Source organism: Pseudomonas sp. CGJS7 (assembly GCF_036961695.1).
The window spans coordinates 1-57,098 of record NZ_JBAMDI010000061.1; the positions used below are offsets into that span (position 1 = coordinate 1).

The 57,098-nt window shown below is 66.9% G+C and carries 52 protein-coding genes (1 of these 52 running past the window's edge); 24 read left to right on the plus strand and 28 right to left on the minus strand.

Features of this window, described 5'->3' with window-relative positions; genetic code table 11:
* Positions 1-410: 410 nt before the first annotated feature.
* From V7787_RS29630 to V7787_RS29640, 3 genes are all read right to left on the minus strand, one after another.
* The gene (locus V7787_RS29630; RefSeq protein ID WP_336090889.1) at positions 411-1,565 is read right to left on the minus strand and encodes a PepSY-associated TM helix domain-containing protein; all 1,155 of its coding nucleotides are present in this window, start codon (positions 1,563-1,565) and stop codon (positions 411-413) included.
* Positions 1,566-1,581: 16 nt separating this feature from the next.
* Complete coding sequence (locus tag V7787_RS29635) at positions 1,582-3,741, minus strand: TonB-dependent siderophore receptor (protein WP_336090890.1); 2,160 nt, start codon at positions 3,739-3,741, stop codon at positions 1,582-1,584.
* A gap of 94 nt (positions 3,742-3,835) precedes the next feature.
* Complete coding sequence (locus V7787_RS29640) at positions 3,836-6,298, minus strand: penicillin acylase family protein (RefSeq protein WP_336090891.1); 2,463 nt, start codon at positions 6,296-6,298, stop codon at positions 3,836-3,838.
* Positions 6,299-6,602: 304 nt separating this feature from the next.
* On the opposite strand from V7787_RS29640, the gene V7787_RS29645 reads away from it, so the two are divergent.
* The 7 genes from V7787_RS29645 to V7787_RS29675 all read left to right on the plus strand — a co-directional run bounded on the left by V7787_RS29645 (position 6,603) and on the right by V7787_RS29675 (position 12,766).
* Positions 6,603-7,808 (plus strand): MFS transporter, encoded by a 1,206-nt coding sequence (locus V7787_RS29645; protein ID WP_336090892.1) that lies wholly within the window; start codon positions 6,603-6,605, stop codon positions 7,806-7,808.
* Positions 7,809-7,910: 102 nt separating this feature from the next.
* Positions 7,911-8,765 (plus strand): TauD/TfdA dioxygenase family protein, encoded by an 855-nt coding sequence (locus V7787_RS29650; RefSeq protein WP_336090894.1) that lies wholly within the window; start codon positions 7,911-7,913, stop codon positions 8,763-8,765.
* Positions 8,766-8,987: 222 nt separating this feature from the next.
* Entirely contained in the window at positions 8,988-9,191 is a 204-nt protein-coding gene (locus tag V7787_RS29655; RefSeq protein WP_336090895.1) for a hypothetical protein, read from the plus strand.
* An 81-nt stretch (positions 9,192-9,272) separates the two neighbouring features.
* The gene (locus tag V7787_RS29660) at positions 9,273-9,998 is read left to right on the plus strand and encodes a hypothetical protein (RefSeq protein WP_336090896.1); all 726 of its coding nucleotides are present in this window, start codon (positions 9,273-9,275) and stop codon (positions 9,996-9,998) included.
* Positions 9,983-11,182 carry a hypothetical protein gene (locus V7787_RS29665; RefSeq protein ID WP_336090898.1) on the plus strand — a complete coding sequence of 400 codons (1,200 nt, stop codon included), beginning with the start codon at positions 9,983-9,985 and terminating at the stop codon, positions 11,180-11,182. Before V7787_RS29660 ends, V7787_RS29665 begins: the two co-directional genes overlap by 16 nt.
* Positions 11,183-11,261: 79 nt before the next feature.
* The gene (locus V7787_RS29670) at positions 11,262-11,732 is read left to right on the plus strand and encodes a GNAT family N-acetyltransferase (RefSeq protein ID WP_336090900.1); all 471 of its coding nucleotides are present in this window, start codon (positions 11,262-11,264) and stop codon (positions 11,730-11,732) included.
* A 41-nt stretch (positions 11,733-11,773) separates the two neighbouring features.
* The gene (locus V7787_RS29675) at positions 11,774-12,766 is read left to right on the plus strand and encodes a class I SAM-dependent methyltransferase (protein ID WP_336090901.1); all 993 of its coding nucleotides are present in this window, start codon (positions 11,774-11,776) and stop codon (positions 12,764-12,766) included.
* 402 nt (positions 12,767-13,168) lie between these two features.
* Here the strand turns inward: V7787_RS29675 and glmS are convergent, their stop codons facing one another.
* A complete protein-coding gene (glmS, locus tag V7787_RS29680; protein WP_336090902.1) occupies positions 13,169-15,001 on the minus strand; it encodes a glutamine--fructose-6-phosphate transaminase (isomerizing) in 1,833 nt (610 codons plus the stop codon).
* Positions 15,002-15,187: 186 nt separating this feature from the next.
* Here glmS and V7787_RS29685 point away from each other — a divergent pair, with 186 nt between their 5' ends.
* The 9 genes from V7787_RS29685 to V7787_RS29725 all read left to right on the plus strand — a co-directional run bounded on the left by V7787_RS29685 (position 15,188) and on the right by V7787_RS29725 (position 26,181).
* Entirely contained in the window at positions 15,188-16,471 is a 1,284-nt protein-coding gene (locus V7787_RS29685) for an efflux RND transporter periplasmic adaptor subunit (protein WP_336090904.1), read from the plus strand.
* Positions 16,472-16,473: 2 nt separating this feature from the next.
* Positions 16,474-16,692 carry a hypothetical protein gene (locus V7787_RS29690; protein WP_336090906.1) on the plus strand — a complete coding sequence of 73 codons (219 nt, stop codon included), beginning with the start codon at positions 16,474-16,476 and terminating at the stop codon, positions 16,690-16,692.
* A 200-nt stretch (positions 16,693-16,892) separates the two neighbouring features.
* Positions 16,893-17,615: an ABC transporter ATP-binding protein gene (locus V7787_RS29695; RefSeq protein ID WP_336090907.1), complete on the plus strand. Its 723-nt coding sequence runs from the start codon at positions 16,893-16,895 to the stop codon at positions 17,613-17,615.
* A gap of 9 nt (positions 17,616-17,624) precedes the next feature.
* Positions 17,625-18,953: an ABC transporter permease gene (locus V7787_RS29700; protein ID WP_336090908.1), complete on the plus strand. Its 1,329-nt coding sequence runs from the start codon at positions 17,625-17,627 to the stop codon at positions 18,951-18,953.
* A gap of 7 nt (positions 18,954-18,960) precedes the next feature.
* The gene (locus V7787_RS29705) at positions 18,961-20,187 is read left to right on the plus strand and encodes an ABC transporter permease (protein WP_336090909.1); all 1,227 of its coding nucleotides are present in this window, start codon (positions 18,961-18,963) and stop codon (positions 20,185-20,187) included.
* Positions 20,188-20,336: 149 nt separating this feature from the next.
* Positions 20,337-22,202 (plus strand): DUF885 domain-containing protein, encoded by a 1,866-nt coding sequence (locus tag V7787_RS29710; RefSeq protein WP_336090911.1) that lies wholly within the window; start codon positions 20,337-20,339, stop codon positions 22,200-22,202.
* Positions 22,203-22,353: 151 nt separating this feature from the next.
* Positions 22,354-23,712, plus strand: a complete 1,359-nt coding sequence (locus tag V7787_RS29715; RefSeq protein ID WP_336090912.1) for a sigma-54-dependent transcriptional regulator — start codon at positions 22,354-22,356, stop codon at positions 23,710-23,712.
* A gap of 9 nt (positions 23,713-23,721) precedes the next feature.
* Entirely contained in the window at positions 23,722-25,026 is a 1,305-nt protein-coding gene (locus V7787_RS29720) for a sensor histidine kinase (RefSeq protein ID WP_336090913.1), read from the plus strand.
* Between the two features lie 282 nt (positions 25,027-25,308).
* Positions 25,309-26,181, plus strand: coding sequence for a glycosyl hydrolase family 18 protein (locus V7787_RS29725; RefSeq protein WP_336090915.1), 873 nt, complete (start codon positions 25,309-25,311; stop codon positions 26,179-26,181).
* An 80-nt stretch (positions 26,182-26,261) separates the two neighbouring features.
* Here the strand turns inward: V7787_RS29725 and glmU are convergent, their stop codons facing one another.
* Entirely contained in the window at positions 26,262-27,653 is a 1,392-nt protein-coding gene (glmU, locus tag V7787_RS29730; RefSeq protein ID WP_336090916.1) for a bifunctional UDP-N-acetylglucosamine diphosphorylase/glucosamine-1-phosphate N-acetyltransferase GlmU, read from the minus strand.
* A 320-nt stretch (positions 27,654-27,973) separates the two neighbouring features.
* On the opposite strand from glmU, the gene V7787_RS29735 reads away from it, so the two are divergent.
* Positions 27,974-28,357, plus strand: a complete 384-nt coding sequence (locus tag V7787_RS29735; RefSeq protein ID WP_336090917.1) for a GtrA family protein — start codon at positions 27,974-27,976, stop codon at positions 28,355-28,357.
* Positions 28,358-28,467: 110 nt separating this feature from the next.
* On the opposite strand, the gene V7787_RS29740 is transcribed toward V7787_RS29735, so the two are convergent.
* From V7787_RS29740 to V7787_RS29780, 9 genes are all read right to left on the minus strand, one after another.
* Positions 28,468-28,893 (minus strand): F0F1 ATP synthase subunit epsilon, encoded by a 426-nt coding sequence (locus V7787_RS29740; protein WP_336090918.1) that lies wholly within the window; start codon positions 28,891-28,893, stop codon positions 28,468-28,470.
* Between the two features lie 156 nt (positions 28,894-29,049).
* Positions 29,050-30,477, minus strand: a complete 1,428-nt coding sequence (gene atpD, locus V7787_RS29745) for a F0F1 ATP synthase subunit beta (RefSeq protein ID WP_336090919.1) — start codon at positions 30,475-30,477, stop codon at positions 29,050-29,052.
* A 69-nt stretch (positions 30,478-30,546) separates the two neighbouring features.
* Positions 30,547-31,410, minus strand: a complete 864-nt coding sequence (gene atpG, locus V7787_RS29750; RefSeq protein ID WP_336090920.1) for a F0F1 ATP synthase subunit gamma — start codon at positions 31,408-31,410, stop codon at positions 30,547-30,549.
* A gap of 110 nt (positions 31,411-31,520) precedes the next feature.
* Positions 31,521-33,071: a F0F1 ATP synthase subunit alpha gene (gene atpA, locus V7787_RS29755; protein WP_336090922.1), complete on the minus strand. Its 1,551-nt coding sequence runs from the start codon at positions 33,069-33,071 to the stop codon at positions 31,521-31,523.
* A 135-nt stretch (positions 33,072-33,206) separates the two neighbouring features.
* Positions 33,207-33,734: a F0F1 ATP synthase subunit delta gene (locus V7787_RS29760; RefSeq protein ID WP_336090923.1), complete on the minus strand. Its 528-nt coding sequence runs from the start codon at positions 33,732-33,734 to the stop codon at positions 33,207-33,209.
* 17 nt (positions 33,735-33,751) lie between these two features.
* Positions 33,752-34,222 (minus strand): F0F1 ATP synthase subunit B, encoded by a 471-nt coding sequence (locus V7787_RS29765; protein ID WP_336090924.1) that lies wholly within the window; start codon positions 34,220-34,222, stop codon positions 33,752-33,754.
* Positions 34,223-34,309: 87 nt separating this feature from the next.
* A complete protein-coding gene (gene atpE, locus V7787_RS29770; RefSeq protein WP_336090966.1) occupies positions 34,310-34,582 on the minus strand; it encodes a F0F1 ATP synthase subunit C in 273 nt (90 codons plus the stop codon).
* A 102-nt stretch (positions 34,583-34,684) separates the two neighbouring features.
* On the minus strand, positions 34,685-35,521 hold the full coding sequence (atpB, locus tag V7787_RS29775; protein WP_336090925.1) for a F0F1 ATP synthase subunit A: 837 nt from the start codon (positions 35,519-35,521) through the stop codon (positions 34,685-34,687).
* A gap of 10 nt (positions 35,522-35,531) precedes the next feature.
* A complete protein-coding gene (locus V7787_RS29780; protein WP_336090926.1) occupies positions 35,532-35,900 on the minus strand; it encodes a hypothetical protein in 369 nt (122 codons plus the stop codon).
* 288 nt (positions 35,901-36,188) lie between these two features.
* On the opposite strand from V7787_RS29780, the gene V7787_RS29785 reads away from it, so the two are divergent.
* Positions 36,189-36,449, plus strand: coding sequence for a DUF2061 domain-containing protein (locus V7787_RS29785; protein WP_336090927.1), 261 nt, complete (start codon positions 36,189-36,191; stop codon positions 36,447-36,449).
* Between the two features lie 291 nt (positions 36,450-36,740).
* Positions 36,741-37,547, plus strand: a complete 807-nt coding sequence (locus V7787_RS29790) for a hypothetical protein (protein ID WP_336090928.1) — start codon at positions 36,741-36,743, stop codon at positions 37,545-37,547.
* Positions 37,548-37,681: 134 nt separating this feature from the next.
* Here V7787_RS29790 and V7787_RS29795 read toward each other — a convergent pair whose 3' ends face one another.
* From V7787_RS29795 to V7787_RS29820, 5 genes are all read right to left on the minus strand, one after another.
* Positions 37,682-38,023 (minus strand): hypothetical protein, encoded by a 342-nt coding sequence (locus tag V7787_RS29795; RefSeq protein ID WP_336090930.1) that lies wholly within the window; start codon positions 38,021-38,023, stop codon positions 37,682-37,684.
* 200 nt (positions 38,024-38,223) lie between these two features.
* On the minus strand, positions 38,224-40,041 hold the full coding sequence (gene lpdA, locus V7787_RS29800) for a dihydrolipoyl dehydrogenase (RefSeq protein ID WP_442965338.1): 1,818 nt from the start codon (positions 40,039-40,041) through the stop codon (positions 38,224-38,226).
* Positions 40,042-40,186: 145 nt separating this feature from the next.
* Positions 40,187-40,870 carry a hypothetical protein gene (locus V7787_RS29810; RefSeq protein ID WP_336090931.1) on the minus strand — a complete coding sequence of 228 codons (684 nt, stop codon included), beginning with the start codon at positions 40,868-40,870 and terminating at the stop codon, positions 40,187-40,189.
* 149 nt (positions 40,871-41,019) lie between these two features.
* Positions 41,020-42,435, minus strand: a complete 1,416-nt coding sequence (locus V7787_RS29815; protein WP_336090933.1) for a dihydrolipoyllysine-residue acetyltransferase — start codon at positions 42,433-42,435, stop codon at positions 41,020-41,022.
* A 193-nt stretch (positions 42,436-42,628) separates the two neighbouring features.
* On the minus strand, positions 42,629-43,402 hold the full coding sequence (locus tag V7787_RS29820; RefSeq protein WP_336090934.1) for a DUF2884 family protein: 774 nt from the start codon (positions 43,400-43,402) through the stop codon (positions 42,629-42,631).
* A 694-nt stretch (positions 43,403-44,096) separates the two neighbouring features.
* Here V7787_RS29820 and V7787_RS29825 point away from each other — a divergent pair.
* Complete coding sequence (locus V7787_RS29825; protein ID WP_336090935.1) at positions 44,097-44,729, plus strand: OmpW/AlkL family protein; 633 nt, start codon at positions 44,097-44,099, stop codon at positions 44,727-44,729.
* A 191-nt stretch (positions 44,730-44,920) separates the two neighbouring features.
* Here V7787_RS29825 and V7787_RS29830 read toward each other — a convergent pair whose 3' ends face one another.
* The 4 genes from V7787_RS29830 to V7787_RS29845 form a co-directional block, all read right to left on the minus strand.
* Positions 44,921-45,721 (minus strand): VOC family protein, encoded by an 801-nt coding sequence (locus V7787_RS29830; protein WP_336090937.1) that lies wholly within the window; start codon positions 45,719-45,721, stop codon positions 44,921-44,923.
* 154 nt (positions 45,722-45,875) lie between these two features.
* Entirely contained in the window at positions 45,876-46,760 is an 885-nt protein-coding gene (locus V7787_RS29835) for a DMT family transporter (RefSeq protein WP_336090938.1), read from the minus strand.
* Positions 46,761-46,892: 132 nt separating this feature from the next.
* Positions 46,893-47,429, minus strand: a complete 537-nt coding sequence (locus V7787_RS29840; protein WP_336090939.1) for a hypothetical protein — start codon at positions 47,427-47,429, stop codon at positions 46,893-46,895.
* A 319-nt stretch (positions 47,430-47,748) separates the two neighbouring features.
* On the minus strand, positions 47,749-48,804 hold the full coding sequence (locus V7787_RS29845) for an NAD(P)-dependent alcohol dehydrogenase (RefSeq protein ID WP_336090941.1): 1,056 nt from the start codon (positions 48,802-48,804) through the stop codon (positions 47,749-47,751).
* 249 nt (positions 48,805-49,053) lie between these two features.
* On the opposite strand from V7787_RS29845, the gene V7787_RS29850 reads away from it, so the two are divergent.
* Together V7787_RS29850 and V7787_RS29855 are read left to right on the plus strand one after the other, a co-directional pair.
* Positions 49,054-49,536, plus strand: a complete 483-nt coding sequence (locus V7787_RS29850; RefSeq protein WP_336090943.1) for a YajQ family cyclic di-GMP-binding protein — start codon at positions 49,054-49,056, stop codon at positions 49,534-49,536.
* 7 nt (positions 49,537-49,543) lie between these two features.
* On the plus strand, positions 49,544-50,095 hold the full coding sequence (locus V7787_RS29855) for a DUF1415 domain-containing protein (protein WP_336090945.1): 552 nt from the start codon (positions 49,544-49,546) through the stop codon (positions 50,093-50,095).
* Positions 50,096-50,122: 27 nt separating this feature from the next.
* On the opposite strand, the gene V7787_RS29860 is transcribed toward V7787_RS29855, so the two are convergent.
* Genes V7787_RS29860 through V7787_RS29870 form a run of 3 tightly spaced genes read right to left on the minus strand, consistent with a single transcriptional unit; the run spans position 50,123 to position 52,579 of the window.
* Positions 50,123-50,818 carry an HAD family hydrolase gene (locus V7787_RS29860; protein ID WP_336090947.1) on the minus strand — a complete coding sequence of 232 codons (696 nt, stop codon included), beginning with the start codon at positions 50,816-50,818 and terminating at the stop codon, positions 50,123-50,125.
* A complete protein-coding gene (locus tag V7787_RS29865; protein WP_336090948.1) occupies positions 50,811-51,512 on the minus strand; it encodes a pseudouridine synthase in 702 nt (233 codons plus the stop codon). Before V7787_RS29865 ends, V7787_RS29860 begins: the two co-directional genes overlap by 8 nt.
* Entirely contained in the window at positions 51,509-52,579 is a 1,071-nt protein-coding gene (locus V7787_RS29870) for a class I SAM-dependent methyltransferase (RefSeq protein ID WP_336090949.1), read from the minus strand. Before V7787_RS29870 ends, V7787_RS29865 begins: the two co-directional genes overlap by 4 nt.
* 84 nt (positions 52,580-52,663) lie before the next feature.
* Here V7787_RS29870 and V7787_RS29875 point away from each other — a divergent pair, with 84 nt between their 5' ends.
* Positions 52,664-53,440 (plus strand): hypothetical protein, encoded by a 777-nt coding sequence (locus V7787_RS29875; RefSeq protein ID WP_336090950.1) that lies wholly within the window; start codon positions 52,664-52,666, stop codon positions 53,438-53,440.
* A 126-nt stretch (positions 53,441-53,566) separates the two neighbouring features.
* Complete coding sequence (locus V7787_RS29880) at positions 53,567-53,824, plus strand: hypothetical protein (RefSeq protein WP_336090951.1); 258 nt, start codon at positions 53,567-53,569, stop codon at positions 53,822-53,824.
* Positions 53,825-53,945: 121 nt separating this feature from the next.
* Here the strand turns inward: V7787_RS29880 and V7787_RS29885 are convergent, their stop codons facing one another.
* A complete protein-coding gene (locus V7787_RS29885; protein WP_336090952.1) occupies positions 53,946-56,450 on the minus strand; it encodes an ABC transporter permease in 2,505 nt (834 codons plus the stop codon).
* 3 nt (positions 56,451-56,453) lie between these two features.
* On the minus strand, positions 56,454-57,098 hold the 3' portion of the coding sequence (locus V7787_RS29890) for an ABC transporter ATP-binding protein (protein WP_336090954.1). Its footprint extends 138 nt past the window's final position; the window shows 645 of its 783 coding nt (coding positions 139-783); the start codon falls outside the window, past its right edge — the gene reads right to left on this strand; its stop codon occupies positions 56,454-56,456.

A 57,098-nucleotide genomic window follows, 5' to 3' on the forward strand; every position in this document is an offset into this window, starting at 1 on the left:
CGGCCGGCGCCGGGCGGATACCGGCGACAAGTTGATTGATGTTGAGCAAGCGTCCCAGCGGCATGTACCTCTCCTTAGTCTTCGGCGCGGCGGCGCGCGCTCGCAGCGGCGCGGTCGCGCCGTCTGCGGTCCTGTGGCCGGATCGATGCGCGCTGAGCGCCGATCACCCCCGAGTAAACGAGCGCGCCAGATCGGCGAGGACATTTCATGAATGAAACGTTTTTGCTTTGAGTCGCCGCCGATGCATGCCGCGGCTGGGCGCGTTCGCCCGTTCAAAGCCTGGCCCGCTCGGCCCCAGGCCCAACCTCAGCGCACCATTTCCGCCGGAATCAGGACGATCCACACCAGCAGCAACGCCAGCCACAGCCAGCGCCAACGGCCCATGCCCAGCCACGCCGCGCGCCACGGACTCATGCCGCACGCCCCCGCTTGCGCTGGGCCGAGCGCCAGCTCTCGGCGATGCGCAGGCCGTACAGATACACGCCCGACAGACTCAACGCGGTCAGCATCGCGCCGAACACGAACCAGACCAATTTGACCCAGAACCCGGCGAAGTTGCCGAAGTGCAGCGGGTCGGCCATTTCCGAAATGCGCTGATGCACGCTGAGCTGTACCGCGTCGCGCGCGCCCAGCCACTGTCCGGACCCGGCATCGAACGCGACCGCGTTGGCGCGCGGCCGCACCAGCACCGCGGCGGCCTGTCCGGTCAGCAGCAAGGTGCCGTCCTTGCCGCCGGGCACCACGCCTTCGACCACGAAGCCCGGCCAACGCGCTTGCGCCTGCGCCACGGCGCGATCGACCGCGGCGCCGTCGGCGAGCACCGCGACCTTGTGCGCGGCCACCGGCGGTTTCGCCACCGGCGCGTCGCCGCCCAGCGATTCGATCAGATACCAAACGCCAGTCAGCCCGATCAGGGCGACGAAGGCCAGGCTCCACACGCCGAGCAAGCGATGCAGATCGCCCCAGAACCGGCGCTGCCGCTCGCGCCGCGGCCAACTCAGGAACCCGCGCCACCAATGCCGGTAGATGTACAGGCTGCTCACCAGCGAAATCAGCAGCGGCACCGCCAACGCCGCGACGATCGGCACGCCGAGCCAGGTCGGCATCATCAGATGGCGATGGGTGTTGCGCAGCAAGCGGTGCGCGTTGAACCACGCGGTGTCGCCGGTGACCGTGCCGCGGTACGGATCGACCCAGACGAACCGCAGCTTGCCTTGCGCCGTGCGCATCGAAGCCTGGGCGGCGAAACGCGCGGCCTCGGGGCGCTGGATCGACTCGAAGGTCCAGGTCGGATACCCGCGGCGCACCGCATCGACCATCTCGCCCCAGCTCGCCCGCTGCGCGCCGGGTTGCACGCGCATCTCCGGGTGGATCAGCCAGTCGATCTCGTGCGCCAGCACCGCCAGGGTTCCGGTCAACAGCACAAAGCTCATGAACACGCTGAGCTTGAGCCCGACCCAACTGTGCAAGTCGAACCACACACGCCGCCCCGCGCCCTTGCCCGCCGCCGGTTTGATCGCGGTGGGCTGAGGGCTGGCCTTGGCGGCTGGCAGGGGTGCGTTCACCGGAACCTGTCGTCGCTCAGAAGCTGTACTGCGCCTGCAGATACACCCGCCGCGGCTCGCCGGGGAAGTGGCCGTTGCGCTCGATGAAACCGCTGGCCGCATAGACCTTGTCGAACAGGTTCTTGACGTTGGCCTGGAATTTCCAGTCGCGCCAATGGGTCTGCCAACTCATGTCGAATACGGTGTACGGCTTGACCCGTTGCCCGTCCAGGCTCCAACGCTCATCGACATGGTCCAGGCCGAAACCCAGGGCCGAGCGCAGCTTGGGGATGTCGTAACGCGTCCACACGCCGAGCTTGTTGCGCGGCGCGTTGGCGAAACGGCCGCCGGTGGAGTTGGTGATGCCGTTACGCCCGGCCTGCAACACGCGTGCGTCGTTGTAGGCGTAAGCGATGTTGAGCACCCAGCGCTCGCTCAGATCGGCGAGCAAATCCAGTTCCATGCCATCGCTGCGCACCAGGCCGAGCGGCGCGAGCTGATTGACGCCGTTCACCGTGCGTCCGTCGGCTTGCAGGATGTTGCGCCGGTCGATGCGGTACACCGCCGCGTTCAAGCTCATGCGGCCGTCGAGCAGCGTCGACTTGGCGCCGAGTTCCCATTGCTTGCTGCGCTCGGGATCGAACGGGCCGCCGACGCTGGCGTTCTGGTTGCCGGTGCTCTGCGGCAGGAAGCCGCTGGCGGTGCTTGCGTACAGATTCAATCCTGGACGCGCGGTGTAGGTCGCACCGACGCGCCAGCTCAGATCGTCGCCGTCGACATCGCTGCCGGTGAGGCGGTTTTCGTCCTTGAACCCGTCCCAGCGCACGCCGGCCAGCACGTACCAGCGTTCGGACAAGGCGATTTCGTCCTGCAAATACGCGCCGTAACGCAGGCCGCGCGCGCTGGTGCCGCTCCACGGCAAGCGGTCGAGCCCGTAGCTCGCCGCCGAGGTCAGGCCATACACCGGACGGAACAGATCGATGCCCGGCACCGGCCCGCGCGCGGTGTCGGCGTTGGCGGTGCGGCTGGCGAAATCGTTGTCGACCCGATAGCCGTCGGCGCCGAACAACAGCTTGTGTTCCAGCCCGGCGAAGGCGAAGCGTTTGACCAGATTGGCGTTGACCGCCACGGCGCGGTTGTCGCGCAGTTGGTCGCGGAACTGCCGGGTCATCCACTCGGCCACGCCGTCGCGGTCGCGGTCGATCAGGCCCATCGGTTCGTGATAGCGCTGCGCCTCGTTGTTTTCGAACCAGCGCGCGGACACGTCGATGTCCAGGCTGTCGCTGGGCGAAGCGGTGAACTTGGCCGAAGCGACCTTGGCGCGCATGTCCAGGTAATCGGTGGGTTCGTTGTGGTTCCAGTCGATCGAGGTCAGAAAGCCGCCGTTGTCGTCGACCGGCACGCCGCGCAAACGATTGCCGCCGAGGTTCTGGGTGACGTCGGTGTATTGCAGGGTCAGCTCGCCGGTCTCGCCGATATCCAGCGCCACCGCGACATCGCCGATCAGGCTTTGCGCGTCGGTGTTGCGGCGGAACGGCGATTCGTCGTCGGCGTAAGCGCCGACGCGATAACGCAGGCGCTCGTTGCCGGCCAGCGGGCCGGTCAGTTCCACCGAGGCCGCGCGGAAGCCGTAGTTGCCGGCCTGTATCTCGACGCTGCCCTCGCGCTGACGCTTGGGCTTCTTGCTGACGTAGTTGATCACCCCGCCCGGATCGCCGCCGCCGTACAGCGCGCCGCCCGGGCCCTTGAGCACTTCGATGCGTTCGATGTTGAACAGCTGCGGCACCGAGAAACCGGAGTACGGATCGCCGCGCAGGCCGTCGTACAACACGTTTTCCTGGCGGAAGCCGCGCAGGGTCACCCCGGCGTAACTGAAGTAGCTGATGCCGCTGATGCTGCGGTACAGATCGGTGACCTGGCGCGCGGCCTGATCGTCGATGAGTTCGCGCGGCAGCACTTGCACCGCCTGCGGCACGCGCTCCAGCGGTGTGTCGGTGCGGGTGCCGACCGCGGCTTCGTCGGTTTTATACAGACGCTGCGCGCGGCCGATGACTTGCACCGAATCCAGATCGGTTACGCCTGGGTTGGCGATGGCCCGGTTGTCCGGCCGATCCTTGGCCGCCTCCGTGGAGGTTTGCGCCTGAACAGGCGCGAGAGCCGCCGCCAAAGCGATGGCGAGGCAGGATCGAACGTACATGGCGGATACGGCATGAGATGCGGATCACGCACTATATGTGAGAATAATTCTCGTTTGCAACGAAACGCCGCCGAACGGCGGCCGCCCGGCACGCTTATCGGGCCGGGTCGTCGCCGCCCTCGCCCGGCGTCAGGTGGATGATCTCCGCGGCCACGCCTTCCACCTTGGCCCGCGAGTAGGCGACCGGAAAATACTTGCCCTGCGCCCACATCGTGAACAGATCGCGGTAATGGCGGCTGTCCGGATCGCCCGATTGTCCGGGCGTGTTCTGCCCGATCGAGTTGTCCCAGTCTTCGGTGTCGGCGATGAGCTTAAACGATCCGCCGGAGAGTTGGTTATCGTCGCCGCCGGTCGCGCTGACCGTGTAGCTGTCGCCGCCGCGAGGCACCGGACCGACGTTGAGCTTGGCGCGGGTGGCCGCGTCCACCGCATTGGCGAGCGGATGGCGGATCAGCGCGTGGTGGTAATCGTTCTGGCCGTAACGCCAGCCGCTCATGTCGGGACCGAGCTTGGCCGTGAGTTCGGCGACGGCTTCCTGCAGGCTGCGCGCGAGCAAGTCGTCGCGGCCCTGGGTCGGATCGGCGCCGAATTCGCCGCCGGGCGCGAGCAGCCAATCGATGGTGCGTTTCATCGAGATGTACAGCGTCACCTGCTCCGGCAGCATCGCCTTGCGGACGTTGACGATCAGGCGCCGCTGCCACATCGCGTAGATGCCGGCGGCGACCGAATCGCGGTCGAGCACATAGTCCCAGGCGAGCAAGGCGTCGCGCGCCTTGGCCGCGCGCGCGTCGGCCAACGGCACGCCGCGCAACAGCGGCACCAGACTGCGCGCGGGTATCGACAGGTCGTCGTTCTGCAACCGCGCCACTTCGGCCACGCTGTACTGCCGGCCCGAACCCAGCAACTCGGTGATGCGCGCGGCGCGATACGGGTCGGCCCAGGTGTAGTGCATCGCTTCCGGCCAGCGGTAGTCGTTGGGCATCAGATAGTGATTGGCCGTGACCAGATAGCCCGAGGCGGGATTGTGCGCGCTGGGCAGATCCAGAATCGGGTGCTCGCCGTCCCACTCGTAACGGCCGTCGCCCGGCACCGGCAGCAACCCGCTCCAGTTGCGCCGACGCGGCTGCACTCCGGCGGCTTGATAACCGATGTTGCCCTTGCGGTCGGCCCAGACCATGTTCTCGGCGGGAATCCGATTGAACGAACAGGCCTGACGGAATTCCTCCCAGGTGCGCGCCTGATCCATGCGCAAACTGGCCAGATACGGCGCGCTGCCCGGCTCCATCCACGCCGCACGCAAGGCGTAGGCGGTATGCCGCGCCTTGTCTTCGAACAACACCGGCCCGTGGCGGGTGTATTTGTATTCCACCGCCACCGGCGCCTCGCCCTTGACCGCGATGCTGTCCTTGACCACGCGCATGGTTTCCCAGCCGTCGCGATAACGGTAGCGGTTGGGGTTGTCCGGATCGGTGCGGTAGACGTAGAGATCCTCGCTGTCGTTGCCGAAGATCGTCAGGCCCCACGCGCCGTATTCGTTATGGCCGATCGACACCCCCGGCAGCACCGGTTCGCCGGCGCCGATCACGTTCCAGCCCGGCGCGACCAGATGCACCCAGTACCGCAGCGACGGCGCGCTCTGCGCGCGGTGCGGGTCGTTGGCCAGGAGCGGGAACGTGCTCTGGGTGCGCGAGCCGTGGATCACCCAGTTGTTGCTGCCGATATCGAGCGGGTTGGGAATTTCCGCGGCGGGCGGCGCGGCCGCGATCGCCGCGGAGGCCGCGCGATGGGCCGGCGCGATCTGCGCGGGCGTGAAGTCGAGCGGATCGCGGAAGGCCTTGTACAGATCCAGCACGTCCTCGGGAATCGCCGCCAGATCCAGCGCCGGATCGGGCTGCAACACCGGTTCGCCGCCCTGGAAGAATCCCAGCGTGCGCACCCGCTGCGCGCCCAGCGCGGCGACCGCGCGCGCCAGTTCGACTTCCTGCACGACATTGGCCAGCAGGCCCTGATGGCGCGATACCACCACCTCCGCGGTCCATCGCCCGGGTTTGATCCCCAGCAAGCCGAACTCCAGCGGCAACAGCGACGGATCGCGTTCGGTCTGCGCTACATAGGCGTTGACGCCGCGCACGAAGGCTTCGACGATGCGCTCGCCGCGCGGGTGATAGAACGCCAGCTCGCGCTTCATGTCGCCGCGGAACCGATGCAACCGGGTGCCGATGTCGCGCTTGAGCTGCTTGCGGCCGAACGCTTCGGCGGTGGTGCCGGTGGCCTGCAGCCGCCACAGTTCGAACTGGAACAAACGGTCGCGCGCGGCGTTGTAGCCCTGGGCGAAGAACAGGTCGTCTTCGTTGTTGGCGTAGATGTGGGCGATGCCCCAGCGGTCGCGCAGGATCTCCACCGGCTCGCGCAGGCCGGGCACGCGCAATTGGGTGCGGTGTTGCGCCGGCCGCTCCGGCTTGGCCGCCGACGGCTCCGCCACGCGCTGGGCGGACGCGTCCGGCGCGATCGCCAGAGTCGCAACGAGTACGGCGGCTACAACGGCACGAATACCCATGAACTTCCCACCTTTACGATGACGCTTGCGCTCGGCGCGCGGTCCCGCGCCAGGATTGCCCGATTCAGCCAACACCACGCGCCGGCGCGGCTTGTATCGCGGCTCGGCCGGTCGATATCCTAGCCGCCGATGCGGACGGCCGATCCGGCCTCCGACCCCGCCGGCCGTTCAAACCAGCGTAAGCCATCGCATGCGCCGCAACCTGTCGAAATTCCGTCGAACACCCGCTCGCGCCAGCGAGCGAGCCCCGACGCGAATCGACGCGGGCGCGCGCGGTTGAGTGCGCGCGCATGAGCCCCCGCGCATGACCGGCGGCGGCCGCCTGTACCTGCTCAGCGCCGGCGCGACCCTGTCGCTGGTCGGCACCCAGATCAGTCATCTGGCGATCGCCGCGCGGCTGTTCGAACTCGATCCCTCCGGCCGGCTCAGCGCGAGTCTGGTGACGCTGAATCTGCTCGGCGTGGCAGTGTTCGGCCTGCTGGCGGGCTGGGCGCTGCAGAAGATCACCGCGTTCAATGCCGGCGTCGCCGCCCCGCTCGCGGCCGCGGCGCTGTCGCTGTACCTGTTCGCCGACGGCCAGCCCAGCGCGCTGGAATGCCTGAGCGTGGCGTTCGTGCAGGCCTTCATCGCCGGGCTGGCGCATCCCAACCTGATGCGTTTTCTGCATGCGCGGCTGTCGCCCGCGCAGCGCACGCGGTTCTTTTCCTTCGCCCAAAGCGCGCAGCAGATCGGCGTGTTGCTGGCGCAGTTGGCCGGCGTGTTGCTGATCCAGCAGTTGGGCTACCGCTGGTGTTTCCTGATCGACGCGGCGAGCTATCTGCTGGCCGCCGCGGCGTGGATGACGGTGCGCCGCGGCGGCGCCGAAGATGCGCCGGGCCCGGACCAGGCGCCGGCATTTTTCGAAGGCTATCGCCTGATCCTCACCCACCCGGAAATCCGCGGCCTGACCTTGTTCCGCTGCTTCAACCATCTGGCCTACACCACCTTCAACGTGGCACTGCCGCTGTGGGTCGCCGCGGCCGTGGCCGGCAGCGGCCGGTTGCCGACCGATCTGCTCGGAACGGCGCTGATGGCCGGCACCGCGAGCATGATCGTGGCCAGTGTGTTGGGCGGCATCGCGCTCAAACACCGGCCGCATTGGGTCGGCCGGTTCCCGTGGATCTCCTCGCTGCTGGGCGCGGCCGCGGTGATCGTCGCGGCCGTGGCCGGCGACGCGCGCGGCCTGTTGGCGGCCAGCGTGCTGTTCGGCGTGGGCCTGTATTTCTTCCGCCTGTGCGGCATCGTCATCGGCGCGGCGGTCACCCCGGGCCGGAGCATGGCGCCGGTGATCGTGGCCGGCGACACGGTGACCCGGGCCGGCTCGTTCCTGATCGGCCTGGGCGTGCCCGCCCTGGCCTTCCTCGCGTTTCCGGTGCCGCCGCTGATACCCGTGGCGCTGCTGGCCTTGCTGGCGCCGGCGCTGATGCGCAAGGCCGCCGACGCCGCCCGCGCCGCCCACGCGCGCGCCTGATCGGCCGCGCATGCGCCCTCGCCCCGGCGCGGTTGTCGCGGCAATGCCTTTGCAGTATTAGTACCGCTCGCCGCGCCGATCACTGCTTCCAGCCCGAGGATCATGAGCCGAGTGCAATCGCCACAGACTGGCTTCGAGCTCGCCCCGCTGGAGCGGTTCGGCGCACAAGTGTCCGGGCTCGATCTGCGCCAGCCGATCGGCGAGCCGGTCGCGGCGCAACTGCGGCGGGCATTGGCCGAACATCAGATTCTGATCGTGCGCGGGCAAAGCCTGCCTCCGGCCGAACAAACCCGTTTCGCCCGCTGCTTCGGCGAGGACGAACCCGGCATCGCGCGGCGACCCGCGTCGCATCAGGTCCCGGGCCATCCGAATATTCTGTACCTGAGCAACCGCCCCGGTTCGCCGACCACCGAGTACGGCGTGGCCTGGCATTCCGACGGGCTGGCCTACGCCCGGGTTCCGCACGGCGCCACTCTGCTGCATTGCATCGCCTGCCCGCCGGAGGTGGGCGCGACCTTGTTCGCCAGTCAATATTTGGCCTATGAGGCGATGCCGGCGGATCTGCGCCGCCGCTTGCGCGATCTGTACTGGTATCTGCCGCCGATCGCGTTCTCCGAAGTGCCGCCCGGACGCGGGCTGGCGCAACCGATGGTGCGCGCGCATCCGGTGACCGGGCGCGAGTTCTTGTTCTGTTCGCCCGGCGCGCAACGGATCCGCGGGCTGTCGCGCCAGGACAGCGAGGAATTGCTGCGCATCGTGCACGACTATCAGGTGCGCGAGCGGTGGGTGTATCGCCATCGCTGGCGCGAGCTCGACGTGGTGCTGTGGGAAAACTGCGCCTTGTTGCATAACCGCGACGACGTGGTCGATTTCGAGCGTCACGGCTTGCGTGCCATGCACCGCTCGGCGACCTGCGGAAACTTCGCCGCGATCGAGTGCGAAGCGGCGGACGATTGAGCCGGATCGGAGCGGCCGCCTGTTCATCATCGCTCGCCGCATCGGCTTGTCGGCGAATGTTACGAAAATCGAAAATTCACTCACATCCCGCCGAAGTTTCTTGCCAACTCGGAACACGGATGCTAGTGAATCAAACGGGCCGGCGGCGCCACCCAGGTTTCGCTCGCCGTCCCGCGTTTGCGTCAACCCACCACAACAGTAGATTGCGTTAAGGAGAATGAGATGAAGCTGTTGAACAACACCCAGCACAAATCGGCCGAACACGCCGACGTGCTTGCGTTCCGCTCGCAGGTCCAGTCGACGGTCGTCGCCAGCGCGGCGCCGCAGACCACCGCCCTCACCGGCTTGCGCGCGGACGGCGTGAAAGTGTCGGAGCATCGGCTCGAGCAGTATCTGAACGCCTGCAGCCCGACCTGTCACGGTTAAGTCCCCCGCACGGCCGGGCCGCGTCGGCCCGGCCGTGTCCGTGTGCGGGTCCGTGAGCGCCGATGGGTTTGGGAGCAAGGCATGCAACACAACGTCGTAGGCTGGTTCTTACCGCGGACGCTGGAAGCGCGCGCGGTGTGGTTCGATCCGGTGCGCTATTCCTGGCAACCCGAGCAACAGAAACATTCGGGGCTGTTCCTGCAGTGCCCCGCGTATCAGAAATTCGCGCGCAATCTGTTCGTGCTGCGCAGCCCGTTCGATCTGCACCTGCAGTGCCAGCTGACCGAGGACGGCTGCGAGCTTTCGGTCGGCGAACAATCCTCGATCCGGCCCGAGCAACTGGCCGGCTTGATCAAGGTCCATCCCAAGAGCGAGTGGCGCGAAGCCGACAAGCCGCTGCTGCAGCTCATGCTCAACTACTACTTTCTGTCCGACGATGAGGTCGAGGTGCAATACCTCTCGCCGTTGACCACTACTTATTTCCAGCCCGCGCTGCCGGGCCTGGTGCTGCAGGGGCGCTGGAACATCCAGAACTGGATCCGGCCGGTCAACTTCGTATTCGAGTGGTGGGATCCATCCACCGACCTGATCGTCAAGCGCGGCCAGCCGCTCTTGAACGTGATGTTCCTGCCCAAAAATCCGGACGCCAAGCTGTCGCTGATCGAGGCGGAGGAAACCGAAGAAGTGATCGCGATGGCGCGGCGCGTGCAGAACATCAATTCGTACATCCGCAACGTCTTTTCCGTTCTTCCCTCGATCGTGAAACGCAGGCCAAGGAGGCTGGTGGTCCCGTGCAAAAGCAAATGAAACTGATCTTCCGCAGCGCGCACGGCGACCGCTATCTGCTGGCCGAGGAGAGCGAGTCGATCGTGGACGTATGCCGCAAGTACGGCATTCCCATCACTCAGGTCTCGACCTACTTCAACAATGCGCAAGGCGAACTGAACCTGTTCGTCAAACCCTACCAGCCGCTGGGCGAGTACATCGGCGACGCCGAAGTGATCGTGTTCCCCAACCGCAACATCGACTACCACGCGCTGCTGGGCGGCGAGGACGTGGTGCGCGAACGCGCGGGCGCTTCGACCTGGATCCGGCTGCGCGAACGCGGCCCGGGCGGCGCGGAAGGTTTCGTCACCGAGATGCTGGGGCCGGCCGAGGCGCAGGCGATGGTCGCCGCGCAGGTCAAAGAGGCGTTGCAGTTGTCGGGCGTGGGCGATGAGCCCTTGGTGGTCGGCGTCAGCGGCGGCGGCGACAGCAACGCCTTGCTCGGCGCGATCGTGCAGTCCGGGTTGGTCTCGCGCGAGAACATCCTGCCGGTGATGATGCTGGGCATTCCCGATTGGGACAAAGGCGCCGACCGCGCGTCGGCGATCTGCGCCGAACAGGGGCTGTCGTTGCGTTTCGTCCAGGACGAAGAAACCGCGCGGATTCTGGGCTTCACCGATCCCAAGCGCGATTGGGTGACCGCGTTCGAACAGGCCTTTCCCGGCGACGATCTGGAAGTGCTCGGCGTTTACGGGGTCCGACGGGTGCTGGAAGCGGTCGCGCTGGAGCGCGGCGCGCGCAGGATCGTCATCGGCAGCAACCTGGAAGACTGCCTGTCGGACGTGTTCTATTACCTGTGCGCAGGCAAGGTGCCGTTCCCCAAACCCTGCGGGCCGATGGGCAAGGTCGACATCCTCTACCCGCTGTGGCTCACGCCCAAGGCGGTGATCGACGGCTGCTATCCCAAGTACTCGCGCGAGAACTACGAAGCGCGTTACCCCAGCCGGATGTACGGCCGCGCCTACTTCTATTACCTCGCCCAGATGATGGTCGACGCCTACCCCGGCGCCGGCCAGGACATGCTGCGCGGCGCCAGCAAGCTGTCGAAGGAACACTTCCGCGAACTGGCTTACGACGAAGAATTCGACACCCCGACCGCTGCGCCGATTCCGCTCGACGTGCGGCTGAAGCTGCGCAAGTTGTTCGGCGCCCGTCCGGGCGGCTGAATCGCCGCGCGTGGGCGCGACGACAGGACCTCCACCCCGGCGGCGCGACGGCCGCCGACCCGCACAGGCAAGCCACGGCATGGACATCGTTTACCGAAGCATCGATCCCGGCAGTTATCAGGAAGCGTATGCCTTCAACCTGTTCTGGGAGTATTCCTGGCGGGATTCGTCCGCCGCCTACATCGCCGATTCGGAAGACGAACGGCGCGCCAAGACCGAAGCGCTGATCGCCAACCTCAGCCGCGCGGACCGCAAGTACCACTGCCTGGCCGCGTTCGTCGACGGCGAAATGGCCGGGGTGATCAGCCTGGACCGGATGAGCATCGACAAGCGCCCCGCCTGCCACGTGCAAGGGCTGTGGGTGCATCCGGACCATCGCGGCCGCGGCATCGCCCGGCGGCTCAAGCAGCTCAGCGAAGACTGGGCGCGGGAGATGGGCTCGGAGTTCATGGACAGCAACGTCCGCGTCGACAACCCGAACATGATCGCGCTCAACGAACAGCTGGGCTATGAAGTGGCGCGGCTGAATTTCCGCAAGGCATTGCGTTGAGCGGCCGACGTGCGTCGCTTTCGTTTTAAGGAATCCCCACGATGACCGAATCCACCTCGACGTCCCCGCCGAACCCATCCGGCCCGGCCACGCCGCGCCCCTGGAACATGTTCGATCCGGCCGACCGCGCACGTTTCGTCCGCAATGAGCCGACGATCCAGCCGGACGCGAGCAATGAAGCGCTGCTGCAGAACATTGTGCGCCTGACCGACGGCGTGTTCGATCACCTGTCGGTGTTCGAGCAGTTCTCCGAAACCACCAGCCGCGGCGCCCTGGCCGATCCGGGCAAGAAGCTCGACGTGGCCGAAGCCCGCGACAAGCTGATCCGTGCCGAGCGCGAACTGTGGCAGGCGTATCGGATCCTCAAGGACGCGCGCGAATCGTTCGTGCAACGCCAGACCCGGGCGCTCGGCATCGACGCGGGCACTCGCGGCTTGAAGATTCATTTCGGCTCATCGCATCACTTGGTCCAGGACTGGCTCAACATCGATGCCGGCGGCGGCGACCTGATGCTCAACGTCAACTGGGGCTTGCCGCTGCCCGACGGCTGCGCCGACTTCGCCTACTCCGCGCATTTGCTCGAACACTTGCGCTATCACGACCAGGCCGCGGTGTTCGTGCGCGAGATCCATCGCGTGCTGGCCGCCGGCGGGACCTTGCGGCTGGTGGTGCCCGACGTCAAGAAACTGCTGGCCGCGTACGCGGCCGGCGACCGCGAGTTTTTCGAAGCGCGGCAGGAGTTCTATCGGCTCAAGGACGGGTTCACCCGCGACGGCGTGGCCAACCTGGACTACATCCTGCTGTTCTGCGGCGCCAACCAACAGGTGCTGAGCTACAACCACAAGTTCGGCTACGACTTCGAGACCTTGCGCGGGTTGTTGCTGGACGCTGGGTTCGACACGGTGGTGGAGTCGGATTTTCAGGCCAGCGAGCGGGCGGAGTTGTTGGTCGACGATTTCAGTTACAACGCGCGGGCGCGCGATCGACAGGGGCGGCATTATTCGTTGTTCGTTGAGGCTACCAAGAGCCGCTGACGGAAACGCTTAGCTGCCCAACACAAGCACGTAACTACCCCACCGCCTCCCGTAACTCTCCTACCGTCATTCCGGCGAAAGCCGGAATCCATTTTGATTTTGCTCCACTGCCCCGTCGCCTGGCGCAAAGTCGCTTTGGTCTGGCTGGAAAGAGCCAAGTCAAAATGGATTCCGGCTTCCGCCGGAATGACGGCAGGAAAGTTTTGGTGTGGCTGGGAAGAGCCGAGTCAAAATGGGTTCCGGCTTTCGCCGGAATGACGGTAGGTGAGTTGCGCGACGGTTGGTAGGCCGCGCAACGGTCGTTACGGTTGCGCAAAGAAAACGGGCCCCGGCTTTCGCCGGGGCCCGTTTTCTTTGCGCTAACCGTAACGTCGCACGCCGCTGAGGCGTAGCGCCGCCGGGTTACTCCACGGTAACAGCCTTAGCCAGATTACGCGGCTTATCGACATCGGTGCCGCGCGCCAACGCCGCGTGATACGCCAGCAGTTGCACCGGAATCGCATGCACCACCGGCGACAGCACGCCGACGTGGCGCGGGGTGCGGATCACGTGCACCGCTTCGGATTCGCCGAAGTGGCTGTCCAGGTCGGCGAACACGAACATCTCGCCGCCGCGCGCGCGCACTTCCTGGATGTTCGACTTGACCTTCTCCAGCAGCTTGTCGTTCGGCGCGATCACCACCACCGGCATGTCCGCGTCCACCAGCGCCAGCGGACCGTGCTTGAGCTCGCCGGCCGGATACGCTTCGGCGTGGATGTAGGAGATTTCCTTGAGCTTGAGCGCGCCTTCCAGCGCGATCGGGTAATGCACGCCGCGGCCCAGGAACAAGGCATGGTGCTTGGGCGCGAAACGCTCGGCCCACGCGGTCACCTGCGGCTCCAGGTTCAGCGCGTGCTGGACGCTGCCGGGCAAGTGGCGCAGCGCGTCGATGTATTCGGCTTCCTGCTCGGCCGACAGCTTGCCTTGCAGCTTGGCGAGAGTCGCGGTGAGGGTGAACAAGGCCACCAACTGGGTGGTGAAAGCCTTGGTCGAGGCCACACCGATCTCGGCGCCGGCGCGGGTGTAGTACGCCAGCTTGCTCGCGCGCGGGATCGCGCTCTCGGGCACGTTGCAGATCGACAAGGTCTTGTCGTGGCCCAGCGACTTGGCGTACTTCAGCGCTTCCATCGTGTCCAGGGTTTCGCCGGACTGCGAAATGGTCACGATCAGTTGCTTCGGATTCGCCACCGCGGCGCGGTAGCGGTATTCGCTGGCGATCTCGACCTGGCACGGCAAACCGGCGATGGCTTCGATCCAGTAACGCGCGGTCAGACCGGCGTAGTAGCTGGTGCCGCAAGCCAGGATCTGCACGCCCTCGACATCGGCGAACACGTCCGCGGCGGCATCGCCGAACAACTCGGCGGTGAACGCGCCGTTGTCGATCACCGCTTCGATGGTGTCGGCGATCGCACGCGGCTGCTCGTGGATTTCCTTCTGCATGAAGTGCCGGTACGGGCCGAGTTCCAGCGAGGCCAGCGACACGTCCGACACGTGCACGTCGCGCTCGATCGCCGCGCCCTGCGCGTCGAACACCTTCACTTGCGCGCGGGTGATTTCGGCGGTGTCGCCTTCTTCCAGGAAGATCACCCGGCGCGTGGCTTGCAGAATCGCCGACACGTCGCTGGCGACGAAGTTCTCGCCCTCGCCCAGGCCGACCAGCAGCGGGCAGCCCATGCGCGCGGCGATCAAACGGCCCGGCTCGTGCTTGCTGACCACCGCGATCGCATACGCGCCGGTAAGCTCGCGCACCGCCGCCTGCACCGCCGCCAGCAGATCCAGGCCCTGCTTCTGATGGAAGTGGACCAGATGCGCGATCACTTCGGTGTCGGTCTGCGATTCGAACGCGTAACCGGCCGCGCGCAGGCGCTCGCGCTGCTCTTCGTGGTTTTCGATGATGCCGTTATGGACCACCGCCAACTCGCCGAAGCTGATGTGCGGGTGGGCATTGGCTTCGGTGACGCCGCCGTGGGTGGCCCAGCGGGTGTGGCCGATGCCGATCTGCGCCTGGAAGCCTTCGGCCTGCGCCGCGTTCTCCATTTCGCTGACCCGGCCGGTGCGCCGCACCCGGCGCAGTTGCGCGCCGTCGAACACGGCGATGCCCGCCGAGTCGTAGCCGCGGTATTCCAGCCGCTTGAGTCCATCGATCAGGACCGACACCACATCGCGATCGGCGATCGCGCCAACAATTCCGCACATGCGCAGGAGACTCCGTGTAAGTGCCGCCATTCTATCCGCAGGCCATGAAGCCGGCGTCCGGGCGGACGCGGTGTCCGTCCGGACGGACACCCGGACACGCTTGTCCGCCCTTTAAATTCAATAACTTAAAGTTGGCACGGGTTGTGCTTGGGTTAAGGGCAAAGACCCTTTGCCGAGCTCGCCCCGATGACGATCCGCGACACCTCCGCCCAAGACCACCGCGTCGCCGACACCCGCGTGCAGGGCCGTCGTCGTCGCCACTGGCTGATCGCCGCCAGCGCCGGCGCGCTGGCCCTGGGCGGCGGCGCCTGGTTGCTGTCGAGCTGGGCGGCCGGCAGCGCCTCGGTCTCCAACGAGCGCCTGCGCATCGCCGAGGTCAAGCGCGGCGATCTGGTCCGCGACATCGCCGCCGATGGCCGGGTCATCGCCGCCAATAGCCCGGTGCTGTACGCCATCGCCGGCGGTTCGGTCGATCTGAAGGTCGTTGCCGGCGACGTAGTCAAAAAGGGCCAAGTGCTGGCCGAGATCGACAGCCCCGAGCTGCGCAGCAAGCTGGCCCAGGAACAAGCCACTCTGGCGAGCCTGGAAGCCGAAGCCAGCCGCGCCGAACTCGACGGCGAACTGGCCCGCTCGACCGCGCAGAAGCTGCTCGACCAAGCCCAGATCGACCGGGTCGCCGCGCAACGCGATCTGGAACGCTACCAGCGCGCCTTCGACGGCGGCGCGGTGGCCAAGGTCGACGTGGCCAAGGCCCAGGACGATCTGAAGAAAGCCGACATCGGCCTGAGCCACGCCCGCGACGACATCGGCCGCCAGGGCCGCAGCGCCAGCCTGGATGCGCGCAACAAGCGCCTGCTGGCCGATCGCCAGCGCGCGATCGCGGTGGAAGCGCAGCGCCAGGTCGACGCGCTGACCTTGCGCGCGCCGTTCGACGGCCAGGTCGGTCAGGTTCAAGTCGCCCAGCGCGCCAATGTCGCGATCAACGACCCGGTGCTGAGCGTGGTTGACCTGAGCGTGTTCGAGGTCGAGATCAAGGTGCCCGAAAGCTTCGCCCGCGATCTGGCCATCGGCATTCCGGCGCAGATCACCAGCGGCACCGGCGAGCCGTTCGCCGCGCAGATCTCGGCGGTGTCGCCGGAAGTGGTCGCCGGCGAAGTGGTCAGCCGCCTGCGCTTCAAGGACAAGCAGCCGCCGGGCCTGCGCCAGAACCAGCGCCTGAGCGCGCGGATCGTGCTCGACACCCGCCGCAACGCCCTGATGGTCGAACGCGGACCGTTCCTGGAACAGTCCGGCGGCACCAGCGCCTACGTCGTCGTCGACGGCGTCGCCACCCGCCGGCCGATCCGCACCGGCGTCAGCAGTCTGAGCAACGTGGAAATTCTCGAAGGTCTGCAGCCGGGAGAGCGCATCGTCGTCTCCGGCAGCGATCAGTTCGCCAACGCCCAATCCGTCCGTATCTCTGGAGAGTAATCATGAACGCAGCCAACAACGCCTACGACTTCGCCCCGCAGTGGAACGCCCAGCAACTGGCCGACGCGGTCCCGCTGCGCCTGCATCAGCTGATCGATTTCGATCAGGTCCGCGATGCCGGCGACGCGCGCAGCGCCAACGCCGAATCCGCCCCGCGCCGCGCCTCGCGTCTGGGCCGTTACCTGACCGCCTGCGCGCTGCCGATGTTCGCGGTTCGCTGAGTGGCGGCCGGCCGAATGCTGTTTCCGCTTCTGCTTTAGCTCGTCATTCCCGCGAAGGCGGGAATCCAGGGCTTCATCGTGACCGTACTCTGAAGTCTCTGGATTCCCGCCTTCGCGGGAATGACGAGCCGGGGCTGAGCGGCAACCCGATCGATCCGAACATCACTTTCAAAAAAACGAATCAAGCCAGGAATCCTCCCATGCTCGACATGCGCCAAGTCACCAAGGTCTACCGCACCGAACTCGTCGAAACCCACGCCCTGCGTTCGCTGGACCTGCACGTACGCGACGGCGAGTTCGTCGCGGTGACCGGGCCGTCGGGTTCGGGCAAGACCACCTTCCTCAACATCGCCGGCCTGCTGGAAACCTTCACCGGCGGCGAGTACAAGCTCGACGGCGAAGACGTGCGCGGCCTGTCCGACGACGCCCGCTCGCGCCTGCGCAATCAGAAGATCGGCTTCATCTTCCAAAGCTTCAACCTGATTCCCGACCTAAACCTGTTCGACAACTGCGACGTGCCGCTGCGCTACCGGCGCATGGCCGCGTCCGAGCGCAAGCAGCGGATCGAACAAGCGCTGTCCCAGGTCGGCCTGGGTTCGCGCATGCGCCACTACCCCACCGAACTGTCGGGCGGCCAGCAACAGCGTGCGGCGATCGCCCGCGCCCTGGCCGGTTCGCCCAAGCTGCTGCTGGCCGACGAACCCACCGGCAACCTGGATTCGCAGATGGCGCGCGGGGTGATGGAACTGCTGGAAGAGATCAACGCCCAGGGCACCACCATCATCATGGTCACCCACGATCCCGAGCTGGCCGCGCGCGCGCAGCGCAACGTGCACATCGTCGACGGCATGGCCACCGACCTGAAGGCCGATCCGAGCCTGATCCGCACCGCGCCGGCCGCCGCCGCCGACGCCATCGCCTGAGGCCGCCCCATGACCGGCAACAGCCTGTTCTCCTATTACCTGCAACTGGCCTTGCGCAGCTTCAAGCGCAACAAGGTGCTGACCGCGCTGATGGTGATCGCCATCGCGCTCGGCATCGGCGCGGCGATGACCACTCTGACCGTGTTCTATGTGCTCTCCGGCGATCCGCTGCCGGGCCAGAGCCAGAACATCTTCCATCCGCGGCTGGAACCGCGCTCGATGGTCGGCTACGTGGCCGGCGACGAGCCCGCCGACGACATGGCCCGCTACGACGCCGAAGCGCTGCTGCGCGAGGCGCGCGCCGACCGCCAGGCGATGATGACCTCGGGCAATGTCGCGATCGAACCGCGCCGCGACAACCTGCCGGCGTTCCGCCAGAACTCGCGCTTCACCTCGGCCGACTTCTTCCCGATGTTCCAGGTCCCGTTCCAGTACGGCGGCCCGTGGACCAGCAAGGACGATGCCGGCCGCACCCGCGTGGCGGTGATCGGCAAGCAGCTCAATCAGCGTCTGTTCGGCGGCGTCAACAGCGTCGGCAAATCGATCTGGGCCGACAACCAGGAACTGCGGGTGATCGGCGTGATCGACACCTGGCATCCGCAGCCTGGCTTTTACGATCTGAGCATGGAGCGCGGGTTCGGCGAAGCCGAGCAACTGTTCGTGCCGTTCAGTACTTCGCGCGATCTGAAGATGAGCCCGCAAGGCAGCATCAGCTGCTGGGACGACAGCTCGGCGCTGCCGGAAGGCAATCGCTCCTCCAACGCCAAATGCATCTGGATCCAGTACTGGGTCGAGTTGAACACCCCGGCCAAGGTCGCGGCCTACCGCCAGTATTTGAGCAACTACGCCGCGCAGCAACGCGCCTCCGGCAGCTACGAGCGTCCGACCGAGCCCAAGCTGGAAAGCGTGATGCAGTGGCTGGACTACAAGCGCGTGGTGCCCGCCGACGTGCGCTTGCAGATGTGGCTGGCGTTCGGCTTCCTGGCGGTCTGCTTGCTCAACACCGTGGGCCTGCTGTTGGCCAAGTTCCTGCGCCGCTCCGGCGAGATCGGCGTGCGCCGCGCGCTCGGCGCGACCCGCCGCGCGATCTTCGCCCAATGCCTGATCGAAGCCGGCACCATCGGCCTGGCCGGCGGCGTGCTCGGCTTGTTGCTGGCCCAGTTCGGCCTGTGGGCGGTGCGCCAGCAATCGGTCAGCTATGCCGCATTGGCCCGGCTCGACCCGGCCATGCTCGCCACCACCTTCGTTCTGGCCGTCGCCGCCAGCGTGCTCGCCGGTCTGCTGCCGGCCTGGCGCGCTTGCCAGGTCACGCCCGCCATCCAGCTCAAGAGTCAATGAGGCCCGAATGGACATCCGACCGATCCTGACCACTCTGCGCAGGCACAAGACCGCCGCCGCGCTGATCGTGTTCGAGGTCGCGCTGACCTGCGCGATCATCTGCAACGCCTTGTTCCTGATCCAGAACCGCATCGCCCGCCTCGACCGTCCCAGCGGCATGGTCGAAAACGAACTGGTGTCGGTGCGCATCACCGACATCAGCACCCGCGCCGACGCCGACGCGCTGACCCATACCGATCTGGCCGCGTTGCGCGCATTGCCCGGCGTGCGCTCGGTCGCCATCTCCAACCAGGTGCGCTACGGCGATTCGGCCTGGAACTCGGGCATCGGCCCCAACCCGAGCCAGCAGGTCGCCACCGCCGCCATCACCACGTTCTATGCCGACACCCACTTCATCGACACCGTCGGCGCCAAGCTGATCGCCGGGCGCAACTTCCGCGAGGACGAAATCGTCGCGGCCAACGAGCGGTTCAAGCCCAACGGACCCAACACCAAGGTCGCCATCATCACCAAGGCGCTGGCCGAGCAAGTCTTCCCAGGCAAGGACCCGCTCGGGCAGGTGTTCTACAACGGCGGCACCGTCGGCATCCGGGTGGTCGGCGTGGTCGAGCACCTGCTGCGGCCGAACGAGTTCGACGGCCCGGCGTCGGCCGACTACTCGGCGCTGTACCCGACCCGGGTGGATTACAACAGCGGTTTCTATCTGATCCGGGTGACCGATCCCGCGCAGCGCCAGCAGGTGTTGCAGGCCGCCGGGCAAGCGCTGTCCAAGAACGGGCCGCAACGCATCCTCAGCGAGCAGAACGACACCATCGAAGCGATGGCCGACAAGTTCCACCGCACCGACCGCTCGATGGTGTGGCTGCTCGGCGCGGTGTGCGTGGCGCTGCTGATCGTCACCGCGCTCGGCATCGTCGGCCTGGCCAGCTTCTGGGTGCAGCAGCGGACCAAGCAGATCGGCGTGCGCCGCGCGCTCGGCGCCACCCGCGGGCAGATCCTGCGCTACTTCCAGACCGAGAACTTCCTGCTCACCGGCATCGGCATCGCGCTCGGCATGGCGTTGGCGTTCGCGATCAATCTGGCGCTGATGAAGTACTACGAATTGCCGCGCCTGCCGGCGCTGTATCTGCCGCTGGGCGCGCTGTGCCTGTGGCTGCTCGGCCAGTTCGCGGTGTACGGCCCGGCCCGGCGCGCGGCGATGGTGCCGCCGGCCTTGGCCACGCGCTCGGCCTGATCCGAACGCGCAGCGGGCGGCGGCATCGCCGCCCGCACTGCCACCGATTCGACGCTCGCCGTATCCATTGACTCAAGTCCCGTCCGCGCACCGGACGGGACCGGGGCCTTGCGTCCCGCCCGATCGCCCACTTCCTCTCGGAGCCTGCCATGACTATTGCGTCCACGCACCGCCCCACCCGCTCGGTACTGCGCGTCGCCGCGCTCAGCGCCGCATTGTTCGGCGCGCTGTTGTCGCCGCTCGCACAAGCCGCCGAACCGGCGGCCACCGCGGCCCAGCCTGCATTGCCGGCCGACGTCGCCGCGCGTCTGCAGGCCTTCAACGATTTGATCGACGAACAGTGGCAAGGGCTGATGCGCGAGTTGCCCGAGCAGGCCAGCTTCTTCGGCGACTACCGCTACAACGATGCCTGGAGCGATTTCTCGCTGGCCGGCGCCAAGCGCCACGACCAGGCCACGCGCGCGATGCTGGCGCGGTTCAAGGCGGTGGACACGCGCGGGTTTCCGGAAGCGGATTTGCTCAACCACCGGCTGATGATCCGCTGGCTGGAAAGCGATCTGCGCGGCTATGCGCTGAAGACCAACGAGATGCCGCTGGATCAGTTCAACGGCACCCATCTGATTCTGACCATCCTGGTCAAGGCGTTTCCGTTCAACGACACCCGCCAGTACGACGATTACCTCAAGCGCCTGGGCGAGATCCCGCGCATCCTCGATCAAGTCACCCAGGCCGCGCGCCAGGGCGCCAAGGACGGCTTGATGCAGCCGCGCTACCTGCTGGAAAAGGTCGCCGCGCAATGCAACGCCATCGCCGAGGTATCGGCGCAGGACAGCGTGTTCGCCGCTTCGCTGAAGAACTTTCCCGACAGCGTGCCCGAAGCCGAGCGCGAGCGGCTGCGCAAGCAGATTCTGGCAGCTGTCGACCAACAAGTGCGGCCGGCGTATCGCCGCCTGGCCGAGTTCGTCGCCAAGGAATACGCGCCGCAGGGCCGCAGCGAATACGGCGTGTGGTCCTTGCCCGGCGGCGATGAACTGTATCGCCACGCGATCGAACAGTTCACCACCTCCTCGATGCCGCCCGAGCAGATCCACCAACTCGGCCTGAGCGAGGTCAAGCGGATCGAACAGGCCCAGAGCGAAATCGCCCGGCGCCTGGGTTACGCCGACCTCAAAGCCATGCGCGCCGCGGTCGCCGCCGATCCCAAGCGTCACGCCACCTCGCGCGAGCAGATGCTGGAGTTGTACCGCCAATACCTGGCGCAGATGGAAACCAAACTGCCGGAACTGTTCGGCACCCTGCCTGGCACCAAGGTGCAGGTGCAATCGGTGGAAGCCTGGCGCGAGAAGGAAGCCTCGGCCGCGCAGTACATGCCCGGCACGCCCGACGGCAAGCGCCCGGGCCTGATCACGGTCAACACCGGCGAGCCGGAAAAACGCCTGCTCACCACCATCGAAGCGGTGGCGTATCACGAAGGCGTGCCCGGCCATCATCTGCAACTGTCGATGGCGCGCGAACTGCCGGCGCTGCCGAAGTTCCGCACCCTGCTCGGCCAGATCGCCTTCATCGAAGGCTGGGGCCTGTACTCGGAAGACCTGGGCAAAGAGGTCGGTTTCTACCAAGACCCGTACAGCGACTTCGGCCGCCTGTCGCAGGAACTCATTCGCGCCAACCGCCTGGTGCTGGACACCGGCGTGCATCACAAGCGCTGGAGCCGCGAGCAGATGGTGCAGTGGATGCGCGATCACTCCGACATGGAAGAACCCAACATCCAGGCCGAGGCCGATCGCTACATCGCCTGGCCGGGGCAGGCGCTGGCCTACAAGATGGGCCAACTGAAGATCCGCGAACTGCGCGCGCGCGCCGAGTCCAAACTGGGCGCGCGCTTCGACCGGCGCGCGTTCCACGATCAGATCCTCGGCGGCGGCGCGCTGCCGCTGCGCGAACTGGAAACCCGGATCGACGCCTGGATCGCCACGGTCGGCGCTGCCGATGCCGACCGCGCACGCAGCCGGTAAGCGTCCGCCGACACGGGTTCGGCGCGCCTGCCGTGCGCGCGCCGAACCCTTCGGCCCGGCCGCTGCGGCATTCGCCGCACCGCGCCGCCGCTGGCATACTCGCCGGGTCGCGAACGCTCCGCTCGCCCCGCCTCTTTCCCTCGGTACCTTGATGCGCACGGTTCTGGTCATCGACGACAATCCCGCGGTCGGCACCGCGCTGGACCTGCTGTTCGGCTTGCGCGAGATCCAGGTGATCACCGCGCAATCGCCCGAGCAAGGCCTGGACCTGCTCGCGCGCGAAGACGTCGGCCTGGTGCTGCAGGACATGAACTTCACCGCCGACACCACTTCCGGCGAAGAAGGCGTGGCGCTGTTCCGGGCGATCCGCGCGCGCTATCCGGACCTGCCGATCATCCTGCTGACCGCCTGGACCCACCTGGACATCGCGGTGGATCTGGCCAAGGCCGGCGCCGCCGACTATCTGGCCAAGCCCTGGGACGATCAGAAACTGCTGGCCAGCGTGGAGAACCTGCTGGAACTGGCCGCCAGCACCCGCGAGGTCTCGCGCCTGCACGGCCAACGCCGCCGCGCCCATCGCGAACTGGAAGCGCGTTACGACCTGCGCGGGCTGGTGTTCGGCTCCGAACCGCTGGCGCGGGTGATCGAGCTGGCCTGCCATGTCGCGCGCGCCGACGTGCCGGTGCTGATCACCGGCCCCAACGGCGCGGGCAAGGAGAAGATCGCCGAGATCGTGCAAGCCAACTCCTCGGTCAAGGCCGGCCCGTTCGTGACCTTGAACTGCGGCGCGCTGCCGACCGAACTGATCGAAGCCGAATTGTTCGGCGCCGACGCCGGCGCCTACACCGGCGCCAACAAGATGCGCGAAGGCAAGTTCGAAGCCGCCGACGGCGGCACCTTGTTCCTCGACGAAATCGGCAACCTGCCGCTGGCCGGGCAAATGAAGCTGCTGCGGGTGCTGGAAACCGGCCGCTTCGAACGGCTCGGCTCCAACCGCGAGCGCCAGGTCAAAGTGCGGGTGATCAGCGCCACCAACGCCGACTTGCCGGCGATGATCCGCGACGGCCGTTTCCGCGAAGACCTGTACTACCGCCTCAACACCATCCAGATCGACGTGCCGCCGCTGGCCGATCGCCGCGACGACGTGTTGCCGCTGGCGCGCGCGTTCCTGCAAGACAATCCGCTCGCCGAGGGCAAGCGTTTGAGCGAGGACGCCGAGCGCGCCTTGCTCGCCCATGCCTGGCCCGGCAACGTGCGCGAGTTGCGCAACACCTTGCAGCGCGCCGCCTTGCTCGCGCGCGGCGACAGCATCGGCGCGGCCGATCTCGGCCTGCCCGCGGCGCCGGCCAGCGCGCCTGGCGCGGCCGCCGGCGAGGAACTGGACCGGGCCACCATCGAAGCCGCGCTCGATCGCGCCGGCGGCGTGTTGGCCCAGGCCGCGAGCGAACTGGGCTTGTCGCGTCAGGCGCTGTACCGGCGTCTGGAACGGCTCGGCATCAAGCGCGACTGAGGAGCGATCATGCGCCGCGTCCCCTTGAGTCTGGTGTTCGGCGCGATCGCGCTGGCCTACCTCGCGGTCGGCGCGGCGGCGACGCTGTGGTTGTCGCAACACCTGGCCCGGCCGTGGTGGGCGCTGGCGATCGTGCTGGCGGTGCTGGCGCCGCTGTTGATCTATCACGTGCAGCGCGCGTTCGCGCCGATGCACTCGCTGTTCCGCGCGCTGACCGGATCGGTGGCCAGTTACCGCGACGGCGATTATTCGATCAGCTTCCACTGGCCGGGCAAAGGCGATCTGGGCGAGCTGGTCGCCAGCCACAACCGCCTGGGCGACACCTTGCGCGAGCAACGCCTGAGCCTGGTCCAGCGCGAGCTGCTGCTCGACACGATGGTGCAGAACACGCCGGTGGCGATGCTGCTGATCGATCCGTCGCGGCGCATCGTTCACGGCAACCTGGCCGCGCGCAAGATGCTCGGCGAGGGCAAGCGCCTGGAAGGTCAGGACTTCGACGAACTCATGCGCAGCGCGCCGGCGCCGATGCAGGACGCTTTCGAACGCGGCGGCGACGGCATGTTCAGCATCGGCGACGTCGAGGACGAAGGCATCTATCACCTGTCGCGACGGGTGTTCCGCCTCAACGGCCGCGCCCATGAACTGGTGCTGCTGCGCGAACTCACCTCCGAGCTGCGCCGGCAGGAAGTGCAGACCTGGAAGAAAGTGATCCGGGTGATCAGCCACGAGCTCAACAACTCGCTGGCGCCGATCGCCTCGCTGGCGCATTCCGGCGCCGAACTGGTGCGCCGCGGCCAGTACGAAAAACTGCCGACCGCGCTCAACACCATCGAAGACCGCGCGCGCCACCTGGAAGGCTTCATCCGCGACTACGCGCGTTTCGCCAAATTGCCGGCGCCGCGGCTGGAGCCGATCGAGTGGTCGCGGTTCGTCGAGCAGTTGCGCAGCCAGGTCCATTTCGCCTTCGAAGGCGAGCACAGCGAAGCGATCGCGCGGGTCGACGTGGCCCAGCTCGAACAGTGCCTGATCAATCTGCTCAAGAACGCGCACGAGTCCGGTTCGGCGGCCGATGAGGTGCGCCTGCAACTGCGCCGGATCCAGGAAGGCTGGCGGATCGACATCCTCGACCGCGGCACCGGCATGAACGAGGCGGTGCTGGCCAACGCGCTGCTGCCGTTCTATTCGACCAAGCGCAACGGCACCGGCCTGGGCCTGGCCTTGGCCCGCGAAATCGCCGAGGCCCACGGCGGCCGCATCGCCCTGCTCAATCGCGAAGGCGGCGGGCTGTGCGTGTCGATGGTGCTGCCGGACTGAACCGCGTCCGGCGCGCTTCGCGTCGGCCCGAGCGGATCGGCGTTTAGCGAACCACGTCGGAATCTTCGTCGTTCATCGACTCGATTCGCGAACCCGCGCATGTTCTGCCGACTGCGCTTGAGCGAGTCTCGCGCAGCGAACGCAGCGCATCCAATCCTGGCTCGAAAAAAAGTAGGGTGATTCGCCTCGTGGGTCGTTTCTAGCCAGGACGCGCGCGCATCGCGACGTTCGCGTTCGCTAAATCGAGTTCGTTTTCCAACCAATGGAAGAGGAGTTTCGCCAATGCTTCGCACACCTACGCTTTTGGCTGCCGGTCTAATGGCATTTCTCGCCAGTTTCGGCGCGAGCGCAGCGCGCAATGTGGTGTTCTTAAACAATCCTTCGCCGCAAGACGTGAAAGACATCGGCAAATACACGGTCAAGAGCACCGGCAAGCCGTTCTTTTCCGATCTGGTGCTGTTCGCCGCCAACATCAACGGCAGCACGCCCAACACGCCGGTGCTGTACTACAACGCCGAGATGACCGCGATCTTGAAAGACAACATCGACGCGGTCCGCCAGTTGCAGAACAAGGGCATCAAGGTCCAGATCTCGTACCTGGGCAATCATCAGAACGCGGGCTGGTCGTGCAACATGACCGCCAAGACCGCGGCCAAGCTGGGCGATGCGATGGTCGCCGAAGTGGTCAAGTACGGGCTCGACGGCATCGACGTCGACGACGAATACTCCACCTGCTCGGGCAGCGCGAGTTCGTTCTACGCGGTACTGAAAGCGATCCGCGCCAATCCGTATTTTTCCGGCAAGACCCTGAGCAAGGCGTTGTGGTCGGACTCGACCTATTTCAAAGCGCCCTACAACGCGGCCACTCAGCTGACCGAAGGCTATGAGATGACCTACGGCGGCAGCGTCAGTTACCTGACCAAGTACGTCGGCTACGGCATGGCCAAGAGCAATCTGTTCCTAGGCATCTCGCCGGAATTCAGCTCGGCCTCGCAAGCCGGCACCATCGCCAAGAGCGTCGCCGACAACGGCTACCAGGGCGTGATGATCTGGGCGCCGAACGCGTTCTTGAACACCACCACGGCCGCGCAGTACTACACCAGCATCGTCAAGTCGCAGGCCGGTTCGACCGAGTCGGTGGAGTACGTTCCGTAAGGATGCGAACGCGCGCTAGCCGTTGAGCCGCGCGCGGATCCGGGAAGCCATTCGGCTTCCCGGATTTTTCATGCGTTCGCTCAACCTTGCGGCTTTTCTCTTTTGAGCGGACGCTTCCAGCCTTCCACCGTCGACTGCCGCGCGCGGCCGATGGTCAACTCGCCCGCCGGCGCTGGCCGGGTGATGGTCGAACCGGCGGCGATGGTCGCGTCCTTGCCGATGGTCACCGGCGCCACCAGCGAAGAGTTGGAACCGATGAAGGCGCCGTCCTCGATCGTGGTGACCGACTTGTTCACGCCGTCGTAGTTGCAGGTGATGGTGCCCGCGCCGACGTTGACGCCGGCGCCGATCACCGCATCGCCCAGGTAGGTCAGGTGATTGGCCTTGCTGCCCACGCCGACGCGCGCGTTCTTGGTCTCGACGAAGTTGCCCACGTGCGCGCCGTCGGCGAGCACGGTGCCCGGACGCAGGCGCGAATACGGGCCGATCTGCGCCGCGCCTTCGACCACCACGCCGTCGAGATCGCAATGCGCGCGAACCACGGTGCCGGCGCCGAGCTTGACGTCCTTGAGCCGGCAGAAGGGGCCGACGATCACGCCGTCGCCGAGTTCGACCGTGCCTTCCAGGATCACGTCGACATCGATTTCGACATCGCGGCCGACCTGCACGGTGCCGCGCAGATCGAAGCGCGAGGGATCGGCCAGACGCGCGCCCTGCACGCACACCGCGCGCGCGGCGCGGCGCTGATAGGCGCGTTCGAGCTGAGCGAGCTGCCAGGGATCGTTGGCGCCTTCGACTTCGATCGGATCGTCGACGTGGACCATCTCCGCCGCGCTGTATTCGGCGGCGGCCGAGGCGAACACGTCGGTGAGGTAGTACTCGCCCTGGGCGTTGTCGTTGCCCAGATGCTCCAACCAGCGCCGCAGCGGTTCGCCGTCGGCGACCAGGATGCCGGTGTTGACGGTGCGGATCTCGCGTTGTTCCTGATCGGCGTCCTTGTGCTCGACGATGCGCCCGACCCGGCCTTCCGGATCGCGCACGATGCGGCCGTAACCGGTGGGATCGTCCAGGTCGGCCACCAACACCCCGAGCCGCCCGGGCGATGCCAACAGACGTTGCAGCGTATCGGCCGCGATCAGCGGCACGTCGCCGTACAGCACCAGCACCCGCGCGTCCTGCGGCACGTCCGGCATCGCCTGCTGGACCGCGTGGCCGGTGCCCAGGCGCTGGGCCTGTTCGGACCAATGCAGATCCGACTGACCTGCGAAGGCCTGCCGCACTTGTTCGCCGCCGTGGCCGTAGACCACGTGGATGCCGGCCGGATTCAGCGCGCGCGCGGTTTCGATCACGTGTCCCAGCATCGGCCGGCCGGCGATCTTCTGCAGCACCTTGGCCGTCGCCGACTTCATGCGCTTGCCTTCGCCGGCAGCGAGGATGACGACGTGCAGCGGGTTCATCGACTCATGAGCCATGTATGAAATCTTCCTTACTTTCGATTGACGTGGATCCCCCGTCTGGGCCGAATCTTAGCAACTGCCCCCGTCGAAACGGTGCATGACGGCCGAGCGCACGGACCGATCGCGGCGGCGGACACGCTATCGCCGGTTCGGACCGGGCCGGCGAGGCGGCGACGGCCTCGCGCCGATGCCGGCGGGCGTCGCGGTGCGTCGACGCGGACCGGTCCGCGCGTCCGTTTCCGCCGCGGGCCGGTGGCCTAGAATGCCGGCATGCTCCCCCGCCCAGCCCCGCGCCATCGCGTGCGTCGTCCACCCGCGTCCCGGCCGGCACGCGCATGAGCCTGACCCGGCAAAGCCGCGACTACCTGCTGATCGGCGCGCTGCAGTACTTCGTCGATTGGGGCGCGATGGTCGGCCTGAGCCACCTGGGCATGCCGGTGGAGGCAGCCAATCTGGCCGGCCGCATCAGCGGCGCGTTGCTGGGGTTCTGGCTCAACGGCCGCTTCACCTTCGCCGGCGACGACACCCGGGTCGGCCGCCGTCAGTTCGCCCGCTTCGCGCTGATGTGGATCGCGACGACCATCGTCAGCACCTGGGCGATCAGCCTGGTCAACGACCGCGCGGGACTGCAATGGACCTGGGCGGCCAAGCCGGTGATCGAAGTGGTCCTGGGCGTCGCCGGTTTTCTGGCGTCGCGGCATTGGGTGTATCGGCGCTGAGGTGGCGACCGGGCTAGCGCCGAGCGCTGCGAGGCTGCCGATGGCTCCGCCCGAAACGAAAAACGCCGGCGCGAGGCCGGCGTTTTCGTAAGCGGCGTACAGCGGCCGGCTTAGTGCTTCATGTTCTTGCGCAGACGCTCCAGCGCCTGCAGCTGCGCCATCGCTTCGGCGAGCTTGGCCTGGGCCTCGGCGATGTCCATCTGCGGACCGCGGTTGGCCAGCGCGCGCTCGGCTTCTTCCTTGGCCGCGCGCACGGCGGCTTCGTCGATGTCCTGGGCGCGGATCGCGGTGTCGGCCAGCACGGTCACCACCTGCGGCTGCACTTCCAGGATGCCGCCGGACACGGCGAAATCCAGGTGATCGCCGTTGGGCAGGGTCACCACGACCTTGCCGGGCTTGAGCCGGGTGATCAGCGGCGCATGGCGCGGCGCGATACCGAGTTCGCCGATCTCGCCGGTGGCCACGAGCAGCGTCGCCTCGCCGTGGAAGATTTCTTCCTCGGCGCTGACGATGTCGCAACGGAAGGTGGTTGCCATATAAAAACGCCTCTATTCATTGTCCCCCTCTCCCGCGCGCGGGAGAGGGAAGGGGTGAGGACACACGGGGTCAGAGCGCGAACGTCACTGCCGATGAATCGAGCGACAGCGCCCCAACCTACCCTCTCCCGCGCCGCGGGAGAGGGAACCGTGGGTTTAGCCCACGCCCATCTTCTTGGCCTTCTCGACCGCTTCTTCGATGCTGCCGACCATGTAGAACGCCTGCTCCGGCAGGTGATCGTATTCGCCGTCGCAGATGCCCTTGAAGCCGCGGATGGTTTCCTTCAGCGACACGTACTTGCCCGGCGCGCCGGTGAACACTTCGGCGACGTGGAACGGCTGCGAGAAGAAGCGCTCGATCTTGCGGGCGCGGGCCACGGCGGTCTTGTCTTCTTCCGACAGTTCGTCCATGCCCAGGATCGCGATGATGTCCTTGAGCTCCTTGTACTTTTGCAAGGTGGCCTGGACGCGGCGCGCGGTGTCGTAGTGCTCGGCGCCGACCACGTTCGGGTCGAGCTGACGCGAGGTGGAGTCGAGCGGATCGACCGCCGGGTAGATACCCAGCGAAGCGATGTTACGGCTCAACACGACGGTGGCGTCGAGGTGGGCGAAGGTGGTCGCCGGCGACGGGTCGGTCAGGTCGTCCGCGGGCACGTACACGGCCTGGATCGAGGTGATCGAGCCGGTCTTGGTCGAGGTGATGCGCTCCTGCAGCACGCCCATTTCTTCGGCCAGCGTGGGCTGGTAGCCCACCGCCGACGGCATGCGGCCCAGCAGCGCCGACACTTCGGTACCGGCCAGGGTGTAGCGGTAGATGTTGTCGACGAAGAACAGCACGTCGCGGCCCTTGCCGTTGGCGTCCTTTTCGTCGCGGAAGTACTCGGCCATGGTCAGACCGGTCAGGGCCACGCGCAGACGGTTGCCCGGCGGCTCGTTCATCTGGCCGTACACCATCGCCACCTTCGACTTCGACAGGTCGTCCTGCACGATGACGTTGGCGTCGGACATTTCGTGATAGAAGTCGTTGCCTTCGCGGGTACGCTCGCCCACGCCGGCGAACACCGACAGACCCGAGTGCTGGGTCGCGATGTTGTTGATCAGCTCGAGCATGTTGACGGTCTTGCCCACGCCGGCGCCGCCGAACAGGCCGACCTTACCGCCCTTGGCGAAGGGGCACATCAGGTCGATGACCTTGATGCCGGTTTCCAGCAGCTCGTTGCCCGAGGACTGATCGGCGTAGTCGGGGGCCGGACGGTGGATTTCCCACTGTTCCTGGGTCTCGACCGGGCCGCGTTCGTCGATCGGCTCGCCGAGCACGTTCATGATGCGGCCCAGGGTGCCGGTGCCGACCGGCACGGCGACCGGACGACCGGTGTTGGTCGCGACCAGGTTGCGCTTGAGGCCGTCGGTGGAGCCCAGCGCGATCGCGCGGACGATGCCGTCGCCGAGCTGCTGCTGCACTTCGAGGGTGATGGCGGTGTTTTCGACCTTCAACGCGTCGTACACGCGCGGCACGGACTCGCGCGCGAACTCGACGTCGACGACCGCACCGATGATCTGAACGATCTTGCCCTGGCTGCTCATCTTTGATTCCTCAGTAACTTTCAAATGCTGCTGGTGGTCGCAGGCCCCTGGCCGCGCCCACCGGATGGATTAGACCGCCGCGGCGCCGCCGACGATTTCGGAGATTTCCTGGGTGATCGCGGCCTGGCGGGCCTTGTTGTAGACCAGGTTCAAGGTGCCGATCAGCTTGGTCGCGTTGTCGCTGGCCGACTTCATCGCGACCATGCGCGCGGCATGCTCGGAGGCCACGTTCTCCAACACCGCCTGGTACACCAGCGACTCGATGTAACGGGTCAGCACGTGATCGAGCACGGTCTGCGCATCGGGTTCGTAGATGTAGTCCCAGTCGTGCTTGGCGACCTGGGTTTCCGGCGCCGGCAGCGGCAGCAGCTGATCGAACGCCGCGCGCTGGGTCATGGTGTTGACGAAGTCGTTGTAGCAGACGAACACGCGATTGATGTTGCCGGCGCTGTAGGCGTCCAGCATCACCTTGATCACGCCGACCAGTTGCTCGACATGCGGCTGGTCGCCCAGGTGGGTGACCGAGGCCAGCATGTTGACCTTGATGCGGCGGAAGAACACCGAAGCCTTCTGGCCGATGGTGACCACGTCGATCTCGACGCCCTGCTCCTGCCACTTGCGGAACTCGCCGAGCAGCTTGCGGAACATGTTGTTGTTCAGACCGCCGGCCAGGCCGCGGTCGGACGACACGATCACGTAGCCGACGCGCTTGATGTCCTTGCGCTCGACCATGTACGGATGCCGGTAGTCGGCGTTGGCCTGGGCCAAGTGACCGATCACCTGCTTGATCACGCGCGCGTACGGGCGCGAGGTCTTCATCCGATCCTGCGCCTTGCGGATCTTGGAAGCCGAGACCATTTCGAGCGCGCGCGTCACCTTGCGGGTGTTCTGCACGCTCTTGATCTTGGTTTTGATTTCTCTGCCGCCGGCCATTACTCGCTCCGCTCGTGGAATTGGGGATTCGGGATTCGGGACTCTTCAGAGCGGGGATCGCGACCGGCTGCGCCGTACCGCGAACCCCGACTGCCGAATCCCGGCCTTGATCACCAGGTCCCGGTCTGCTTGAACTCTTCGATGCCCTTCTTGAAGGCGCCTTCGATGTCGTCGTTCCAGTTGCCGGTCGAATTGACGGTGTTGACCAGCTCGCCGGCGTTGTTGACGAAATGCGCGTGCAGCGCTTCTTCGAACGCACCGATCTTGGCCACCGGCACGTCGTCCATGTAGCCCTTGTCGACCGCGTAGATCGACAGCGACTGCAGCGCGATCGGCATCGGCGCGTACTGCTTCTGCTTCATCAGCTCGGTCACGCGCTGACCGCGCTCGAGCTGCTTGCGGGTGGATTCGTCCAGGTCCGAAGCGAACTGCGCGAACGCAGCCAGCTCGCGGTACTGCGCCAGGGCGATACGGATGCCGCCGGACAGCTTCTTGACGATCTTGGTCTGAGCGGCGCCGCCGACGCGCGACACCGAGATACCGGCGTTCACGGCCGGGCGGATGCCGGCGTTGAACAGGTCGGTTTCCAGGAAGATCTGGCCGTCGGTGATCGAAATCACGTTGGTCGGAACGAACGCGGACACGTCGCCGGCCTGGGTTTCGATGATCGGCAGCGCGGTCAGCGAACCGGTCTTGCCCTTGACTTCGCCGTTGGTGAACTTCTCGACGTAGTCCTCGTTGACGCGCGCGGCGCGTTCGAGCAGACGGCTGTGCAGATAGAACACGTCGCCCGGGTAAGCTTCGCGGCCCGGCGGACGGCGCAGCAGCAGCGAGATCTGGCGGTAGGCCACGGCCTGCTTGGACAGATCGTCGTACACGATCAGCGCGTCTTCGCCGCGGTCGAGGAAGAACTCGCCCATGGTGCAGCCCGAGTAGGCGCTGATGTACTGCATCGCGGCCGATTCCGACGCGGTCGCGGCGACCACGATGGTGTGGGCGAGCGCGCCGTTTTCTTCCAGCTTGCGCACCACGTTGGCGATCGAGCTGGCCTTCTGGCCGATCGCGACGTAGATGCACTTAATGCCGGTGCCCTTCTGGTTGATGATCGCGTCGATCGCCATCGCGGTCTTGCCGGTCTGACGGTCGCCGATGATCAGCTCGCGCTGGCCGCGGCCGATCGGGATCATCGCGTCGACGGTCTTGTAACCGGTCTGCACCGGCTGATCGACCGACTTGCGCCACAACACACCCGGGGCGACGCGCTCGACCGGAGCGGTCAGGGTCGCGGCGATCGGACCCTTGCCATCGATCGGCTCGCCGAGCGCGTTGACCACGCGGCCGAGCAGTTCGCGGCCGACCGGCACTTCCAGGATGCGGCCGGTGGTCTTGGCGATGTCGCCTTCGCCGAGGTGTTCGTAATCGCCCAGGACCACGGCGCCGACCGAGTCGCGCTCCAGGTTCAGCGCGAGCGCGAAGGTGTTGTTCGGCAGTTCGATCATTTCGCCCTGCATCACGTCAGCCAGGCCGTGGATGCGCACGATGCCGTCGGCGACCGAGGTGACGGTGCCTTCGTTGCGCGCTTCGGCGGCCAGCTTGACCTTCTCGATGCGGGTCTTGATCAGTTCACTGATTTCGGACGGGTTGAGCTGGGTGCTTGCCATTGTCGTTTCCTTGGTCCTGCATCGCGATGGGGCGACGCGCGGGTGCTTTCTTTATGTCGGGACTGGAGCTTGGCGGTTCGGGTTTCGCGGAAGCGTTGGCCTGCGAAGCCGAATTGCGAATCTCGAATCCCTGCTTTAACCGGCCAACGCCGTCTGCAGGCGCGCGAGCTTGCCCTTGAGCGAGCCGTCGATCACCACGTCGCCCGCGTCGATCACCGCGCCGCCGATCAGCGAGGCGTCCACCGCCGTCTCGACTTCGACCTGGCGGCCGAAGCGCTTGACCAGCGCGGCCTTGATCGCATCGAGTTCGGCCGCGGGCAGATCGCTGGCGGAGGTGACCTTGGCCTTGACCACGCGGTCGGCTTCGGCGCGCAGTTCTTCGAACATGCCGGAGATTTCCGGCAGCAGCGACAGACGGCGGTTGTCGGCCAGCAGCGCCAGGAAGCGCTGCACGGACTCGTCGGCGCCGTCGTTGGCGACCAGGGCGACGGCGTCGCCGGAGGTCAGCTGCGGATGTCCGAGCAGCGACTGCACCTGCGGATCGCCCGCCACGCGCGCCGAGAAGGCGAGCGCGTGCGACCAATCGCTGGAGCGGCCGGCATCGCGCGCCAGCGCGAATGCGGCGCGGGCGTACGGACGGGCGAGGGTGAGGTTCTGGCTCATCGCGTTGGGCTATCCGATCAGATTTCTGCGGCCAGCTCGTCGAGCAGCGCCTTGTGGGCGTTGGCGTCGATTTCGCGCTTGAGCAGCTTCTCGGCGCCGGTCACGGCCAGCGCGGACACCTGCTTGCGCAGATCCTCGCGGGCGCGGTCGGACGCCGCGGCGATTTCGGCATCGGCCAGCGCCTTCAGACGCGTGCCTTCGACCATCGCATCGGTCTTGGCCTGATCGACGATCTGATTGCCGCGCTGATGGGCCTGTTCGATGACCTCATTGGCCTTGGTACGGGCTTCGCGCACGATTTCATCCGCCTGCGCCTTGGCCTGCTGGATGAGCACTTCGGCGCCTTCGGCGTTCGCCAAACCTTCGGCGATCTTCTTCTGGCGCGCTTCGATCGCTGCGTTCAGCGGCGGCCAAATGAACTTCATCGTGAACCATACCAGGATCGCGAAGGAGAGCATCTGACCGAAGAAAGTCATGTTGGGATTCATGACGGGTCCTCGACGTTACTTACGTTGGGCCGACGATTGCCGGCCCGGATTGCCGAGTCGCGCCCCGAGAGGCGCGGCTCTGCCTGATCAGCCGGCGGCGCCAGCGAGCTTGACGGCTTCGATCAGCGGGTTGGCGAACGCGAAGAACAGAGCGACGGCGAGGCCGATGATGAACGCGGCGTCGATCAGACCGGCGAGCAGGAACATACGGCCCTGCAGCATCGGCACCAGTTCCGGCTGACGCGCGGCGGATTCGAGGAACTTCGAACCCATGATCGCGATGCCCAAGCAAGCGCCCAGCGCGCCGAGGCCGATGATGATGCCGATCGCGATCGCGGTCAGACCCTGAACGTTGGCGATGAACTCCATGGTGCTTCTCCTGGTAGAGGTAGTGCTAAACGGTGAAGGGAAATCGAATTAGGTAAAACGGGAATTGGGTAACAGCGGGTGACGCGGCTTGAATCAATGGCTTTCGCGGGCGCCTGCGATGTAGACGACCGTGAGGATCATGAAGATGAAGGCCTGCAGCAGAATGATCAGGATGTGGAAGATCGCCCACGCTGCGTTGGCGAGCACGCCCGGCACGAAGGTGTAGATGCTTCCCAGCAGGCCGGCGATGAGCATGAACACCAGCTCGCCGCCGTACATGTTGCCGAACAGTCGCATCGCCAGCGAAACCGGCTTGACCAGCCACTCGATGACGTTCATGACCAGATTCACCGGCACCAGCACGATCTTCATCACGCCGTGCGCGTGGAACGGCGCGGTCATCAGTTCCTTGCCGAAACCGCCGACGCCCTTGGCCGAGATCGCGTGGCCGATCAGGATGAAGAACACCGAGACCGACAGCGCGAAGGTGGTGTTGAGATCGGCGGTGGGGACCGCGCGGAAATAGGTGTGGTGCGCGGCTTCCGCGCCTTGCGTGGTGTGCACCAGCCAGCCGAACAGATCCAGCGGCAGCAGGTCCATCGTGTTCATGAACACGACCCACATGAAGATGGTCAGCGCCAGCGGCGTCACCGAACGGCGGTCGCCGTGGAAGGTGTCTTTGACCTGTCCGTCGATGAACTCGAGGATGATCTCGACGAACGCCTGACCCTTGCTGGGAACGCCCGCCGTCGCCTTGCGCGCGGCCAGGCCGAACCAAAGGATGAACAGCAAGCCGAGCACCAACGCCACGATCCACGAGTCGAAGTTGAACTTCGACAATGCATCGCTGCCAAAGACCTCACTGGTGTTGTGGGTCAAATGGTGCTTGATGTATTCGTTCAGGCCGCCCGAACCGGTCTGTTCACTCACGAAAGACACCTTATCGTTTCAAAAGATTGGCCAGTACGAAGGCCAGCGTCGCCGCCAGCAATCCCACCAGCATTGGTAGCGGCGGTAGATGCCACCGGGTCATGCCGAGCCCGAATATCATCAGTACCGCCACCCACTTGAATATGACTCCGACCCACAACCGTCCCATTGCCATCCCGGCCGGTTGTACGCCTCCCCCCAGTGCCATCCTGGCCGCCACGAGGCTGCCAGCCACCGCGGCCCCACCGCCGACCGCCGCCGCCAGCGCGAACTTCGCGCCGAGGGAGAGGAAGGCCAGTGCCGCCAGCGCGGTTGCGCCGGCTTGCCAGGCAATCGCGCGCGACGCTAGCCGGCGGCCTGCGGACATTGGATCGTGCACGCGGGTCTCGTCGGTCTGGGGTTGGCGCAAAGCGCCCGGTAGAGCCGCAAAAGTATAGAACGCGGGCGACTTTGCGGCAACCGGCGACAGTCACGGGACTGCCATAGGCGCTGTGTTGCATTGCCGCGGCCGCGTTCGTCTGACTTTTCATGCCTGCGACTATGCGGTCCAGCGCTAGTGCGTTGAATTACCTGGCAGGTAAGCAACGCCGCGCCGAGGCGCCTGGCCATAGCTGAAGGCTATCGAACCGGTTGTAAGGTTCGATTTGATTTCTCCCCAGGACGGCGTATGTTGAGAATCATTCTCATCCAGGCCATCCCCATGCGCAAGACTCTCAGCTTCGCCGGCGTGCACTTCACCGTCGCCTTCCTGGTCGGCTATCTGATGACCGGCAGCATCTGGGTCGGCGGCGCCCTGGCTCTGGTCGAACCGGCCTGCAACACGGTCGCGTTCCATCTGCATGAAAAGGTGTGGAAACGCATCGAACGCCGCCGCGCCGAGGCCGCCCGCGACGGTTCAGCCAATTCGGGTAGCGCGCTGGCGACTTGATCGAAATCTTTGACCGATTGCGGAACCTTTTCCGCAACGGCCGGTCAGTATCAACGAACGCCCGCCGCCACTCTCTCCTCGTCAATGGCAAAAGCAGCGGTGGGCACCCCGAAGCCCCGGCATGACCCGCCGGGGCTTCGCCTTTTGTGACCGAGTTTGCGTTTTTGGCCGTCCCTACTTTGCCGTATCGGCCGCTCCCGTTTTTTTCACGATCACTGCACCGCGGCGACGTCATTCATGTACGCACCAGTACATGAACTGTGCTGCATTCCCCCGCATTGGAGTGATCTTGTGACTTTCAGACTTCTTCCGTTAACGCTCGCGCTGGCCGCGGCGTGCGCTGCGTTCGCACTGCCCGCGCACGCCGAAGACGATCGATTCACCGTGCGCCTGGGCGCGATGTCGGTCGACACCAGCGGCGAGCTCAGCGCCGGCACCACCTTCCAGGGCCAGCCGTACCGCTTCAGCCAGGACTTCGATTTCGGCAGCAAGGAAACCGTGCCGCGCATCGAAGGCCTGTTCCGTTTCAGCGAGCGCAACCGCCTGCTGTTCAACTACTGGAGCTACGACAAGAGCAAGCGCGCCACGTTGAGCGACAACATCTCCTTCGACGACACCACCATTCCCGCCGGCAGCTTCGCCCAGGCCAAGACCAAGTTCGAACTGGCCAGCGTGATGTACGACTACGCGGTGGTGGAAACCGACACGGTCAGTTGGGGCCTGCAAATCGGCGTGGAATACGCCAAGTTGGAAGGCAAGCTCAACGCCGAGGCCGGCACCAGCAGCTACCGCACCAGTTCCAGCGAAGACGGCTACGCGCCGGTGGTCGGCTCGCGCCTGACCTTGTCGCCGAACGATCACTGGCGTTTCGTCGTGCAGGGCCAGTACCTGGACGCGGGCTGGGGCGATTTCGGCGACTACAAGGGCGACATCAGCCGCGCCAACGCGCTGGTGGAATACCGCTTCACCGAGAGCTTCGGCGTGTTCGCCGGCTACGACTGGTTCAAGATCGACGCCCGCCGCGGCGGACGCGACGGCGTGATCGGCCTGGATCAGCGCTTCAAGGGGCCGATGGCGGGCGTGACGTTCTCGTTCTGATTTACCAGGCCGCCGCCTGTGCGCAGGCGGCGGCTCTGCGAAGTACGAAAGACCTTACCGCGCCGTAGCCGTGGTACGTCGGCGCCGAAGCACTCGATCTGGTTGCGCGAATCCCGGTTTCGCGCACCTCTTCGTCAAGGCGAACAAGCCGTTCGTTTTCCTTTCTGCCCCTTGGGCGGCGGCGGTGGCGGCGGAGTGCCCAGCCAATTCAAACGCCCGGGAATCTCGATCCGCTGGCCCACATGGCGGCGGATCGCCTCAAGTTGATCGTCCTTGAGGCCGGCCCACCCCTGCCCGAGATCGCGGGCATGCGCGCAGTACTCCAGTGAAGCGGTCCGCTCGCGGCCTTGCACGAACACCAAATAGTCGTGCCCGATCGTCACCTCAAGACCGCAGCCCCAGTTGGGGGAGTACAAGGTCGAAACGGCGCGCATGTCGCCTTTCAAGCGTTCGATCACCACGAACTTGGCGCGCACGGCCGTGGCGCCCGCGTCACGCGCGGATTCCGCTCGACGCGCGGAGTCCGCCACGGTTTCCGCCGAAGTCACCCGCACCCTGGCCACGGCGGCGGATTGCGTTACCAATCCCTGCAAACCGCCCTCAACCTCCGGGCAAGAGCAGGCCAGAACGCTGCCTGGCACTAAGGCCAAAACCAACCAGCAGGCCCGTGCGAGCTTCACTTCTTCTTGGGAATGTACAAATCGGTGATGGTGCCGTCGAACACCTCCGCCGCCATGCCGACCGATTCGCTCAAGGTCGGGTGCGGGTGGATGGTGTGGCCGATGTCGGCGACTTCGCAGCCCATTTCGATGGCCAGGCCGATCTCGGCGATCAAGTCGCCCGCGTGCACGCCGACGATGCCGCCGCCGACGATGCGGTGGGTGGCTTCGTCGAAGATCAGCTTGGTGAAGCCCTCGGTACGGCCCAGGCCGATGGCGCGGCCGCTGGCGGCCCAGGGGAATTTGCCGATGCCGACCTTCAGGCCCTTGGCCTTGGCTTCGGTTTCGGTGACGCCGACCCAGGCGATTTCCGGATCGGTGTAGGCCACCGACGGAATCACCCGCGCGACCCATTCCTTCTTCTCGCCGGCGGCGACTTCAGCCGCGAGCTTGCCCTCGTGAGTGGCCTTGTGCGCGAGCATCGGGTTACCGACCAGATCGCCGATGGCGAAGATGTGCGGCACGTTGGTGCGCATCTGCCGGTCGGCGGGGATGAAGCCGCGATCGGTGACCTGCACGCCGGCCTTGTCGGCGCCGATCTTGCCGCCGTTGGGCGCGCGGCCCACCGCGACCAGCACACGGTCGTAGACCTGCGCTTCGGGCGCCTTTTCGCCTTCGAAGTTGACCTTGATGCCTTCCTTCAACGCTTCGGTGCCGGCGGCCTTGGTCTTCAGATACACCGCCACGCCTTGTTTCTTCAGGCGGTCGGCGAGCGGCTTGACCAGATCCGGGTCGGCGCCCGGCATCAGTTGGTCCATGAACTCGACCACGGTGACTTCGCTGCCGAGCGCGCGGTACACGGTGGCCATTTCCAGGCCGATGATGCCGCCGCCGACGACCAGCAATTTCTTCGGGATGTCGGCCAGCTCCAGCGCGTCGGTGGAATCCATCACGCGCTTGTCGTCCCACGGGAAGCCCGGCAGCTTCACCGCCTGCGAACCGGCGGCGATGATGCATTGCTCGAAGCGGATCAGCTGGGTGCCGTTGTCGCCGGTCACTTCCAGTTCGTTGGCCGAAACGAAGGTGCCGGTGCCGGCGACCACGCGCACCTTGCGCTGCTTGGCCATGCCGGCCAGGCCCTTGGTCAGTTGGCCGACGACTTTTTCCTTGTACTTGCGCAGCGCGTCCAGATCGATGCTGGGCTTGGCGAAGCTGACGCCGTAGTCGCTGGCGTGTTCGGCCTCGTCGATCACCGCGGCGGCGTGCAGCAGCGCCTTGGACGGGATGCAACCGACGTTGAGGCAGACGCCGCCGAGGCTGGCGTAGCGTTCGACCAGCACGGTGTCCAGGCCGAGATCGGCCGAGCGGAACGCGGCGGTGTAGCCGCCGGGGCCGGAGCCGAGCACCAGCATGCGGCATTCGACGTCGGCTTTGCGGCCGCTGGAAGCGGCGGCGGCCGGCGCATTCGCCGGTGCGGGGGAAGACTGGGATGCGGGCGCGGCGGCCGGCGTGCCCTCACCCGCCGCGCGCGGCGCGGCGACCTCTGCCGCGGGCGGGGAAGGTGCTTTGGTTTCGCTGGCGCCGGCAGCTTCGCCGGCGGCTTCTAGGATCGCGATCACCGCGCCCTCGGACACCTTGTCGCCGAGCTTGACGTTGAGCGACTTGACCACGCCGTCGGCCGAGGACGGCACTTCCATCGTCGCCTTGTCCGATTCCAGCGTGACCAGCCCTTGATCCTTCTTGACCGTGTCGCCGACCGCGACCAACAACTCGATGACCGGTACGTCGTCGTAACCGCCGATGTCGGGAACCTTTACTTCAATGCTGCTGGCCATCGCGCTGCGTCCTCTTCGAATCTGGTGCGGACGCGTGGGCGTCCGCCATGGGGGCGCACGGCCGGGCCGTGCGTTCGGCGCCCGCCGCGACGGCCGGCGCCTGCGATACCGCACCGCGCGCGCATCGGCGCGCGCGGATCAACGCTCAGGCCGGCGGCGCGGCGGCTTCGGCCAATTGCTTGTCCAGCTCATCCAGCGATTCGCCCAACGCGCGCCAACGGCGCTCGCGCTTGGCGGCGCTTTCGTTGGACGCTTCGATCATCAGGCCGACCTGCTCCATCAGCGTCTCGCCGACGCCGCAATCCGGACGCGCGCCGCTGACGCGCAAGCCGTCGACCACGAACAACAATTGATCCTTGTCCTGGAACTCGGCCGCCTTGCCCTGCGGCGCCATGGTTTCCAGCGCGCGCTTCCAGGCGGCGACGATGCGCTGAGCCAGCGCGGCCGGCATCGGCGCTTCTTCGTTCTCCACTTCCTGATCGATGCGCAGTTCCAGCGCGCCGCTGGCGCGCGCGGAATTCCACACCGCAACACGCTCGCTGGGCAGCGCGTGGCGCAGGGTCCAGTCGGCGTCGCCGGCGCCGGGAATCAGCAGCACGCCGCTCTCGGTGCCGCGGGTGGGCAGGAAGGTCAGGCTCAGGCGCGGTTCGGCCTTGGCCGCGAGCAGTTGCTCCACCGCCGAGCCGTGGTTCTCGGTGGCCGGCGGCCAGCCGCGGCCGAGGGCGAAGGAGCACTCGGCCGCCTGCGCGAACGGCGCGGCCAGCGCGACGGCGAGGCCGAGCCAGGCCAGACGGCGGGAGGCGGGAGCGTTGCGCGAGGAACCAGTCATTGCGGCGGGCGATCCTGTAGGACGGCGAGAAGGGACGAAGGCGACGTCGCCGGCCGGAGCCGCCGCCGTCGCCGGCCAGGCCGCGCGAGCAAGGCGGCGCGCATCGATCGCGGGCCGCCCATCGTCGGGCGCCTGGCTTGCGGGGGGCGTTACAGCAGCACGCGGCGCATGTCGGCCAACAGCTGGCCCAGATACGCGGTGAAGCGCGCGGCGGCGGCGCCGTCGATGACCCGGTGATCGTAGGACAACGACAACGGCAGGATCAGCCGCGGCGCGAACTGCTTGCCGTCCCACACCGGCTTGGTCGCCGACTTGGACACGCCCAGGATCGCCACTTCCGGCGCGTTGACGATCGGGGTGAACGCGGTGCCGCCGATGCCGCCGAGCGAGCTGATCGAGAAGCAGCCGCCGCTCATGTCGGCCGGGCCGAGCTTGCCGTCGCGCGCCTTGGCGGCGAGTTCGCCGGTTTCCTTGGCGATCTGCAGCACGCCCTTCTTGTCGCAGTCGCGCACCACCGGCACGACCAGGCCGTTGGGCGTGTCGGCGGCGAAGCCGATGTGGAAGTACTTCTTCAGGGTGAGGTTTTCGCCGGTCGCGTCGAGCGAGGCGTTGAAGGTCGGGAACTTCTGCAGCGCCGAGACCGAGGCCTTCATCAGGAACGCGAGCATGGTCAGCTTGAGGCCGGCCTTCTCGTTTTCCTTGTTGAGCGCCACGCGCAGCGCTTCCAGGTCGGTGATGTCGGCATCGTCGTGCTGGGTGACGTGCGGGATCATCGCCCAGTTGCGCGCCAGGTTGGCGCCGGACAGCTTCTGGATGCGCGAGAGCGGCTTGGTTTCGGTTTCGCCGAACTTGCTGAAGTCGACCTTCGGCCACGGCAGCAGATTCAGGCCGCCGCCCAGGCTGGGCGCTGCGCCGGCGGCGCCGGCCGCGGCCGCGCCGCCGCCCTGCATCACGCTCTTGACGAAGGACTGCACGTCTTCCTTGCCGATCCGGCCGCCGCGGGCGCTGCCGGTGACCCGGGCCAGGTCGACGCCGAGCTCGCGGGCGAACAGGCGCACCGCCGGGCTGGCGTAAGGCACCTTGTCGGGCATCAGCTCTTCGGCGGTGAAGCTGACCGGCGGGGTGCGCGGCGGCAGGGCTTCGGGGTCGGTGCTGGCGGTGGCGCCGGCGATGGGGGCTTGCGCGGCCGGGGGTTCGGCCTTGGCGGGTTCTTGCTTGGCCGGAGCGGGGGCTTCGGCTTTGGCGGGAGCTGCGGGCGCGGCGGCGGGCGCAGCCGGTTTTGCGGGTTCTTGGGCGGGCGCGGGCGTTGCGGCCGAGTCCCCTTCGGTTGGCTCGATCAACGCCACCACACTGCCCTCGGCCAGCTGATCGCCGATCTTGACCTTCAACTCGCGAATCACGCCCGCGAACGGCGCCGGCACTTCCATCGTCGCTTTATCGGACTCCAGCGTGACCAGACCCTGGTCCTGGCTCACCGTGTCGCCGACCGCGACCAGCAATTCGATGACGGGTACGCCGTCGTAGTCGCCGATGTCGGGGACGCGTGCTTCCTTCAGATCAGCCATGTTCGTGGGGCTCCGCAATGCGCGAAAACCCTATTGTGGCGTGTGCAGGCGATCACGCCAACCGCGCAGGTCCCGGTGCAGTACTAAAGACCTACGCGGCACAGCCGATATGCCGGCTCGGCCTACGTACGCCTAAGTACTGGCTGGGCGAGCGCCCGCCGCGGCGGGGTCGGCCGACGCTGCAGCGCCGTGCTTATCGCGCCGCCTGCTGGGTCTTCGGCTTGATCTCGACCTTGACCAGTTCCAGCGGCTTGCCGGCGAAGCGATAGGCCAGCGCGTTGTCCAGCTCATCCAGCCCGCGCACCCGCTCGCACAGCGCGTCGGCGCGCCGGCCGAGCGCGTCGGCGCGCGGCTGCACCGCCGCGTCGATCTTGGCGTCGACCGCGTCCAGGCGCTTGAACCGGTCCAGATCGCCGCTGAACACCGCGGTGACCGAGCCGCCGACCAACTCGCCCATCACCGTGGGCAAGGTATCGGCCAAGGCCTCGCCGATGCCGTCGCCCAGGGCCTTGCCGCTGAAATGGGTCGGGGTGACCACGTGGGCCAGACGCGCGTCGAGCTGCTTGCGCGCCTTTTCGACATGGGTGCGGGTGCGGTCGGGGTGGTTGCCCAGCACCGCGGCGACTTCGCCGAGCGCGGTGAAGGCGATATCGGCCGCCTCGCGCCCGATGTGCTGGGCCTCGGGCATCGCCGCGCGGGTGCCGCGTTCGAACTCGGCGATGCGGCGGGTGTCGTCGGCGCTCAGCGCGACCCAACGGTCGTCGACGAACATCCGGCCCTGGCGCATCACGATCGCCTTGGGCGCGCCGCTCTTGCGGGTCAGGATCAGGCTGCGCTGGTTGAGGGTGAGCTCGTACGGGCTGTCGATCTCGCAGGTGCTGTCGACCTTGACCTCGGCCAGCGCGGAACCGCAGGCCAGCGTCAATGCGGCCAGGGCGGTGGTTCGGAACAGGAGACTTGCGCGCATCGCCGGATCCTCGACGGTGGAATGGTCGGCAGCTTGCCGCCGGCGCGATCGGCGCACCTGTGCCGATGGGCGGCATGACCTTCGTCATGGCGGTTGGCGGTGCCGATCGTGGCGGTTGACTGAGCGATGGCGAGGGTATCGCGATCGCCGCGGCGATAGGTCGCGCGGGTTCGCCATCCGCGACGGCGATCGGCGAACGATGCGTACGCGCGGCACGAATCCGGTCGGGGCCGATACGGTTTTCGCCTCTCGCGGCCGAATGCAGCGGGCGCCGAAAGCGGCCGTTTTCCTGCGGTTTAGATGGGCGATTGGTCTGCATCGACGTTGCCGAATGCGTTCGCAGCGGATTTCCACGTCTTCGGCGCGCGTGTTTTTCAGCGCGTTCAAGCTTCGCTCATACAGCGATAAAGCGCTTATTTCATGCGACTTCGTTGCAAGCAAAGGCTTTGCGCACGATGCGCTCGCTGGTTCGGACGCGGCGTCGCATCGCTTGCAATGCATCGATTCCGGTTAGTCCGAATTTGTTCATTTCATTCATTTTCCCCTTGAAAACAGGCCTCTAACACGACTCGCGCGTGAAAAGTTCCTTCACGCGCGTTCGCGCGGCAAGTTCGGTTCATGCATGCGTTGCTAACTTGCGTTCCGCCTCCCCCAAGGCGTCGTGCAACACAACACAACAACAGGAGTCCACTCCATGATCCGCTTTCGTCATTTGACCCTTGCCATGATCGGCGCTCTGGCTTTCGCCCCGGCCGCCTTCGCTCAGGATGCATCCACCGACAGCGCCAGCGGCAAGCGCTTCGCCATCGTCGGCGGCTACGCGCTGACCCAGCCGACCAAGAATCCGCAGATCGGCGGCGTCCGCAGCGATCTCGACGGCGGCGGCGCACCGACCCTGAGCGCCAGCTACTTCTTCAACGACAACATCGCCATCGAGGCGTGGGGTTCGGCCGATAAGTTCGGTCACCGCGTCAACGCCGGCGGCGGCAAGATCGGCAGCGTCGATTCGCAGCCGATCGCGCTGAGCGGCCAGTACCACTTCCGCAGCGCCGACAGCATCGTGCGTCCGTTCGTGGGCCTGGGCTACTACCAAGCCAACTACACCGGCGAGAAGCTGCTCGGCGGCCAGCGCCTGGGCGTGGAAAACGCCAAGGGCGGCATCGCCACCGCGGGCGTGGATCTGAACATCAACCCGACCTGGTTCGCCCGCGCCGACGTGCGCTACATGCAGGGCAGCAAGTCGGACGTGAAGGTCAACGGCCTGACCGTCGGCGAAGCCGAGCTGAACCCGGTCACCGTCGGCGTCGGCATCGGCGCGCGCTTCTGATCGATCGCCGATCGCGCGGTCGGCTCGATGATCACGCCGTATCGGCGAATGCAGCAGAGCAACAGCAACACGTAGTGCGAGTGCAGTACGCAGTGGCAACACCGCAACAGCAACAGCACCACCGCAACGGGCTCCTTCGGGGGCCCGTTGTTTTTTGTCCGGCGCGAACGCCGGCGAATGCGCCGGCCCGATCAGTCCGCGGCGGGATCGAGAAAATGGATCACGTAGAAGCCGGCGCCGCGCGGATCGTTGAGCCGCGCGATCCGGGCCACGCCGGTGGCGTCGAACGGCGCGAACGCGAGGCTGCCGCCCAAGGCCAGCGCACGCTGCACGCAGGCTTCCACGTCGGGCACTTGCAGATAGATCGACCAATGCGGGTCCAGGTCGCCCCAGTCGGGCTGCATCTGCAGCAAGCCGCCGAGCCGGCGGTGCTCATCGACGAACACCCGGTAACCGTCCGGCGCCAACGGATGGGCCTGCATGCGCCAGCCGAACAGTTGCTGGTAATAGGCTTCGGCGCCGGCGATGTCGCGGGTGGCCAGCTCGGCCCAGCACACCGCGTTGTCGACCCCGAGCGCGTCGACGCCGGGATGCGCGCGTTGCTGCGCCAGCGAGAACACCACCCCTTCCGGATCGGCGCACACGGCCATGCGCACGTGCTCCATCAACTCGAACGGCGCGGCGATCATGCGCCCGCCCAGCGCCACCGCACGCGCGGCGACCGCATCGCAGTCGGCAGCGCGGAAATACACGCCCCAATGCGGGGAGTTGTTGCCGTCCGGACCGGGCAAGGCGCCCGGCACCAGGGTGTAGGTGGCGGCCACGTCGCAGCCGTTCAATTGGAATATCGTATACAGACTGGCGTCGGGCATCGGCGTGCGCTCGACCGTCCAACCGAACAAAGCGCTGTAAAAAGCCTCGGCCACCGGTTGATCGTCGGTGGCCAGCTCGAACCAGCACGGGGCGCCCGGGGCGTGAACGAACGCGGTCATGTCGTTTCTCCCCCGGACTACGCTTCGACACTACCCCGTGGCGAAGAAATCGTCATGGCGCGCTGCGGCGAAAAACGCGCGGGCTCACCCCGGCTCACGCCGGCTCGCCCGATCGGCCGGGCAACCTGAACCCAAACGCTTCGCGGACTCCGGCTCAGGGATGCTCGGCTTCGGCGTGCACGCGTTCGCGCCGCAGCAGATACAGACCGCTGGCGACGATGATCGCCGCGCCGATCCAGGTGACCGAATCGGGCAACACGCCCCACAGACTCAGGTCCAGGATCACGCCCCAGATCAGCGCGGTGTATTCCAGCGGCGCGATCAGCGAGGCCTCGCCGAGACGGAACGCTTCGGTGACCGCGTACTGGCCGATCGTGCCGGCCACGCCCAGGCCGACGATCAACCACACATCCTCGCCGCGCAGCGGCACCCAGCCCGACCAGGCCAGAGCGCCGGAGCCGAAGGTGATCATCGCCATCAGCCACAGCATCATCGCCTGGGTGCTGTCGGTGCGCGAGAGCATGCGCACGGTGATCGCGCTGACCGCATAGGCCGTGGACGCGCCGAGTATCGCCAGCGCGGCCAGGCTGAGCATGCCCTGCCCGCTGGGACGCAGCAGCACCACCACGCCGAGCAGGCCGATGCCGATGGCGACCCAACGCCGCGGACCGACCCGCTCGCCCAGCAGCGGCCCGGACAAGGCGGTGATCAGCAGCGGCGCGATGAAGAAGATCGAATACGCGGTCGACAACGGCAGCCGGTTCACGCCGTAGACGAACGCCGCCATCATCCCCACGCCGAGCACGCCGCGCAGCAGATGCAGCGGCCAACGCACCTTCAGCAGCGGCTTGAGCCCGACGCTGGCGAGCGCCCAGACCAGCACGAACGGCAGCGAGGACATCCCGCGCAAGGTCGCCACCTGGAACGGCGGGTAGTGCTCGGACAACAGCTTGAGCAGCGCGTCCATCATCGCGAACATCAGCACCGCGACCAGCATGGTGGCCATCGCGCGGCGTTGATGGGGATGGGCGGCGCTCACGGGGCGACCGCGCGGGTGCGGGCGCGCGCGGCTGCGGTGCGAATGCGGAACGGGACGGTCATGGCGGGCGAACGGAGCAGGATGGACCATCATGACGCGCGCCCTTCGGCGCGTCATCTGCGCTGTGTCACCTCAACCGGCGCTGCGGCCCGCGCGGCGACGCAGGCGGCGGCGCAAACCCAGGGTGTAGATCTGGTAATAGCCCAGCAACAGCCCGCCGACCGCAAGCAGGCTGCCCTGGCGCGACAGCCAATCGTGGTGGCCCTCGTCCCAGGCGTGCGCGGTCTGCCACAGCCCGAAACCGATGCGCGCGGCCACGACCAAGGTCAGGCCCAGCACCAGCCAGCGGTTGGGGGTGTAGAACAGCCCGCGCGGTTCGTCTTCGAAACGGGTCAGACCCAGGCCGAGCGCGCCCAGCGCGGCCCCGGCGAGCAGACCCGCGGCCGCATACAGCGGCGCGTCGTCGACCCAGTGGCCGACGATCCAGGCGCTGACGAACAGCAGCAGCAACGACAGCAGCGACAGCGCCGCGGCCAGACTCACCGCCCAAGGCAAGGCGCGGCGGCGGGCCTTGCCGTAGCGGTAGCGCTGGATCAGGCCGATGGGGATCAGCAGCGCCCACAGCGCCAGCAGGATCAACAAGGCCAGGGGGATCAGGAGCAGCGGCATGCGCGCAGATTAGCCTGCGGCGCGGTGGGCTGCATGCGCGGCCGTGGGGCGTTGGCGGCGTGGAGGATTCGTCGTGACCGAGTTGTCGTGGTCGCAGCTTGCGCAGCTCCTACAGTCGGAAGTGGGGCCGCGACGCGGTGGGGGCGGCTACCTGTAGGAGCGGCGCGAGCCGCGACCGCGATGCGACCGGCCGCGGCGGACGCCCGATGCCAGCGCGCAAAAAACATCGCGATGAAGCCCTGGATCCCCGCCTTCGCGAGGATGACGGGCAACGATGGCAACCTCTCGCGGAGCAGGCCTGCGCCCGCTCCGCCTGGCCTCAAGCCGCCTTGTCGAAGCTGGCGATGTCGATCACGAAGCGATAGCGCACATCGCCCTTGATCATGCGCTCGTAGGCCTGGTTGATCTGGGCGATGTCGATCAGCTCGATGTCCGAAGCCACCCCGTGCTGGGCGCAGAAATCCAGCATTTCCTGGGTTTCGCGGATGCCGCCGATCATCGAACCGACCAGTTTGCGGCGCTTGCTGATCAGCAGCCCCGCCGCGACCGGCGCCGGGGTCTCGGGAATGCCCAGCAGCACCATGGTGCCGTCGACCTTGAGCAGGCTCAGATAGGCGTTGTAATCGTGCTCGCCGGAGACCGAGTCGATGATGAAGTTGAACTTGCGCGACAGCTGCTTGAACGTCGCCGCATCGCGGGTGGCGGCGAACGCGTGCGCGCCCAGCGCCAGCGCGTCGGCGCGCTTGGACTCGGATGTGCTCAGCACCGTCACCCGCGCGCCCATCGCCACCGCCAGCTTGACCGCCATGTGGCCCAGGCCGCCCAGGCCGACCACCGCGACCTCATCGCCGGGCTTGACGCCGTAATACTTCAACGGCGAATAGGTGGTGATGCCGGCGCACAACAGCGGTGCGGCGCGGTCGAGCGGGATCGACTCGGGGATGCGCAGCACATAGGCGCGGTCGACGGTGATGCGGGTGGAATAACCGCCGTAGGTCGGCGCGCCGGTGGCGCGTTCGCGCGAGTTGTAGGTGCTGGTCATGCCCTGATCGCAGTACTGCTCATCGCCGGCCTTGCACTGCGGGCACTCGCGGCAGGAATCGACGAAGCAGCCGACGCCGACCGCGTCGCCGACCTTGAAGTCGCCGACGTTGGCGCCGACCTGACGGACCCGGCCGACGATTTCGTGGCCCGGCACCATCGGAAACACCGAACCGCCCCATTCGTCGCGGGCCTGGTGGATGTCGGAATGGCAGACGCCGCAATACAGGATGTCGATCGAGACCTCATCCGGACCGGGTTCGCGGCGGTCGATGGAGAACGGAGCCAGCGGCGATTGCGCGGTCTGCGCGGCGTAAGCGGCGGTCTTGTGCATGGGGGTTCCAGGTGGCGTGGAGGCGGGGCGCGCCGGCGCGGGCCGACGGCAACGGGCGGGCGGCGCAATCGCCGCGGCCCGCGGGTCGGCGGCCGGCAGGCCGCTGGGTGGCCCGGCCATTCTAGGCGCGCGGCGTGGCCGCGGCGTCAAACCCGGCGCGATCGCAGCGCATCGCTGCCGCAACGCTGCGTATCGCCGCCGCGCTTGCGTTACCCTTTGCGCGTTTCCCCCAACCATTGCGAGTGCGCCATGCCTTCCTTCGACGTCGTCTCCGAAGTCGACACCCACGAACTGACCAACGCGGTCGATCAGGCCAACCGCGAACTGTCGACCCGCTTCGATTTCAAGGGCGTGGACGCCAAGTTCGCGCTCGACGACAAGCAGATCACCCAGTCGGCGCCGAGCGAATTCCAGCTCGAACAGATGACCGTGATCCTGCGCCAGCGCCTGGCGGCGCGGCAGATCGACGCGCGCTGCCTGGAATTCGGCGACATCGAAACCAATCTGGCCGGCGCGCGGCAGAAGATCACCGTGCAGCAGGGGATCGAACAAAAGCTGGCCAAGAAGATCGCCGCGGCGATCAAGGACGCCAAGCTCAAGGTCGAAACCCAGATCAACGGCGACAAACTGCGGGTCAACGGCAAGAAGCGCGACGACCTGCAGGCGGCGATCGCGCTGCTGAAGGCCGGCGATTTCGAGCGGCCGCTGCAGTACGACAACTTCCGCGACTGATCCGGCCATGAGCGATACCGCAGCGCCCGAAGACCCGATCGCCGCGACCCGCCGCTGGCTGGAACGCGCGGTGATCGGCTTGAATCTGTGCCCGTTCGCCAAGGCGGTGCTGGCCAAGGGGCAGGTGCGGTTCGTGCTGAGTCAGGCGCAGACCAGCGAGGCGCTGCTGGAAGAGCTGGCCTCGGAACTGGTGCTGCTGGAGCAGAGCGATCCGGAGCGGATCGACACGACGTTGCTGATCCATCCGCAGGTGCTGAACGACTTCCTGGATTTCAACGATTTCCTGGAGCTGGCCGATGGTGCGGTGGCGGCGCTGGATCTGGAGGGCGAGATCCAGGTCGCGAGTTTCCATCCGGACTATCAGTTCGCGGGCACCGGGTTCGATGAGGTCGGCAACTGCACCAACCGGTCGCCGTATCCGACCTTGCATCTGTTGCGCGAGGCGAGCGTGGAGCGCGCGGTGGCGGCGTTTCCGGATCCGGATGTGATCGTGGAGCGGAATTTGGAGACGTTGGGGCGGTTGGGGTTCGAGGGGTGGCGGAAGTTGTTGGCGCCTTAGCTCTTCGAAGCTAAGAGCAAATCCCCCCTAGCCCCCACCCTGCGACAACACCGCCGCCAACAACCCCCGCACCTGCTCCAACGACGCGGCGATCCGATGGCCAAAGCCGCGCAACTCCTCGCCCGGCTCGATCAGATCCGGTATCTGGATCGGCGTAGCCCCCGCCGCCAGCGCCGCGCGCACGCCCGGTTCGGAATCCTCCAGCACCAGACAGCGACGCGGGTCGACCCCGAGCTCGCGCGCGGCCAGCAGATAGATATCCGGCGCCGGCTTGGGATGCTCGACGTCGCTGCCGGTCACGATCACGCTGAAACGGTCGATCAAACCGCTCGCGGCCAGCTTGCTCAACGCGCGCTCGCGCCGGGTGGACGTAGCCACGGCCTTGGGAATCCCGTGCGCTTCCAGCAGATCCAACAATTCCAGCAACCCGCGCTTGCGCGGCAACCCTGCCGCCACCCGCTGGTCGTACAGGCGATAGCTGGTATCGCGCAGCCGCGTCGCCGCGTCTTCGCCCAGTTGCCCGCTCAGCATCGCGAAGCTGGCGCGGTCGTGGACGCCGACCATCGACAGCCACAACGCGTCGTCGGCGTCGATCGATTCGTTCAGCGCCGCTTCGCGCCAGGTTTCCAGCATCGCCCGTTCGCTGTCGAGCATCAGCCCGTCCATGTCGAACAACACCGCGGCGGGGACGGACTCGATAGGACGCACAGCGGACTCAGCCACGGAACAAGGTCTCGATGTCGGTGGAATCGAGCGCGCGCCATTGCCCGCTCGGCAAATCCTGCAACGACAAACCGCCGATGCGCGAACGGTGCAGCGCTTCGACGTGATTGCCGACCGCGGCGAACATCCGCCGCACTTGATGGTAACGGCCTTCGGTGAGGGTCAGGCGCGCGCGGCGCGGCTCCAACACTTCCAGCGCGGCCGGCGCCAACGGGGTCTTCTCCGATTCCAGCATCAACTCGCCGCTGGCGAAGATCGCGCCTTCCGTGCCGCTCAGGTCCGAAGCCAGGGTAGCCTCGTAGACCTTGGCCAGGTTTGCCTTGGGCGAGACGATTCTGTGCAGCAAACCGCCGTCGTCGGTCAGCAACAGCAAACCGCTGGTGTCGCGGTCGAGCCGGCCGACCGTGGACAGCAGCGGCGAGCGCAGCCGGAACCGCGGCGGCAGCAGGTCGTAGACGATGCGGCCGGGGTCCTTGGTCGAACAGGTGTAGCCGACCGGTTTGTGCAGGGCGATCACCAGACCCGCGGGCGGGTCGAGCGGCTCGCCGTCGACGTGGATGGCGCCGTGCTCGACTTTGTCGTCGGCGTACAGCACTTCGCCCTGCGCATCGGTGATGCGGCCGGAGCGGAACATCGCGGTGACGTCCTTGCGGCTGCCGTAACCCAGATTGCCGATCAGCTTGACCAGTTTCATGCGCGCGCCTTGCCCTTGGCCTTGATCGCCTCGACCACCTTGAAACCGCCTTGCTGGGCGACGGTGCGGACTTCGCCGAAGCGTTCGTCCAACACCACTTCGTAGGGCAGATGGCGGTTGGCGACCAGCCACAGGCGCCCGCCGGGATTGAGCGCCTCGGCGGCCACGGCGATGAAACGCCGGCCGATGTCGGGGCGCTCTTCGCGGCCCTGGGCATGGAACGGCGGATTGCTGACGATGACGTCGTAGCGCTGCTGCAAGCCGGCGGTGACGTCGTGCCAATGGAATTGCAGCGGCACCGCGGTCTGCACGCGCTCCAGGTTGACCCGCGCCAGCTGCAGCGCGCGCGCCTGCGCCTCGTACAGATCCAGCGCCGCGATGCGCGGGCAGCGCGCCAGCAATTCCGCCGACAGGTAGCCATAACCGGCGCCCAGATCGGCGGCGCGGCCGCTCAGATCGGCCGGCAGATGCTCGGCCAGCAGGGCCGAGGCCGGGTCGATCCGGTCCCAGGCGAACACGCCCGGACGGCTGCGGAAGCGGCCGCCGAGAATCTCGCGCGGCGCGTCCAGGCCGGCCCACTGGCGCGCCAGGTCCGGATCGGCCGGGCCGTCCAGCGGCGGGGTCCAGAACACCCGGCATTTGCGCTTGGACAGGCTGCCGACCTTGCCGGCGATGCGGCCCAGATCGTCCTCGCCCGAGCGCGCGCCCTCGTCGTTGCGCATGCAGGCCACCACCCGCCCGCCCGGCGCGATCCGCGCGATCGCCTGCGCGAACAGCGCCCGCGCCTCCTCGCGCTGACGCGGCGGCAGCACCAGCACCAGCGGGTAGCGCTGCTGCGGATCCAGCGATTCCAGTTCGACCGTGTCCAGCCCGCCGCGATGCAGGGCATCGACCGCCGGCTTGTAGTCCTGCTCGCAGACCAGTCCCGGACGCGGCCGCTGGCGCAGGCCGACCCCGTCGCGCGCGCGCAGGAACAGCGCCCCGCCGTGTTCGGGCCAGCTGAGCACGCCGTCGGCGAAGGGCTGGAACAAGGTGTCGAGCGCGTCGTCGGCAGCGTCAACGCGCATGGTCGATAGCGGTGTTTTGAGTCATCGCGCCGATTTTACGCGGCCCCGCGCTAGGGTGTGGCATTGGATCGCAAGGAGGATGCCGTGCGCTTGCCCGTCCTGATCGCGGCCGCGCTGATGCCGGCGACGGCCTGGTTCTCGCAACAGGGCTATTTCGGCCCCGATAACGGCGAAATTTCCGACCGTTACCCCACTTTACTGGTCCCGGCCGGCTACGCGTTCGCCATTTGGGGCCTGATTTTCCTGCTCGACCTGGTGTTCGGGCTGTGGCAAGCGCGTTCGCGGGTCAGCCAGGACGAAACCCTGCTGCGGGTGCGCCCGGCGGCGGCGGCCGGCTTCACCCTGACCGCGCTGTGGATGCCGATTTTCTCGCAGCAGTGGTTCTGGCTGGCGCTGGCGACGATCTGGCTGGCGTTGGCGTGCACGGCCTGGGCCGCGACGGCGCTGGCGCGCGATCCCAGCCCGCTGCCCGGACAGGCGCCGTGGGCCAAGTTCGCGCTGTGCCTGCACGCGGGCTGGCTGTCGCTGGCGGCGTTCGCCAACACCGCGCAAGTGATCGTTGCCTATCGGCTGTTGCCGGACGTGGATGGGTTGGCGTGGAGTCTGGCGTTGTTGGCGATCGCGGCGCTGTTGTTGCTGGCGCTGAATGCGCGCATGCGCGGCAGCGTCGGCTGTGCGCTGGCAGCGTCGTGGGGCTTGGTCGGTATCTACGTCAAGCAATCCGAATCCGCGCTCGATGGCGCGGTCGTTGCGGCGTGGTGCGCGCTCGCGGTCGGCGCGCTGTTGCTGGCGCAGACGTTGTGGTTGCGGCTGCATCCGCGGCATCGGGTGTTTTCCGGGCATTTGTCGCCGGGTGAATGAATCGGGGCGAACCGGCGAACGAGAGATCGGGCAGGTTTTTCTTCGTAGCAGACGCTAACTTCATTCGCAGGCAACGTCGCGCCCGCGACCCTGGGCCACGGTTACTGGCTTAAGGAGCAAACCGCGATGCGTGCTTTATTCGTCGGCGGCGCCGTCGACAACAGCGAACTCGATTTCGACGCGGGGCAACCGCCGCGTCACTATCCACCCGATACCGGCAGCGGCACCGAGCGCTATCGGTTGCATCATGTCGGCCTGCGCGATGGGTCGGCGGTGTATGCGGTGTATGCCGCGCCGGATTGGGCCGATACCGAAGTGGAGCGGGTGGCGGATGAGCGGGGGTATGCGCGGAGATTTCAGGCTGAGCCTGAGTTGCAGGCCTGAAGCTGCCCTCACCCCAACCCCTCTCCCGTAAACGGGAGAGGGGCTCCAAGAACGCAGCGGCTTTTAAGCCCCTCTCCCGCTTGCGGGAGAGGGGTTGGGGTGAGGGCGCACCGCAGCGCAACTAACCCTGCAACTCCCGCAACGTCACCGAAGGCGGCGCATCCAACACCCGCCGCGTCGCATACATCCCCGCCACCAACGCAGCCAACACACCCAGGCCGCCGCCGACCGCGGTCATGCGCCAATCGAACTCCCACGGCAGATCGAACACCTGCACCGCGACCACGCCCGCCAACACCGACGCGGCGATCGAAGCGGTCAAGCCCGACAACAAGCCAATGGCCGCGAACTCCGAAGCCTGAGCCAGACGCAACTGACGCCGGCTGCCGCCCAGCACCCGCATCACCCCGCCTTCGAGCAAGCGTTCGTCCTGGCTCGCGCTCACCGCCGCCATCAACACCAACACCCCGGCGATCAGCGAGAAATAGAACACCACCTCGACCACGGTCGACACCTGATCGGCGGTGCTGCGCACTTGCTTGAGCACCTGCTCGACATCGATCACCGACAAGTTCGGAAACCGCTCGACCAACTGCGAAGTGAAACGGGTCTGCTGCGCCGGCACGCTGATCGCGGTGATGTAACTGGCCGGATACCCCTCCATCGACCCGGGCGAGGCGATCACGAAGAAGTTGGGCCGGAAACTCTCCCAATCGACTTTGCGCAAGCTGGTGATCTTGGCGCTGAAGCTCTGCCCGGCGATGTCGAAACCGATCCGGTCGCCGACCTTCCAGCCCAGGGTTTCGGCGAAGCCCTCTTCGACCGACACTTCCGGCTGAGCCAGCTTGCGCGGCCCCCAGAACTCGCCGTCGACCAACTTGTTGTCGGCGCGCAAGGTATCGCCCACCGACAGATTGAACTCGCGCTCGGCCAGTTGCTTGGCGCGGTCGCCGCGTTCGGCGTAGCTGTCGCCGGTCACCGGCTTGCCGTTATGGCTGACCAGACGCGCGCGGATCATCGGGAACAGCGTCGGCTCGGCCACGCCCTGCGCGCCGATGAACTTGCGCACGTCGGCCAGCTGATCCTGCTGCACGTTGATGATGAAGCGATTCGGCGCATCCGCGGCCAGCGCCAATTGCCAACGGTCGAGCAAATCGGTGCGCACGAAGGTCAGCAACAGCAACGCCATCAAGCCCAAGCCCAAGGCCGACACTTGCGCGATGCTGGTCCCGGCGCGACGGCTGACGTTGGCCAGCCCATAACGCAGGCTGCCGCGCAGACGCGAACGCAAGCGCCGCACCACCACGATCAACGCCCACGCCAACAGCGCCAGCACCGCCAAGGTCGCGGCGATGCCGGCCAGCATGTAGGCGCCCAGCGCGACCGAACCGGCCTTCCACCACAGCAGCGCGCTCAGCCCGATCAAACCCGCCGCCGCCACCAGCCACGCGCTCGGCTCGGTGGGGTCCAGATCGCGGCGCAACACCCGCAACGCCGGCACCCGCCGCAGCGCCAACACCGGCGGCGCGCCGAACGCCAACAGCACCACCAGGCCGACGCCGAAACCCTGCAACGCCGGCAGCGCGCTGGCGGCAGGGATCGACATCTTCAAACTCTGTTCCAGCCAACCACCGATCGCCCATTGCAGGCCGAACGCCAAGGCCACGCCGATCGCGCTGGCGATCAGACCCAACAACAGCATTTCGCCGACGTGGATGCCGACCAAGGTGCGCTGACTCGCGCCCAGGCAACGCATCACCGCGGTGCCCGACAGATGGCGCTCGCTGTGCCGGCGCGCGGCCATCGCCACCGCCACCGCGGCCAGCACCACCGACACCAGCGCGGCTAGGCCGAGGAAGCGTCCGGCGCGGTCGAGTGCGGAACGCACTTCCGGGCGCGCGTCGGAAATGGTTTCCAGACGCTGGCCGCGGCCGAGCGCGGGTTTGGCCGCGGCGACGAAACGTTCGACCGCGCCCGCCTCGCCGGCGATCACCAGCCGGTAACGGATGCGGCTGCCGGGCTGGATCAAACCGGTCGCCGGCAGATCCGACAAATTCAGGAACACCTTCGGCGCGATGTTGAAGTAGTCCAGCGACGCGTCGGGTTCCTGCACCACCAGCGCGGCCAGGCGCAGACGCGAATCGCCGATCGCGATCTCCTGGCCGACTTGCGCGCCGAGCGTGTCGGCGCCGGCCTGACTCATCCACACCGTGCCGGGCGCGGGCACGCCTTGCGCGTCGCGTTCGACCGCACCGGCGCGGTCGGCGATGCGGAAGCTGCCGCGCAACGGAAAGCCGCTGCCCAGCGCGCGCAGATCGCCCAGTTGCAGGCGATCGCCGACGCGGATCATGGTTTGCAGTTCGGTGGCTTCGGCGCGGCGCAGTTCCGGCGCCGACACCGCCGCGCGCAACGCGCCCTGGATCGGTTGATCGGCGCGGATCACCGCATCGCCGCCGAGCAGGCGGTTGGCTTCGATCGCCAACGCGCGCTCGGCGCGATCGGTGACGAACCCGACCGCGGTCACCGCCAACACCGCCAGGATCAGCGCGGCCAGCAGGATGCGCACGTCGCCGGCTTTCAGATCGCGGCCGAGTTGCCGCCACGCCATCGCTAAAGTGCGGCCCATGGTTCAGTCCCGCACCAGGCGGCCGCTGTCCAGGCGGATGCGCCGGTGGCAACGTTCGGCCAGATGTTCGTCGTGGGTCACCAGCACCAGGGTGGTGCCGGCGTCGGCGTTGAGCTGGAACAACAGCTCGATGATCGCCTGACCGGTGTGGGTGTCGAGATTGCCGGTGGGCTCATCGGCGAACAGCAGCGACGGCCGGGTCACGAACGCGCGCGCCAGCGCCACGCGTTGTTGTTCGCCGCCGGACAACTGGCGCGGGTAGTGATCCAGCCGCTGCTGCAACCCGACCTTGGCCAGAATCGCCCGCGCCGGCTCGCGCGCGTCGCGGTCGCCGCGCAGTTCCAGCGGCAGCATCACGTTTTCCAGCGCGGTCAGCGACGGCAACAGTTGGAAACTCTGGAACACGAAGCCGACCTTCTCGCTGCGCACCCGCGCGCGGCCGTCTTCGTCGAGCGCGGAAATGGTTTCGCCGTCGAGCTTGACCGTGCCGGTGCTGGGCGAATCCAGCCCCGCCAGCAGCGACAACAAGGTGCTCTTGCCCGAACCCGACGCGCCCACGATCGCCACCGTGTCGCCCTTGGCGATCGAGAAACCGACCCCATCGAGAATGGTGAGCTCGCCCGTGGGCAGCGCGACGTGCTTGCCCAG

What these genes read in the sequence shown, in the direction of transcription:
- V7787_RS29635 (WP_336090890.1), bottom strand. Translation starts at nt 3,741, where the DNA reads ATGTACGTTCGATCCTGCCTCGCCATCGCTTTGGCGGCGGCTCTCGCG.
- V7787_RS29640 (WP_336090891.1), bottom strand. Translation starts at nt 6,298, where the DNA reads ATGGGTATTCGTGCCGTTGTAGCCGCCGTACTCGTTGCGACTCTGGCG.
- V7787_RS29645 (WP_336090892.1), top strand. Translation starts at nt 6,603, where the DNA reads ATGACCGGCGGCGGCCGCCTGTACCTGCTCAGCGCCGGCGCGACCCTG.
- V7787_RS29650 (WP_336090894.1), top strand. Translation starts at nt 7,911, where the DNA reads ATGAGCCGAGTGCAATCGCCACAGACTGGCTTCGAGCTCGCCCCGCTG.
- V7787_RS29655 (WP_336090895.1), top strand. Translation starts at nt 8,988, where the DNA reads ATGAAGCTGTTGAACAACACCCAGCACAAATCGGCCGAACACGCCGAC.
- V7787_RS29660 (WP_336090896.1), top strand. Translation starts at nt 9,273, where the DNA reads ATGCAACACAACGTCGTAGGCTGGTTCTTACCGCGGACGCTGGAAGCG.
- V7787_RS29670 (WP_336090900.1), top strand. Translation starts at nt 11,262, where the DNA reads ATGGACATCGTTTACCGAAGCATCGATCCCGGCAGTTATCAGGAAGCG.
- V7787_RS29675 (WP_336090901.1), top strand. Translation starts at nt 11,774, where the DNA reads ATGACCGAATCCACCTCGACGTCCCCGCCGAACCCATCCGGCCCGGCC.
- glmS (WP_336090902.1), bottom strand. Translation starts at nt 15,001, where the DNA reads ATGTGCGGAATTGTTGGCGCGATCGCCGATCGCGATGTGGTGTCGGTC.
- V7787_RS29685 (WP_336090904.1), top strand. Translation starts at nt 15,188, where the DNA reads ATGACGATCCGCGACACCTCCGCCCAAGACCACCGCGTCGCCGACACC.
- V7787_RS29690 (WP_336090906.1), top strand. Translation starts at nt 16,474, where the DNA reads ATGAACGCAGCCAACAACGCCTACGACTTCGCCCCGCAGTGGAACGCC.
- V7787_RS29695 (WP_336090907.1), top strand. Translation starts at nt 16,893, where the DNA reads ATGCTCGACATGCGCCAAGTCACCAAGGTCTACCGCACCGAACTCGTC.
- V7787_RS29700 (WP_336090908.1), top strand. Translation starts at nt 17,625, where the DNA reads ATGACCGGCAACAGCCTGTTCTCCTATTACCTGCAACTGGCCTTGCGC.
- V7787_RS29705 (WP_336090909.1), top strand. Translation starts at nt 18,961, where the DNA reads ATGGACATCCGACCGATCCTGACCACTCTGCGCAGGCACAAGACCGCC.
- V7787_RS29710 (WP_336090911.1), top strand. Translation starts at nt 20,337, where the DNA reads ATGACTATTGCGTCCACGCACCGCCCCACCCGCTCGGTACTGCGCGTC.
- V7787_RS29715 (WP_336090912.1), top strand. Translation starts at nt 22,354, where the DNA reads ATGCGCACGGTTCTGGTCATCGACGACAATCCCGCGGTCGGCACCGCG.
- V7787_RS29720 (WP_336090913.1), top strand. Translation starts at nt 23,722, where the DNA reads ATGCGCCGCGTCCCCTTGAGTCTGGTGTTCGGCGCGATCGCGCTGGCC.
- V7787_RS29725 (WP_336090915.1), top strand. Translation starts at nt 25,309, where the DNA reads ATGCTTCGCACACCTACGCTTTTGGCTGCCGGTCTAATGGCATTTCTC.
- glmU (WP_336090916.1), bottom strand. Translation starts at nt 27,653, where the DNA reads ATGGCTCATGAGTCGATGAACCCGCTGCACGTCGTCATCCTCGCTGCC.
- V7787_RS29735 (WP_336090917.1), top strand. Translation starts at nt 27,974, where the DNA reads ATGAGCCTGACCCGGCAAAGCCGCGACTACCTGCTGATCGGCGCGCTG.
- V7787_RS29740 (WP_336090918.1), bottom strand. Translation starts at nt 28,893, where the DNA reads ATGGCAACCACCTTCCGTTGCGACATCGTCAGCGCCGAGGAAGAAATC.
- atpD (WP_336090919.1), bottom strand. Translation starts at nt 30,477, where the DNA reads ATGAGCAGCCAGGGCAAGATCGTTCAGATCATCGGTGCGGTCGTCGAC.
- atpG (WP_336090920.1), bottom strand. Translation starts at nt 31,410, where the DNA reads ATGGCCGGCGGCAGAGAAATCAAAACCAAGATCAAGAGCGTGCAGAAC.
- atpA (WP_336090922.1), bottom strand. Translation starts at nt 33,071, where the DNA reads ATGGCAAGCACCCAGCTCAACCCGTCCGAAATCAGTGAACTGATCAAG.
- V7787_RS29760 (WP_336090923.1), bottom strand. Translation starts at nt 33,734, where the DNA reads ATGAGCCAGAACCTCACCCTCGCCCGTCCGTACGCCCGCGCCGCATTC.
- V7787_RS29765 (WP_336090924.1), bottom strand. Translation starts at nt 34,222, where the DNA reads ATGAATCCCAACATGACTTTCTTCGGTCAGATGCTCTCCTTCGCGATC.
- V7787_RS29785 (WP_336090927.1), top strand. Translation starts at nt 36,189, where the DNA reads ATGTTGAGAATCATTCTCATCCAGGCCATCCCCATGCGCAAGACTCTC.
- lpdA (WP_442965338.1), bottom strand. Translation starts at nt 40,041, where the DNA reads ATGGCCAGCAGCATTGAAGTAAAGGTTCCCGACATCGGCGGTTACGAC.
- V7787_RS29810 (WP_336090931.1), bottom strand. Translation starts at nt 40,870, where the DNA reads ATGACTGGTTCCTCGCGCAACGCTCCCGCCTCCCGCCGTCTGGCCTGG.
- V7787_RS29815 (WP_336090933.1), bottom strand. Translation starts at nt 42,435, where the DNA reads ATGGCTGATCTGAAGGAAGCACGCGTCCCCGACATCGGCGACTACGAC.
- V7787_RS29820 (WP_336090934.1), bottom strand. Translation starts at nt 43,402, where the DNA reads ATGCGCGCAAGTCTCCTGTTCCGAACCACCGCCCTGGCCGCATTGACG.
- V7787_RS29825 (WP_336090935.1), top strand. Translation starts at nt 44,097, where the DNA reads ATGATCCGCTTTCGTCATTTGACCCTTGCCATGATCGGCGCTCTGGCT.
- V7787_RS29830 (WP_336090937.1), bottom strand. Translation starts at nt 45,721, where the DNA reads ATGACCGCGTTCGTTCACGCCCCGGGCGCCCCGTGCTGGTTCGAGCTG.
- V7787_RS29840 (WP_336090939.1), bottom strand. Translation starts at nt 47,429, where the DNA reads ATGCCGCTGCTCCTGATCCCCCTGGCCTTGTTGATCCTGCTGGCGCTG.
- V7787_RS29845 (WP_336090941.1), bottom strand. Translation starts at nt 48,804, where the DNA reads ATGCACAAGACCGCCGCTTACGCCGCGCAGACCGCGCAATCGCCGCTG.
- V7787_RS29850 (WP_336090943.1), top strand. Translation starts at nt 49,054, where the DNA reads ATGCCTTCCTTCGACGTCGTCTCCGAAGTCGACACCCACGAACTGACC.
- V7787_RS29855 (WP_336090945.1), top strand. Translation starts at nt 49,544, where the DNA reads ATGAGCGATACCGCAGCGCCCGAAGACCCGATCGCCGCGACCCGCCGC.
- V7787_RS29865 (WP_336090948.1), bottom strand. Translation starts at nt 51,512, where the DNA reads ATGAAACTGGTCAAGCTGATCGGCAATCTGGGTTACGGCAGCCGCAAG.
- V7787_RS29870 (WP_336090949.1), bottom strand. Translation starts at nt 52,579, where the DNA reads ATGCGCGTTGACGCTGCCGACGACGCGCTCGACACCTTGTTCCAGCCC.
- V7787_RS29880 (WP_336090951.1), top strand. Translation starts at nt 53,567, where the DNA reads ATGCGTGCTTTATTCGTCGGCGGCGCCGTCGACAACAGCGAACTCGAT.
- V7787_RS29885 (WP_336090952.1), bottom strand. Translation starts at nt 56,450, where the DNA reads ATGGGCCGCACTTTAGCGATGGCGTGGCGGCAACTCGGCCGCGATCTG.